Below are 55,767 nucleotides of genomic sequence, written 5' to 3' on the forward strand. Positions count from 1 at the left end.
TGATCCCGGCCAGGGCCAGGCCCAGGCCCAGGGTGCCGGAGGTGGACTCCACGATCCGGGCGCCGGGCAGCAGCGCCCCGCGCTCGCGGGCGGCGGCCACCATGTACAGGGCGGTGCGGTCCTTGATACCGCCGGGGTTGTGGCCCTCCAGCTTGGCCCAGAACCCGCGCCCGGCCGTGGTGAACGGCTCGCCCACCCACAGCACGGGCGTATCACCGACCAGAGCGGCCGGTGTGGCGGCCGACCGCGCGGAGGCGGCCAGCAGCTGGGCAGGAGAGGAAGGAACAGCTTCAAGAACGGATGACAGGTGATGGTGGTTCATCGTGACGGCTCTCCCACCGCCGTTGCACGGCAGCCAGCCGGAACAGCGGTGTTCAGGTCGGGGGTGGCAGAACACAGCTCGTCCCGCCGCGCCGCACGCCTGATCGTGGCGCACGGTGCGACGGGCCCTGTCAGTTCCGCCAGACCTGTAACGCCGCCCGCTCTCCACCGCTGGAGTGCGCCGCTTCCGGCACCGGCGGCCCCCGCACCGGCGGCACACGCGGTACGGCACCGACGGCCGGCAACAGGGGCTGGGAAAGCGGCCCCTTGGCCCCGTCGGCCTGCCCCAGCGCCGGCTCGTCAACACCGGTGCACTGCTGGGGCTCGTGATGCCGACTGTCGCATGAATCCGACCACGCCATGACCTGCCTCGTGGCCTCGTGCGGCCCGGTGGGCGAAGCCATGCCCGCGGCCGTGAGGGTGGTGTCGGTCCGCCAGGAGGCGCCGGCCAGTGAGCCGTGGGAGCAGCCCACGACATGCATCAATGCGACGAGCACCAGAGCGAGCCATGGCCCCCGCGCCACAGCCCGTCGTGTCCTCGACACCGCACTGATCATCACCAACACAAAGTAAACCAAGGCTACGTAAAGTTCTTGTCAGCCCCCCGCTTCGGGCACCGGACCACCCTTACGCCGGAGGGGTCTCGGCCAGTGTCAGGCGCCGTACTGCTCAACCGGCTGAGCGAGGCCCCGGGCCTCAGCGCACCCAGCCCTTGAGCGGTTCGGTGTCGAGGGTGACCCCGACCGGGGCGGGCAGCGTGACCGTCTTGCCGAACGGCACGGTCTTGGTGCTCTCGTACCGGACGCCGTCGGGCTCGCTGAAGACTGTCACCTCGCCAGCCTCCCGGTCGATCAGCAGATAGACCGGGATGCCGGTCTCGGCGTAGGCGCGGGGCTTCTCCACGCGGTCGCGGCGGTCTGTGTCCCAGGCGTAGGAGGTGACCTCCACGACCATGAGCACGGCTTCGGCATCGACCCACTCACCCTGGCCGACAAACGCGTCGCTGTGGGCGAGGGTCCCGTCCGGGCGGGCGTGGCCATTGCGGTGCGTCTCCACCTTCAGCCCCTGGTCGTGCAACCACAGGTCGGGATTGGCCTGGATGCAGATCCGCGCCAGCCACTGAATGATCCGGCCGTGGTCACCATCCGGCACCGGCGTTACCCCGATCTTTCCGTTGATGAACTCCCACCGCACCCCCTCCGCCACGCGGGCCGCGAGCCGCGCGTACTCCTCGAACTCCTCCGGCAGCATCTGCGGACGGTCGTGGGTCGCGGCCATAACCGGGGCCTCCCTCGGGTGTGCAGGCGCTTTACAACGTAGCTGGTACCGGCTGTCCGGGCAGGTCACGCCGGGGCTGACCGCGCCGGTCACCGGGACCACCGGTCCGCACCGTCGCGGTGGCGAGGGCACCGGCACGGCGGGAACTGACTGGACTGCAACGGCGCGAGCTTGTCCTCAGCCATGACAATCACTCGGCCCAGCTCCTGCGTGACGGTTGCGCCGTCCGGGGATACGCGGTAGACGCGCATCGTCATGCGTGGACGGACCGGTTCCGCATCCTTGCCCTGGAACACGTCGAGCTGCCTCCCTGATCAATTACGTTGAGTGCACACAGCGTTGCGTTCTGGCACGTAGGCTGAAAAGAGGCGACCCGTCCCAGCCAAGATCGCGGGACGAGAGGGGATGGACCGATGACGTTCCAGCCACGCGAACTCTTTCCGGACCGTTCGGCCCGTGACCTCTTCGGCGCGGAGATCCGGCGTCACCGCGAGAAGGCGGACATGTCGTTACGACGGCTGTCCGAGGTGCTGAACTACAGCAAGTCGCATCTGGCGCGGATCGAGGCGGCGGAGTCGCTGCCGTACGACGACCTTCCGGCGAAGCTGGACGCGTGCTTCGGAACGGACGGGATGTTCGCCCGGATCTACGCGCTGGCGAAGAACGAGCCGTATCCGTCAAAGCTGCGCCGGATGGTGGAGGTTGAGCGGCGTGCCGTGGCCGTTGAGGAGTACGCCTGCGCGACGATTCCCGGTCTGCTCCAGACCCCCGAACTCGCGAAGGAGTCGCTGCGCATTGGCAATCGGTTCGCCCCGGACGCCGAAATCGAGGAGTGGACGAACGTCCGCATCGACCGACAGACGCGGCTGAATGAGTCTCGACCGCCGCACTGCTGGTTCATCGTGGACGAGGCGGCATTGCGCCGCGCGGCGGGTGGACCTGAGGTGATGCGCCGCCAGATGGCGTCCCTCCTTGAGCACGGGACACAGCCATACGTAACCATTCAGGTTCTGCCCTTCCGCGCGGGACAGCACGTGGAGGCGGGCAGTTCGCTGATTCTCTTCACGCTGCCGGACGCGCTGACACTGGCCTACGAAGAAGGCAGCCGTTTCGGGACGATCATCGAGGACCAGGAGCAGGTCGCAGTGCGCCGAAAGAACTACGATCTGCTCAGGGCCATGGCCCTCTCGCCCCGGGACTCCGAGGCGATGATCCGAGCCGTGATGGAGGACTGGACCTCATGGGAACCGCCCCAGATCTGAGAACCGCTTCGTGGCATAAGAGCAGCTACAGCAGCAACGGGGGCGGCGCTTGCGTCGAGGTCGCCGACAACCTCCCCGGAGTCGTCCCCGTCCGCGACTCGAAACGGCCCGACGGCCCGGCCCTCGTCTTCTCCAGGGACGCCTGGTCGGCCTTCATATCCGGCGTCGCAACGCACCGCCTCCCCGGATGACGAGGGCCTGACCGCTCAACCACCCAGGTAGTGGAAGCCCGGATGCGGGTGCATCAGGAAGTCATGGTGCGAGATGTTCCAGGCGTAGGCACCGGCGAGGGCGAAGGCGATCCGGTCGCCCACCCGTAGGGCGTCCACCGGCACCCGCCGGGCCAGGACGTCCTTCGGGGTGCACAGTTGGCCGACCACCGTAATCTTCTCCCCCGTCACGGCGGGGCGCGGCCACGGGCGGTCCCAGTGGTCGGCGGGCAGCACCCGGAAGGGCTGGTCGTGCTGTTTTGTGGCCGGGGTGCGCAGGTGGTGGGTGCCGCCGCGCAGCACCGCGAACGCCTCGCCGCCGCTGTGCTTGAGGTCCAGCACCTCGGTGACGTACCAGCCGCAGTAGACCGTCAGTGATCGGCCCGGTTCGATCCGCAGGGTGAGTCCGGGGTGGCGGCGGGACACTTCGGACAGGCCCGCCCCGTACGCGGCCCAGTCGAAGCGCTCCTCGGGGCGGGTGTAGTCGACGCCCATGCCGCCGCCGACGTTCACCTCGGTGAGCCCCAGGGCGTGCCGGTCGGACAGCTCCTGTGCCCAGGCGGCGATCCGTCCGGCCACACTCACCTGAGCCTGGGCGTCGAGTCCGCTGGCGAGATGGGCGTGGATCCCGCGCAGCCGCAGCGGGCCGCCGTCCGCCGTGAAGTGGCCGAGACAGCGCTCGACCTGGTCCGGGTCGAGACCGAACGGGCTGGGACGCCCGCCCATGGCGAGCGCCGCGCCACCCAACTCCCCCTCACCCAGCGGAAGGTTGACGCGGAGCAGCACCTCGGCCGTGAGACCCCCGGCCCCGGCGATCTCGCCCAGCAGCCGCAGTTCGTGCTCGCTCTCGACGTGGAAACGCTCCACACCCAGCTTCAGCGCGCGCCGCAGTTCGGTTTCGGTCTTGCCCGGCCCGCCGAAGGCCAGCGGCCGTCCGGGCACGGCGTCGCGGACATGTTCCAGTTCACCGCCGGAGGCGACTTCGTAGCCGGTGACGTACGGGGCCAGGGCCGCCAGAACGCGCGGCGCGGGGTTGGCCTTGGCCGCGTAGTACAGCTCGACGGCGGGCGGCAGGGCCTCGCGTACGGCCCGCGCATGGGCGGCGAGCGCGGTCAGGTCGTAGACGTAGGCGGGCAGGTCGTCGCCGCTGAGGGCGGTGGCGCGGTCGGTGACGGATGGGGTGATCATCGGCTGCTCCCGGGAGAGATGACGTGGGCCGCCTCGGACAGCAGGGCGGAGGCGAGCGGACTGGCGATGCGGACGTAGCCCGCCTCGCGGTCGGCCTTCCGGGCCCAGCGGGTGAGGAGGTTGGCCTTGGCGGGCAGCGGCACGCCCGCGACGAGGGCGCGCAGCGGGGGCGGATCGTCATGGGCGGCGGAGCGTTCGCACAGCACCTGCCGGACCGCCGACCACAGGGCGGGTTCCAGCCGCGGATGCCGGTCGGCGAGGGCGGCGACCATCTCGGCGACATGGTTGACCAGCAGGCAGTACACCACCCGGTCCCAGCCGCGCTCGCGCTCGTACGTCATGGGGCGGGCGACGGCGACGGGCAGCGCGGCGAGAGCCGCCGCGTGGTGGTCGGGCAGCAGCTTGGTGCCCTCCAGGTCGCGGAAGAGCACCTGTCGCGGGGTGCCGGAGGCGTCGACGCCGATGACCACGTTCTGGAGGTGGGGCTCCAGGACCACGCCGTGGTCGAAGTAGGCGGCCAGCACGGGCGGGACGAGCAGTCCGAGATACGCCTCCCACCAGGCCAGCGCATGATCGGGCCCGGCCCCGGCGAGCAGCCGGGAGACCTGGGCGCCGCCGGTCGGGTACTCATCGGCGACGGCCGCCGCCAGCAGCCCGGTCAGCCCCGGCCGCAGCCGGGCGGTCAGCCCCTCGCGGACGATCACGCCGAAGCCCTCGGCGAGTTCGCGGTGGCCGAGGTCGAGGGTGCGGTAGCCGGGTTCGCGCAGCAGCTCGCTGCCGGGGAAGCGGACGGCGAGGTCGGCCGCGACCGGCTCCAGCAGCCGGGTCAGCGCGACGGCGCCGGACAGTTCGTAGTCGGCGTTCTTGCGCAGGCAGTTGGTGATCCGCACGTTCAGGCTGAACTTGAGGAAGTCCCTGCCGTCGTAGAGGGTCCGCACCGACGCGGTCGGCGCGAAGTCCTGCCCGCCGGGGCCGAGGTCGAGCACATCACCGCGGCCCAGCGCCGCCCGCAGCGCCCGGTGGTCGCGCAGCATGGCGTACTGCCAGGGGTGGGCGGGCAGCAGCCGGTAGCCGTCGGGCACCGGCCGCTGCCGGTCGAGGGCGGCGAGCGCCCCGGGGGACGCGGACTCCTCGCGGACGAACTCCTCGCGCACGGCGAGGTGGTGCAGAGGGAAGCGGGCCCCGGCCTCGGGGGCGAACAGCGACCAGGAATCGGCGCTGCCGGTGCGGGCCTTGGGGGTGGGGTGGAAGCGGTGGCCGAAGAACAGCGACTGCTCGGAGGCCAGATACGCATCGTCCGCCGGGGCCGGGGCGGTGGCCTTCTCCCGCTCCTCCAGGGCCGCCGTCATCCCCGCGTGGCTGGAGGCGACCTGGTCCAGGAACTCGTCGTTGCGCACCCCGGTACGCAGATGCAGTTCCCGGTGGATGAGCTCGGCGAGGTCGCGCCAGGTGACCTCGGTCCAGGTGCCGTCGCGCCGTTCGCTGACCGGTCCGGTGAACCGGTGTGCCCCGATGAGCGACGTACGGCGCAGTCCGACGCGCAGCAGCACCCCACAGCGCGGCAGCCGCAGCCGCAGCCGGCCATCGGTGACGACGGTCTGGTGCTCCGGACCGGACACCTCGCGGAGCAGGCAGTTGAGGAGCGTGTGGGCGGCCACCTCGTCGGCGGAGGCCACGGCGGTGGTCACAGCGGTGGCGACGGTGGACGGGGAGGAGGGTGAGGGCATCGGGCGGCTCCAGCGGGTGCGGAGGGGGGTGGCGGGAGGCGTGGTAGCGGCGGGGCGGGATACGGACCTGGTGGGTAGACCAGCCGGCGGCTCGGTGGTCGTCATCTGCCGCTCCCCCGCAGCAGGTAGTTGGGCCCGGTGACGTAGTGCTTGTTGATGTCGGCGGCGCCGGTGCGTTCCTTGGGCAGCAGTGTGCCCGCCGTGACCATCGCCTTGACCGGCAGCCGGGGCGCGTCCAGCAGCCGGGCCCGCAGCAGATCGGCCGTCGCACCCGGCCGGGTCCCGGCCATCCGGTCGACGGCCTCGGTGAGCCGGTGGCGCAGCTGCCGCAGCAGGGTGTCGAGCGGCGCCCGGCCGAGCGCGGCCAGCTCGAAGACGAGGGCCGCGGCGCACAGATGGACGGTGATGGTGGTGAACACATCGGTCACCGGCCCGTCCCCCGCGGTCAGGATCCTGCGGTCGTCGAACCCGCACAGATCGGCGGCGGCGCCCCCGCCGATCATCGCCGCGAGACGTATCGCGTGGACCCGCGGACCGTCATGGTCCTTGATCAGCAGTCGTAGGCGGGGGCCCGTCGTGCCGTCCTCCAGCACCAGGGAGGTGTTCTGCTGATGGGACTCCAGCGCGATGCCGTGGGCGAAGAGGGTGGTGTGGAAGTCGAACAGCAGCCGGTAGTAGGTGTCGAGGAGAGCGTGCAGATCGCCGCCGTAGTAGCGGTCGGCGAGCGCGTCCACGACCAGACCGCCGTCCGGTGTCCGGGCGAGCAGCCCGGCCAGCGGCACGATCCGGGCGTGCTCCAGACCGGGCGGATAGCGGCGTACCAGGGCGGCCAACAGCTCGTGCCCGGCGTGCAGATGGGTGGTCTCGTCGGCGAGCAGCACGGTGTCGGTGAACCGCGGCTCCCGTGCGATCACCGCCTCCACCAGCCGCTGGGCCACTTCGCCGTCGATCAGCGTGCCCGGTTTGACGGTCCGCCGGTTGCGCAGCCCCAGGGTGGACGTGGTGAGCGGCAGCTTGAGGTGGACGAGGGGGTCCTGCGCGACGGCTACGGTCCGCATGGAAAGGGTGGGGACGACGTCGAGGTGGGTGCGCTCGGCGAGCCGCGCGGAGCCGTCGAGCCCGGTGTCTTGGAGCGCGTCGGCCAGCGGGCGGCCGACGGTGAGCGGGTGGACGGGGACGGCCAGATGCGTACGGTCCGCGCCGCGCCCCAGCCCGAGTTCAGCGGGCGTGGGCCACCACCCGGGCAGCCGGGAGGGATCCCCGGTGACCGCCTCATGGGGCAGCGCGACCCAGCGCAGCGGGAACGTCGGGTGGAACTCGGGCGCATGGGCGCGTAAGGCGACCTCGCCGAAGCCGGAGCGGACGCGGCCGGTCGGATAGACGGGGTGATCGCGGAAGGCGGCGAGAGTGTCGTAGGCAAGCGACCCGGACATCCCGGCCCAACCGGGGCCGTAACGGGCGGCCAGCCGCTCGACGACGGCCGGGCGGACGCGGTCGTGCAACCGCGCGGTGGCCAGGGCCTGTTGGCACTCGCCGACGAAGGCGTCGTAGCCCGCCCGGTCCTCGGCCGCGACGACCCGCCGCAGCACCCCGAGGACGGCATCGAACCCGGCGATGATCCTGGCGGCGGGGGCGTCGCCGGGGTACGGCCGCACAGCGGCCACCGCGCCGCCGCCGGACAGCGCGGCCCCCGGTCGCAGAGCCCCCCGTCGCGCGGGATCCGACGCCACGGCGGACAGCCGCGCGACCGCGCGCAACATGCCGTCGCCGCCCGCCGCGTCCGGCGGGGAGGCGTACTCCAGCCGTACCGGGCGGCGCGCCCGGATCTCGCACTGGAAGCCGTCCTCCTCCACCGGCAGCAGCACGCACTCGCCGCCCTCCAGCGTGATCCGCAGCCAGTCGCGCCCGTCCGCGCGGCGTACGGTGCGGGCGCGGCTGCGCAGTCCGTACGCGTCCTCGCGGAGCAGGGTGTCGAGCACCCTTCCGAGAAGCTCCTCTTCGGCCCCGCCGGTGCGGGACCCACATCCGTCGGCCGCCCCGGGCTCGCTCATGACGTGATCTCCCATCGGTGGGCCGCCAGGAACTCCGCCACGGCGGCGTCGATCAGCGTCTGGTCGGTGCCGGTCGCGCGCAGGACGCCGAGGAAGTCGCGGTTGGTGCGGTAGAGCGGGTGTTCCTCGCCGATGTCACGCAGGGGACGGTAGTCCAGCCGTACACCGTCGCGCTCGCTCAGGCCCGCCGCCGGGGCGGAGACCAGCCGTCCGGCGCGGTCCGCCAGGATGTATTCCATCCGGGCCCTGCCGTCGGTCCGCGCGCCGAGGTCGTCCGGCAGCGGCTCGCCGAGGTGGGTGCGCAGCACATGCTCGAAGAGCGGGATGCCGAGGAGTTCGGCGAGCATCAGGTCGCACTGGTCGCCGATGGCCCGGTAGTTGACCTCGATCAGCCGGGCCCGGTCGCCCTGCACGACGTATTCGGTGTGGCAGATACCGAAGCCGACACCCAGCGCCCGCAGTTGGTCCAGCACCTGGCCGGTATGCGGCTCGGGCGGCGGGGCGGGCAGCAGCCGCAGCCGTTCCTCGATGAAGTGCGGGGGCGGGGAGAGTTCGGTCCGGAACGCGCCGAGGACATGCAGGGTGCGGCCGTCGCCGAGGGTTTCGAGGGTGCGGAGTTCACCGTCGAGGTACTCCTCGACCACCAGCGCCGCGCCGGGCCGCCGTTCGCGTATGGCGCGGCACTGCGCGACCAGTTCCGCCGCGTCCGCGACGAGTACGACGTCTTCGCTGGCCACGCCCTCGCGCGGTTTGAGGACACAGGGGTAGGGCGCGTCGAGCCCGGTGAGGGCGGACGGGTCCTGTCCGGTGCCGAGTTCGGTGGACCAGACGGTGTCGGCGTCGGCCGCGGCGAGGGCGCGGCGCAGTTCGGCCTTGTTCTTGGTGCGCAGCGTGGCGCGCCAGTCCTTGCCGGGGAGGCCGAAGTAGTCGGCGGCGAGGGCGGCTTGGGCCTGGAGGTGGTCGCTGTTGGTGAAGATCGCCCGGGGCCGCTGTCCGGTGGCGGCGATATGGCTGATGACCTCGCGGAAGTCCCGTATGTCGCAGTGCTCGAGGGCGAGTTCGGGCAGGGGTGCGGTACCGGCCGCCCGGAGGCGCGCGTAGGCCCGTTCATGCGCCTCGGGCTGGTCGGTGAGCAGGGTGACCGCGAGCCCCAGTCTCGCCGCCGCCGGGAGGAATCCCTCGGTGACGGAGTCGGTGGGGTTGACGGCGAGGAGATGGAGCCGGCCGGGCCGCCGGGCAGGGGAGAAGGACGGCCGTGGTGCCGCCTCGGGATCATGCTCGTTCACGGCCCGAGATTAGGTTAGGCATGCCTAAGACTGCCAATTCACCGGGTCGGTCTGCCTGTTTGGTCCTGATTCGCCGTCAACCCGATACCCCGATACGGCGGTGCCGGGCCCGGCGCGCGGCCAGTCGCTCGTCCTGGTCCCGCGCCCGGAGGGCGGCGAGTTCGGCACCGAGGATACGGCCGAGCCGGTCGAGGAAGATCTCCGGGCGCCCCTCTTCGGCGTCGGACTCGTCCACGATCCGGTCGACGATGCCCTGGGCGAACAGATCGGCGGAGCGTACGCCCTGGCGTCCGGCGACCTCGTACGCCCGCTCGGTGGTCCGGTGGAGGATCGCGGAGGCGCCCTCGGGCGGCAACGGTGACAGCCAGGCGTGGCGCGCCGCCACGACCCGGTCGGCGGGCAGCAGCGCGAGCGCGGCGCCCCCCGCGCCCTGGCCGAGCAGCAGACACAGGGTGGGCGCGGGCAGGGTCACCATATCGGCGAGGCAGCGGGCGATCTCCCCGGCGAGCCCGCCCTCCTCGGCGGCGCGGTTGAGCGCCGCGCCCGCGGTGTCGATGACGGTGAGCAGCGGAAGCCCCAGCTCGGCGGCGATCCGCATACCGCGCCGGGCGGTCCGCAGCCCCGCGGGGCCGAGCGGCTGCCCCTCCCCCGGCCCGTCGCCGGTCTCGCCCTCGCGCGCGCTGCGGCGGTTGTGCCCGAGCACCACACAGGGCGTGCCGCCGACGCGCGCGAGGGCGAGCAGCAGCCCGGGATCGTGCTCACCGGCGCCGGTGCCGCTGAGTGGAGTCACGTCCTCGGCGGCGATACGCAGCAGATCCCGCACCCCGGGGCGGTCGGGCCGCCGGGAGGCCCGTATCGACTCCTCGGCGGAGGGCACCGCGCCGGACCCGAGGGCAGGGCCCTCGGGCGCCCCGGCCGTTGACTGCGGCCCGGACCCGGGCGTCGCCTCCGGCCCGGCGGACCGGGATCCTTCGGGCCCGGAACCCTTGGGCACGGGCCGAGCACCAACAGGCCCCGCCCCGGGCGCGGCGCCCGTCCCGCCCGCCGACGCGGAGCCCGCCGCCCGCCCGGCGCCCTCGGGGGCGGGGTCTCCGCACAGGACGCGCAGAACCTGCGCCGCCACCCCCGCCAGGCGGCTGGCGGGGAGCACGGCGTCGATCAGGCCGTGGTGCATCAGATGCTCGGCGACCTGGACGCCGGGCGGGAATTCCTCGCCGTAGAGCGCCTCGTGCACGCGCGGCCCCATGAAGCCGATGAGGGCGCCCGGCTCGGCGGCGGTGACATGGCCCAGGGAGCCCCAGGACGCGAGGACGCCGCCCGTCGTGGGGTGGCGCAGATGGACGAGGTAGGGCAGGCCCGCGGCTTTGTGGTCGGTTATCGCCGCCGCCACCTTCACCATTTGCAGGAACGCGACCGTGCCCTCCTGCATCCGGGTCCCGCCGGAGGCGGGGGCGGCGAGCAGCGGAAGCCGCTCCGCGGTGGCCCGCTCCACCGCCCGGACCAGGCGTTCTCCGGCGGCGACGCCGATCGACCCGGCGAGGAAGCGGAACTCGCACGCCACGAAGGCCACCCGGCGCCCGTCGAGCCGCCCCTCCCCCGTGATCACCGACTCGTCGAGCCCGGTGCGCTCACGCGCTCGTTCCAGGTCGGCACGGTAGACGGGGTCCTCGGTGATGATCTCGACCGGTTCGTCCCATGACCGCCAGGTGCCCGGCTCGAGGACGGCCTCGACCAGTTCCACGGCGGACCTGCGCGACACCGGCGTGGAGGAGGACGGAGCCGGCGTCCGTCCGGGACCAGCGGCGTCGTTCGTACGGGAGTTCGTTCCGGTCATGTCGTCACCATCCCACGGACCCGGCTCTCCGCAATCACTCCATCATTCTCGGCATGCGCAGGCTCGCGCGCTCGGGATCAGCCGGGCGGGCCGACCACTCGGGGCAGACAGCGGACGGTCACACTCCGTTCTCATCGGGCGTCATTCTCAGCTCAGCCTGAGCTGCTCCTTAACGCCGCCATAAGTGCGGCGAACGGCCTGGTGGGCGTGGTTAGCGTGCTGCACGTCGCCCCCCGACACCCCCATCGGCAAAAGGAGTTCCCCACCATGACCGCTCGTCGCCAGGCCGCACGGATCGCCGCGCTCGGTGTGGTGCCGCTCGCCCTCACCACGCTGAGCGCGGCCCCGGCCACCGCCCACGGTTCGATGCAGGACCCGGTCAGCCGGGTGTCGGCCTGTTACGCCGAGGGACCGGAGAACCCGAGATCGGCGGCCTGCAAGGCGGCGGTGGCGGCCATGGGCACCCAGCCGCTGTACGACTGGAACGAGGTCAACATCGCCGACGCCGCCGGGAAGAGCAAACAGATCATCCCGGACGGAAAGCTGTGCAGCGCGGGCCGCGAGAAGTACAAGGGCCTGGATCTGCCGCGCGCCGAGTGGCCCGCCACGGCGATGAAGGCCGGGACCCACACCTTCACCTACCGGGCCACCGCCCCGCACAAGGGCAGCTTCGAGCTGTACATCACCAAGGACGGCTACAACCCCACCAAGCGGCTGACCTGGTCCGACCTCGAGGCGAAGCCGTTCGCGAAGGTCACCGACCCGACGCTGAAGAACGGGAGTTACGTCTTCACGGGCACGGTGCCGAAGAAGTCCGGCCGCCATCTGATCTACAGCATCTGGCAGCGCTCGGACAGCCCGGAGGCGTTCTACACCTGCTCGGACGTGACCTTCGGCGGTGCGGCCGGGGCCGCCGGCGCCCCGAAGGAGTCGTCGGCCCCGGCCGCGCCGGCCCCGAAGGCGTCCGCGCCGAGCGACGCACAGATCGCCGAGGGCGCCGAGAAGTCGACCGTCGATCACCATGGACACGGCGACCACAAGCCGAAGGCGGCGGACGCCAAGCACACCCAGCACGGCCGGAAGGCCGCCGAGCACACCAAGAGGCCCGAGACCGGCAGCAACGTCGAGGCGAAGAACGCCAAGGCGCCCACCGCCATCAACAACAGCGGTGACCACCTCGCCCAGACCGGTGGGGACGACAACACCACGACCCTCGCCATCGGCGGTGCCGCGGTCCTCGCGGCCGGGGCGGCGGTGCTGTTCACCGTGAACGGCCGCCGCAGGGCGGCGCGGCGCGGCCGCGGCTGACGCGGGCCGCAGGCCGGGTCACAGACCGGAGCCGGCTCCGGGGGTTAATAGACCGCCCCCTCGGAGCCGACTCCTCCAGGTCCGTCCCCGCAAGGCGGGCGGACCGGAGCCGGCTCCGAGGGGTTGCCGACCACACCCCTCGGAGCCGGCTCCGCCATGTCGTACCCGAGTCCGTACCCGACGCCCGTACGCGCCCGGCCGGCGCTCAGGCGCCCTCGTCCCCCTCCGCCTCCTCGGCGGCCAGCGCCGCGTCGAGCGCGGCCGTCAGCCGCTGGAGCCGCGTCCGCAGATCCACCACCTCGTCGATGTCGAGTCCGCTGGCCTCGCCGATCTTCAGCGGGATGTCCTGCGCCTTCTCCCGTAGCGCCTCCCCCTCCGCCGTCAGCCGCACCGTCACCGAGCGCTCGTCCTGGGCGCTGCGCTCGCGCTGGACGAGACCGGCCGTCTGCATGCGCTTGAGCAGCGGCGAGAGGGTGCCGGAGTCCAGCCGCAGATACTCCCCCAGCTTCTTGACCGGCATCTCCCCGTGCTCCCACAGCACCAGCATCGCCAGGTACTGGGGATAAGTCAGCTCCGTCTCGCGCAGTATCCGGCGGTAGACGCCGCCGAAGGCGCGCGAGGCGGCGTGCAGGGTGAAGCAGAGCTGGAGATCGAGCCGGAGGAGATCGGGGCGGGGCTGGTGTGACATGCCTCCAGCGTACCCTTTAGTTGTGCACAACTTAATCGTGTGCTGTACTTCCTCTCGGACGGAGGCGGGCGCACCGAGCGCCCACCCCGCACCGGACTCGAAAGGGATGGTCTCCATGGATGCGCTCTACACCGCGGTCGCCACGGCCAATGGACGCGACGGCCGCGCCGTGAGCTCCGACGGCCAGATCGACTTGGCGCTGGCCATGCCGCCCGTGCTCGGCGGCAGCGGCAAGGGCACCAACCCCGAGCAGCTGTTCGCCGCGGGCTACGCCGCCTGCTTCGCCAGCGCGCTCGGTCTCGTCGGCCGCCAGGCCGAGATCGACACCAAGGACATCTCGGTGACCGCCGAGGTCGGTATCGGCAAGGACGAGGCCGACGGCGGCTTCGGCCTCAAGGTGACGCTGCGCGTGGAGCTGCCCGCGGAGCTGGAGGGCGAGAAGGGCCGCGGTCTGGTCGAGCAGGCCCACCAGGTGTGCCCGTACTCGAAGGCGACCAGGGGCAACATCGCGGTCGAGCTGATCGCCGAATAAGCCGAACAGGCGGGACACGCCCGCACCGCGGCGACCGGCAACGGCGGCTATGCGGCGGGGGAAGCGGATTCGAGGTTCGCGGCCATACGGCTCAGCACCCGTACGGTCTCGGCGTACTGCTCGGCCGTCACCCCGTCCATCAGCCGCCGCCGGGTGTCGCCGACCCGCCCCGCCACCTCGGCCTGCCCCTCGGCGCCGAGGGGGGTGAGCACACACCGCACACCCTCCGCCTCGACCCAACCCCGCTCGCGGAGCGAGGCCAGGACCTCGTCGAGGGTGATCGCGCCCTCGCCCCAGAAGGGGAGCAGGGCGACAGAGAGCTCATCGGCCCGGCACGGGCCCGCCGTGAGCGAGTTCAGCACCTGCCAGTGGCGCCGGGTCAGCCCACTCCCCGCGAGGGTGCGCTCGAAGTCCGCACTGATCAGCGCGTCCAGGTGCTTGAGCCAGTATCCGATCGGTCTGTCCATGACTCCGCCTTCCCCCGTCATGATGCATGTAAAATAGCAACTAGTTGTTAGTGATTATGCATCGGGGAGCGATGGACAACAACGGCGCACGGCACCTCGACGCCATCGAGCGGGCGATGGTCGCCATCCGGCGGAGTCAGAGCAGACGGTCCCTGGCGCGCCTCGCCGACGGCAAGGGCAGTAAGGGCGGGGGCGGGGACGCGGCTTTCGATGTTCTCGACGCCATCGAGGCGGCGGAGCAGAGCGGGACCCCCGCGACCGTCTCGGACATCGCCGCCGCCCTGGCCGTCGACCAGCCCCGGGCGAGCAAGCTCGTCGCCGGGGCGGTCGACGCCGGGTTGGTACGGCGGGAGGCGGACCAGGCCGACGGGCGGCGCACCCTGCTCGTCAGAACCGAGGCAGGGCGCGCACTGACCGAGGAGGTCCGCCGCTTCCGGCGCTCCGTGTTCGCGGAGGCGATGGAGGAGTGGCCGGAGGCGGACCGGGCGGCGTTCGCACGACTGCTGACCAACTTTGTGGACGCCCTCGGGAGACGTACCCGCTAGCCGCGTGAGCCGCCAACCGCTTTCTGTCAAGGGTCAGTCGTCCGACTCACAGGTCGTCGGAGTGGCGTGTTCTGGATCGAGGGCGTTGACGGCTTCGTGGAAGGCGAGGCCGTCGGTCAGCCCGATCGCGAGGTGCTCGGATATGTCGGTCCGGCACAGGTCCTGGAGCACCACGTTCTTGACGTCGGGGCCGGACAGGAACGCCGTGCTGTACGGCGTGGCGACCTCGTCGTACTTGGTCGCGATGACCGTGTAGTGCACCCCGGGGACGGTGTCGCCGCCCTCGTTGAGGCGCTTGATGAAGTCCGAGCCGGCGACCTGGTCCATCAGCCCCGGCGCGGCCTTGGCGATCAGGTCACCGGCCCCCGGGAAGTAGTCGAGCAGCTTGGTCAGTCCGGACAGGGTGGTGCCGTGGTTGGTCGGGGCGAGGCCGACCAGGGCGTTCACCTTCGGCGCCCCGCCGAGGAACTTGAGGTAGTAGCGGGGCATCATGCCGCCCTGCGAATGGCCGACCATGTCGACCTTCTGGGCACCGGTGGCGGCGAGTACCCGGTCGACATAGGCGGACAGCTGCTCGGCGGACTTGTCGATCCGGTTGAGGCCGTGGAAGAAGGGCACGAGCGGCAACTGCCCGTAGTCGAGGGAGAAGACGCAGTACCCGCGCTTGACCAGGTTCGGGGCGAAGCCCAGCCAGTTGTCGATGGAGTTGCCCAGGGTGCCGTGCACCAGCACCACGGGGCGGGGATGTTGGGCCGACGGCTTGCAGGAGTAGTTGTTCCAGCCGCTGCTGACCGAGGCGTCCGCGCTCGCCGCCTCGGCCGCGGTGGGTACGGCCGTCATCGCGACCGTCAGCGCCAGGGCGGGCAGCAATCCGCGGGACGTGCGGGCTGACCTGCGGGCCTTCGGGGACTTCTGGGACCTGTGCGGCTTTTGGGACCTGCTGAAGCCAGGGATATGCCTCCAGGGCAGCATCACATGAACTCCTCGCTGTGGGGGAGAGAGGGTTGCACTGACGGCGCGCCCTGCGATCCGGATCACACGTGGTGGTGCGCTGAGAAGAAATTACGCGTGAGTAGCAAAGGCATCCAGCCATTGGCCGGTGAAGGAACGTCTACGCACTTTTCACGCGACGTCCAGGAATCCGGCGGGCCGTGCCGCGGACGGACCGAAGCGGGCACGCGCCCGGTCGGCCGCCGCCTCCAGCCGACGGGACTTCTCGTCCGCGGGGTCGAACGTCAGCTGGTGCGCGGCGAGTTCGGCGTCCCTCAGCCCCTCCAGCCGCAGCGCTACGGACCGCACCCGGGCCCGTTGCAGCCCGAGCGCGTCGTGCAGCGCGTACGCGGCGGCGGTCAGCAGCGGGGTGTGGGCGGTCGGCTCGGCCAGGGTGCGGGAGCGGGTGGTCGTGGAGCGGTCGGCGTACCGGACGGTGAGCACGAGCACGGCCGCGGTCTGCCCGCTCGTCCGCAGTCGGACGCCGAGCCCGTCGGCGAGCGTGAGCAGCGCCCGGCGCCGCCGGACGGGGTCCAACTCGTCGTGGCGGAAGCGGTGTTCGGCGCCCATGGCGCGGGTGGGGGCGTTCGGGGTGACGGGCGCCGGGTCGATACCGCGGGCCCAGGCGTGCACCGTGCGCGCGGTCGCCGCGCCGAGGATCCGCTGAAGGGTGCCCAGCGGCGCGTCGGCGATCCGCGCGGCGCTGTCGAGCCCGTACGCACACAGGGTGCGCGCGGTGGCCGGCCCCACGCCGGGCAGGGCGGTGGGCGGCTTGCGGGCGAGGAACGCCGCGACGGCGCCGGGTTCGTCGGGCACGGTACGAACGGCGCCGGGGGTGTCCGGCGAGGCGTCCTGGGCGGCCATCCGGGCCAGCATGGGGTTGGCGGCGACCCCGACGGTGCAGTCGACGCCGTACCGGGCCAGCGCCCGGACCCGTACGATCCCGGCAAGACCGGCGGCGTCCCGCCCGAAGTACCGCAGCGCGCCGCGGACATCGGCGAACGCGGCATCGGGCGGCAGTGCCTCGACGACGGGCGTCAGCTCCCCGAGCAACGCCAGCAGCCCCTGGTAGACGTCCTCCCCCAGCGCCCCGCTCCCCGTTCCCCGCTGGAACCGCACATACAGCACATGCGGCTTCCCGCCGAGGGATTCGACCGCCCCCGCCAGCGGGGCACACGACGACCCGGCACCGGCCTGGGAATCCGCGGGCGCGGACGGCCCGGACCCGGCGGATCCGCCCGCCGAGGGCGGGGCGCCGCCCGACGGCCCGCCCCCCGGCGGGGGTGCGGCGGGCCCCGCCGCAGGTGCGGCGGGTGCGGGCGGGGGCACCGGGCGGGGGCCGCGGGTGGCGTCGGTACGGGGCTCATGGGCCCGGTCGGGGGTCATCCCGCGCTCCCCGGGCTGGCGTGCCACAGTTTGCGGCCGGTGGCGGACTGGTCGCCCGCGGGCTCGAGGTCGGCCCACGGGTGCATGGCGTAGCCGGTGGACATCTGGATGCGACGGCCGGAGTCGGCCCCGGCCGGTTCGCGCGTATCGTCCGGGCCCGCCGAGAGTTCGGCGGCGACCGCCTCCAGGCCGCCTTCGCGGCGGAGCCGGGCCAGTTCGGCGAGGTTCCAGACGGCCGAGCCGACAACGCTGAGGCTGCGCGGGCCGCGCCGCTGGACCACCCCGCGTACCAGCAGCAGCCACGAGTGGAAGACGGTGTGCGCGCACGCGGCGTGGCTGTCGTCGAAGAACGCGCAGTCGACCAGGCCGGTGCCGTCGTCGAGGGTGGTGAAGATGACCCGGCGGCCGGAGCGGATCGGCGGGGTCTGGGTGGCGGCCTTGGCCCCGGCGACGAGCACGGTCTCGCCGTGCCGGGCGTCCCGCAGCCGCTTGGCGGACATCGCGCCCAGCTCCTCCAGGAAGTCCCGGTGGTCGCTCATGAGATGGCGGGAGACGTCCATACCGAGGATGCCCAGTTCGGCGCCGAGGCGTTCGTCCGCGTCGAGGTCGGGGAGTCCGGCGGGGGCGGCGGGGGCGGCCTCGGTCAGCGGGAGCTGGCCCGCGCCGCTGTGCCGGGCGGCGCCCCGCTGCTGCCGGTGCAGTTCGGCGATCTGCAACAGCAGGTCGCGGCGGCTCGTACCGAACGCGTCCAACGCGCCGACCTGGGCCAGCCGTTCGGCCACCGGACGTCCGGGGTGGGCGCGCAGCCACAGGTCCTGGAGCGAGGAGTACGGCTGTCCGGCCGCGATCCGCCCGGTCTCCGCCTCGCTGATGCCGTGGACGTCGGAGAGGGCCAGCCGGACCCCGATACCCGGGCCGTCATCCGACGAGCCATCACCCGACGCGCCGCCACCGGACATCAGTTCGATTCGATAGGCGGCCCCCGAGCGGTTCACATCCAGCGGAAGGATCGGCACCCCGCGCCGCCGCGCGTCCGCCAGCAGCAGCCGCTTGGGGTACATCCCGGGGTCGTGGGTGAGCAGCCCGGCGTAGAAGGCGGCCGGGTGGTGCGCCTTGAGCCAGGCGGACTGGTAGGTCGGCACCGCGAAGGCGACGGCGTGCGCCTTGCAGAAGCCGTACGAGCCGAACGCCTCGACGATCTCCCAGGTGTGCGCCAGCACCTCCGCCGGGTAGCCGCGCTTCGACGCCTCCGCCCGGAACCAGGCGCGTACCCGCCCCTGCCGTTCGGGGTCGGACAGCGCACGCCGCGCCTCGTCGGCGAGGTCCCGTTCACAACCGGTCATGATCGAAAGGATCTTGATGATCTGTTCATGGAAGACCACCACGCCATAGGTCTCGCGCAGCGCCTCCTCCAGGTCCGGATGCGGATAGCGCGGCGGCTTGCGGCCGTGCCGGGCGTCGATGAAGGGGCGCACCATGTCGGCGGCGACCGGGCCGGGCCGGAAGAGTGAGATGTCGACCACGAGGTCGTGGAAGGAGGTGGGCTGGAGCCGTCCGAGGAGATCACGCTGTCCCGGGGACTCGATCTGGAAGCAGCCGAGCGTCTCGGTGGAGCGGATCAGATCGTAGGTGGCCGGGTCGCCGGGGCGGACCTGCGCCGGGTCGTCGAGGTCCAGCGTGCGCCCGGTGACCCGTTCGATCTCGGCCACCGCATACGCCATCGCGGACTGCATCCGCACCCCGAGCACATCGAGTTTGAGCAGCCCCAGCTCCTCGACGTCGTCCTTGTCGAACTGGGACATCGGGAAACCCTCGCCACTGGTCGGCACGATGGGCGTACGGGCCGGCAGCCCAGCGTCCGAGAGCAGCACCCCGCAGGGGTGCATGGCGAGACCACGCGGCAGCGCGTCCAGCGCCTCGACCAGCTCCCAGAACTTGCCGAAACGTTCCTGCTCGGCGGTCGCCTCTCGTAGCGCTCGCAGTTCGGGCAGTTCGGCCAGGGCCGCGCGGGCGTCGCGGGCGCGGATGTGCGGGAAGGACTTGGCGAGCCGGTCCACCTCGTCCGGGTCCATGCCGAGCGCCGCGCCCACGTCCCGTACGGCATGGCGCACCCGGTAGGTCTCGGGCATCGCGACGGTCGCGACCCGCTCCGCCCCGAAGCGGTCGAAGATGGCGCGGTAGACCTCGAGGCGGCGCGCGGACTCCACATCGATGTCGATATCGGGCAGCGCGGCCCGCCGCACCGACAGGAACCGCTCCATCAGCAGCCCGTTGGCCACCGGATCGGCGTGGGCGATACCGAGCAGATGGTTGACGAACGAGCCCGCGCCGGAGCCGCGGGCGGCCACCCGGACCCCGAGCGCGCGGGTGTCGTCGACGACCTGGGCGACGGTGAGGAAGTACGAGGCGAAGCCGAGCCGTTCGATGGTGCGCAGCTCGTCCTCCAGCCGCTCCCAGCGCACCCGGTCGCGGTCGTAGCCCCGCAGCACCATGGCGGCGGCGCAGCGCGACCGCAGCACCCGCTCGGCGCTGCGCCGTCCGGCGCCGACCAGCCGCGGTTCGGGGAAGTGGACACTGCCGAGGCCGATGTGGCCCTCGGGGTCGACCAGGCACTCGGCGGCGGTGCGCCGGGTCTCCTCCAGCAGCCGGTACGCGGCGTCCCGCCGCATCCCCGCCGCCTCCGCGATCCGTTCGGCGATCCCCGCCATGTCCTGCGGGCCCTTGAGCCAGCGCTCACCGCTGTCGAGCGAGCCGGGGTGGCTTGTATCGATCGGGACCAGCCGGCGGGCGGCGTCCAGGACATCGGCGACCGGGCCCTCCCCCGGGTCGGCATAGCGCACGGCGTTGCTGAGCACGGCCCGTACGCCCTGGTCGGCGGCGAAGCCGACGGTACGGGCGGCCAGCCGCAGCGAGCCGGGGCCGGTGCCGGTGCGGCCGTGCCACACGGCCTCCAGGCGCAGGGCGTCACCGAGGAGTTCACGCCAGGGGGCGATCAGCCGGGCGGCCCGGTCGGGGCGTCCGGCGGCCAGGGCCCGGCCGATATCGGAGTCGGGGCCGAGCAGCACGGTCAGCGCGGAGAGCGCTCCGCCACCGCCGCCGACCAGGTCCTGCCAGTGCAGCAGGGGCGGTCCGCCGCCATGGGTACGGGCGGAGCCGGGGTGGTCGAGCTCGGCGTGGGCTGCGGAGACCAGCCCGCACAGCGCGGCCCATCCGGCCGCGCCGTCCCGGGCGAGGAAGACCACGCGTGGCGCGGATTCATCGATGAACGCCCCACCGCGCACCGGAGTGCGCCGCCGGACCGTACGCCCCGGCTCCGGGGGTTCCGCCCGGACGGCCAGATCCACCCCGAAGAGCGGTCGCACTCCCGCGGCCTCACTCGCGCGGGCGAACCGCACCGCTCCGGCGAGGCTGTCGCGATCGGTCAGCGCGATCGCGTCCATGCCGCGCTCGGCGGCGCGCTCCGCCAGCCGCTCCGGATGCGCGGCCCCGTACCGCATGGAGAATCCGGACGCGGTGTGCAGATGCGTGAAGCCTGGCATCCGCACCTCCCGCTGCTCACACCCCCTGACCGACCCTGTTCGTCCCACGCCCCACCATAACCCCATTCTCGAACAAGCGTGCGAGTCAGTTGGGCCGTCCTTCCATATACACCATAAGCACGCAAAACGCCCTGACATTCCGCGTGTCGCACCGCAAAGACCGGTCGTTCGCCACCTACGCTCGACCCTTATGACCGAGCACCCCGGGGACTCCGCCACACCCTCCCAGGACGCCCTGCTCGGGCTGTTGCGGGAGCAGCGCACCGGTGCACTGGTCACCCTCAAGCGCGACGGACGGCCCCAGCTGTCGAATGTCGCCTTCACCTACGACCCGGCCGCCCGGCTGATCCGCATCTCGGTCACCGACGACCGCGCCAAGACCCGCAATCTGCGCCGCGATCCGCGCGCCAGCTTCTATGTCACCAGCGAGGACCGCTTCTCCTATCTGGTGGCCGAGGGCGACGCCGAACTGACCCCGGTGACCACCGACCCCCATGACGCCACCGCCGACGAGCTGGTCGAGGTCTACCGCGCCGTCCAGGGTGAGCATCCGGACTGGGAGGAGTTCCGCGCCGCGATGGTGGCCGACCGGCGGCTGGTGGTGCGACTGCGGGCCGGCCGGGCCTACGGCTGGGGGCGGCAGAGCGGCCCCCTGAGCCGCGACTTGGACAGCTGACCGCGCGCTGTACACCACCGCTCCGGGCTTCGAGGGCTCTTTGAGCACCCGCCCGCCGGTCGCCTTGCGCTGGCAGGATCTCGTCCACGCGCCCTTCGGACCCCATGCCCGGGGCAGATGACGGACGGATCATCACCCGCTGTCCCATATGGACGACCCTGATCACATACGAGTGCTCTGAACATGCTGTTTCCTGAACCAGCGGACACTCCGGACACCTCCGCGCCGGGCGCACTCCCACCGGTTCGCCCCACCTGCCGCGCATCCGCTCGCTACGCGGCGTTCCGCGGAGCGACACCTCCCGCACGCGACAATAAGCCACCGAATGACTACGTATAGCGACCGGAAGTGTTCGATCGACATGCGTTCCTGGTGCGCACGGCGTAGAACTCCGTCCGGTATCTGAAACCACGAGCAAGGGAGTGTTCGAAATGCGGAAGACCACAGGGGCGATCGGTCTGGGGGCCGCCGTGGCTCTGAGCGCCGCGCTGGGGATCGGTGCGAGCGGCACGGCGAACGCCGCGCCCGCACAGCCCGACAGCCTGTACCCGGCCTCTGCGTTGGTCCTCACCGTCGGCTACGGCGCGGACGCGGCCACGGCCGACGTACAGCGGGCGGTGACGCTCAGCTGTCAGCCCACCCCCTCCGGTACCCACCCGGCGCCCGCCAAGGCATGCCGCGAACTGCGCGCCGTCGACGGTGCGTTCAACTCGCTGACGCTGGCGGCGGAGCCCGGCCGGGTCTGCACCAAGGAATGGCGGCCGGTGACCGTCACCGCCGAGGGGATCTGGGACGGCCGCCGGGTCTCGTACGAGCACACCTTCGGGAACAACTGCGAGAAGAACGCCGTCACCACCCAGGTCTTCGGGTTCTGACGGCGAACGACCGAGCAGCGCAGCACCGCACGATGCACCACCACCGCACCACGCACCACCGCACCACGCACCACCGAACGCAGGGCAAGGGGAGGCCCCCCGGACACCGTCCACGGGTGTCCGGGGGGCCTCTGCCTTGGGTGCGGACCAGGGGAGCTGGGGGCGGGATCAGCCGATCGAGGCGCCGTACGCGTCCAGCGCCTCCGGAACCGGCTGGAAGAAGGTCTCGCCGCCGCCGGAGCAGTTACCGCTGCCGCCCGAGGTCAGCCCCAGCGCGGTGTCACCCGCGAAGAGCGCACCGCCGCTGTCGCCCGGCTCGGCGCAGACGTTGGTCTGGATGAGCCCCTCGACCGTGCCCTCCTGGTAGTTGACGGTCGCGTTGAGGCCGGTGACCTCGCCGTCGTGCACCTGGGTGGTGCTGCCGCTGCGCTGCACCTTCTGCCCGACCGTGGCGTCGCCCGCCTTGGCGATGGCCTGGGTGCTGCCGTTGTAGAGGTCCACCGCGCTCGGGTGCTCGATCTCCTTGGTGTACTTGACCAGGCCGTAGTCATTGCCGGGGAAGGAACTTCCCTCGTTGGCCCCGATCTCCTCGCCGCCCTGCGAGTCCGACCAGCTCTTGATCGCCTCGGTGCAGTGCCCGGCGGTCAGGAAGTACGGCTTGCCGTCCTTGACCACGTTGAAGCCGAGCGAGCAGCGTCCGCCGTCGCCCCAGATGGCGTCACCGCCGGCGATGAAGGTCGAGAACGTGCCCTTCGAGCGCTTGACCTCGACCTTGCCACCGAGACCGTCGGTGACCTCGGTCAACTTGGCCAGCGCCCCGCCCTTGACGCTGCGGTCCGCGGTGACGACGACCTTGTTGCTTCTGGGGTCCACCGACCACGCGGTACCGGGAATGGCGGCCTTGTCCTTGAGCGTCGTCCGCGCCGAGTTCAGCTGGGCCAGGGTGTACGTGACCACCTTGGCCTCGGCCCCGGCCGCGCGGACCTTGTCCGCGGCAGCGTCGTTCACCACGTTGACCACGAGTTTCTTGGCCTCGGTGTCGTAGTAGCTGCCCGCGGAGTCGGCGCCCAGCGAGGAGACGAGGCTGTGCGCGAGCGTGCCCGCGGCCTTCACCGACAGGGGGTCCGGCTGGTCAGTGGGGGCGGCGTTGGCGCTCTGAAAGGTGAGTCCCGCGGCGACCAGAGCCGCTATGCCGGCTCCGGCGATGGCGACACGACGCTTGGGTATGCGGCGGTGCTTCAACTCAGAACCTCCAGTGGGGGGTTGGGCCCGTTCGGCAGTGGGGTGCCGGACCCGGAGGGCGTGGTGGCAGGGGGGCGTCTGCCCTATCAGGGCGCGTCCATGCCAATTCGCCGCCGAGTATTCCCAGGGGTTCCGGGGCCGCACAAGGGCGTGTTCACGTCACATCTGTGAAATTCACGAAACGGTCCCGTGTACGGGCACGACGAAGCCCGCGCACCGACGAAGGTGCGCGGGCAGGACCCTATGGGTTCCGATCACCGTCCGCGGGTCATGAGCCGGGAACGGGCCGGGCGCGGGCCGGGGATCGCGGCCGTGGGTCAGCGCTCCGTCAGCGCTCCGTTCAGCGCTCCACGGTCCGCCGCGGCTCCGGCTCGCGTTCGGTGAGGGTGGGTACCGGCCGCGCCGACCGGCCCTCCCTGCCGGAGGCGGCGGAAGCGGCGGCCGGGATGGCCTCCCGCTCGGCGGCGCCCTCCCGCTTCTCTTCCGTCCGGCCCGCCTCCAGGGGCTGCGGCCCCTTCTCCAGGAAGCGCAGCAGCTCCACCGGGATGGGCAGCACCAGTGTGGAGTTCTTCTCCGCGGCCACCGCCATCACCGTCTGGAGCAGCCGCAGCTGGAGCGCGGACGGGGTGTCGGCCATCTGAGCGGCCGCCTCGGCCAGCTTCTTGGACGCTTGCAGCTCCGCGTCCGCGTTGATGACCCGGGCGCGGCGCTCCCGGTCGGCCTCCGCCTGGCGGGCCATCGACCGCTTCATGGTCTCCGGCAGCGAGACGTCCTTGATCTCGACACGGTCGATATGGACGCCCCAGCCCACCGCCGGGCTGTCGATCATGAGCTCAAGGCCCTGGTTGAGCTTCTCCCGGTTGGAGAGCAGATCGTCCAGATCGCTCTTGCCGATGATCGAGCGCAGCGAGGTCTGGGCCATCTGGGAGACGGCGAAGCGGTAGTCCTCCACCGCGATGATCGCCTCGGCCGGGTCCACGACCTTGAAGTAGACGACCGCATCGACCCGGACCGTCACATTGTCGCGTGTGATGCCCTCCTGCGCGGGCACGGGCATCGTCACGATCTGCATGTTCACCTTGTGGAGCCGGTCGAAGGCGGGGGCGATCATGGTGAACCCCGGCCCCCGGATGTCCGACCGCAGCCTCCCGAGCCGGAAGACCACCCCCCGCTCGTACTGCTTGACCACACGGGCCGCCGCCAGGGCGCAGATCGCGCCCAGGCAGGCCACTACCACGATCACTGTCACCAGCGCATCGATCATCACGGCCACCTGCCGTCCGTATCACGATCAATGCCCCATCTGGGGTATTGATGTCCACGATAGTCCGGCTCGACGACCGGGGGGAGCCCCCGGCCCGGCACTCCGGGCGGGGGCTCCTTCGCCGTATGCCGACGGCCGGTGGGGGCGGGCCGATGGCATGCCGATGACGGCGAGGGTGAACGGACCGGTGTGGGTGAACGGACCGGTGAGGGCCGTCACCCCGGGGGTCGGGAGATCAGTAGACGTTGACCCGGTAGGCGTTCAGCGCTTCGACGACCGGCTGGAAGAACGTGGTCCCGCCGGTGGAGCAGTTGCCGCTGCCGCCGGAGGTGAGGCCGAGGGCGGTGGACCCGGAGTAGAGGGGGCCGCCGCTGTCGCCGGGCTCGGCGCAGACGGTGGTCTGGATCATGCCGTAGACGATGTCGCCGCCCCCGTAGTTGACGGTGGCGTTCAGCGCGGTGACCCGGCCGCTGTGGGTGCCGGTGGTGCTGCCGCGGCGGGTGACCGTCTGGCCCACGGTGGGGTTGGCGGCCCGGGTGATGTCCTGGCCGCCGACGGTGCCGGATGGGCTGACCGAACCGCTGTACCGGACCAGACCGTAGTCATTGACCGGGAAGCTGGAGCCGGCCGTGGGGCCGATGGTGGTGGTGTGGCTGGAGTTGGACCACCAGGTGCCCGCGCCGTCGGTGCAGTGGCCCGCGGTGACGAAGTAGTTGGCTCCGCTGCTGTTGCGGACGTTGAAGCCGAGGGAGCAGCGCCAGCCGCTCGCGTAGATGGCGTCGCCGCCGGAGATCAGCTTGTTGAACGTGCCGGGGGTGCGCTTGACCTTGATCGCGTCGGCGCTTGCACCGGCGCCGTCCTTGATCTTGGCGATCTCGCTCGAGGAGACGGTGCTGTCGGCGGTGACCACAAGGGCATTGGTCGCCTTGTCGACATACCAGGCGGTGCCCGCGACATCGGCCTCGAGAACGGCGTTGCTCGCCGCCTTGGCCTCTGACGCGCTGAAGGTGGTGGCCCGGTCGCTTCCCGCGTAGGCGGCGGGGGCGGCGAGCGCCGTTCCGGCCACCAGCGCGGAGGTGGCGGCGATCAGGGCCGTGCGTCTCGCCTGGGTGCCGTGGGGGGCAGTGCGCTTGATCCTCAACTCTTCCTCCGAGGGAATCGGGGGTCCGCTTGGGTGGGCAGGCCCGTGAGGCGCAGTCAACGATCACATCGAACTCGGATTCCGACGTGTTCCTGACAAGCGCTTCCCGAAGTATTCGGGCCATTACCCTCAGCGCGCAAGAGGACAATCCGGAACAGTCAGCGTGTGCCCGGCACATGGCCCCGGCGACTTCCGGCCGCCGGGGCGGTGCGCCCATCCCCTGGGTATCCATGAGGACGCAGCTACGGACGCTCAGGTTCCATCGGTTTCCATCGGTCCGTCCGATACCTGTCCGCTCCGGTGCGGAACCCGTCGCGGAACCTCTCAGCTCTCCCTTGCCGGATGGCGAAACCCCAGGTAGTCGCGGAGGGTGCGGCCGGTATACGCGGTGCGGAACACCCCGCGCTCCTGGAGCGGCGGGACCACCCGGTCCACGGAGTCGTCGAGTCCGCCGGGGTCGGATGCGATACGAGGATGAAGCCGTCGGCGGCCTCGCCCCGTACAAAAGCGGCCATCTCGGCGGCGACCGCCTCCGGGGTGCCGATGAACGACTGCCGCCCGGTCGCCTCGATGACGGTCCGCCGGATGGAGAGCCCTTTCTTCTCCGACAGCGCCCGCCACTTGGGCGGCCACCGCGAGCGGATCGGCATGCCGCGCCCCCACCGTGATGGCTCCACGGCGCGGGCGCCCGCAGCCGGTGCTCGGTCTTGTGGCCCCAGGCCGCCTTCTTCAACCGGTGTCGCTCGGTGGCGGTCGGGGATATCGGGCGGGCGGCCGCAACAGGCATGGCAGGCAAGCCGATCAGGAGAAGTGGATCAGCAGCCGCCCCGTTGGCCTCGCAGGTCGGACAGGTCCTCGTCACTGAGACTGAGATCGTTCGCCGCGAGGTTCTCCTCCAGATGATCGAGAGAACCGGTGCCCGGAATAGCCAGCACCGACGGCGAGGTCGCCAGCAGCGAGGCGATCGCGACCTGCGCGGTGGTCGCGCCCAGGCGTGCTGCGACCTTGCCGAGCCGTTCGGCGTCGAGCGGGCCGCCGCCACCGCCGAGCGGGAAGTACGGCACGTACGCGGTGCCCGCTTCCTCGCATTCCGCTAGCAACTCCGTGTCACCGGTGTGCCGGTTCTGCACCGCCGCGACGGGCGCGATCGCCCGGGCCTCGGCGAACTGGGCGGCGTCGACGTTACTGACGCCCAGGTGCCGGATCAGCCCCTCCGCGCGGAGCTCGGCGAGCACCGCGAACCGTTCGGCGATCGACTCGCCGCCCGGTCCGGTCATCCCGCCGACCCGCAGATAGACCAGATCCAGCCGGGCCAGCGCGAGGGAGCGCAGATCCGCCTCGACCAGGCCGCGCAGCTGATCAGGTGTCGCCTGCTCGCTCGGCACACCGTTTGGTCCGGGCAGCGGCCCGACCTTCGTCGCGATCACCAGGTCGTCACAGTAGGGAGCCAATGCCGTACGGATCAGCTCGTTGGCCCGAACCGCTCCCCTGCCGTAGAAGCCAGCCGTGTCGATGTGGTTCACGCCCAGCTCCATAGCCCGCCGGAGCACCGCGATGCCGCTCTGCGGGGCTCGCGGCGGGCCGTCGAAGGTGCCCATCGCCAGGCGCATTGCGCCGAAGCCGAGCCGGTTGATGGTCAGGTCTGCGCCGAGGGAGAAAGTCTTGATCATCATGACGCTCATGGTGTCCGTCGCCACGACGCCCAGCGAGCTCGTGGCAGCTTGCTGCCAGACTGGAGGGATGCGGAACGAACAGGTGTTTTCAGTGCAAGGGGACGCAGAGTTGATCGCGCGTGCCGGTCATCTCTTCGAGTCCGCGCAGACCGAATTCCTGTGTGCCGCCCGGGACCTCAAGACCTGGTCGCAGCCGGAGGCCATGGCCGCGATCAGGAACCGGATGCGTGCTACGAATTCCTCTGACTTCACCTCTCGCAAGCTGCTGAGCCCGGTCGCGCTCGTCGACGAGGAGGCCCGCGCGCACCTGCGGCTGGTGCAGAGCAAGGGGGCACTCGTACGGATCAGCGGCTCGCAGCTGCCGCACGAGACCATCCTCATCGACCGGCGGGTGATGATCCTCGCCGACCAACACACCCCCACCGGCCGTGAGTACACCGTGACGACGTCGCAGATCCTGGTCGACGGCGTCCACTCGCTGTTCCGGGCGATCTGGGACACCGCCGTCGATCTCGACACCTACCTGCGCAGCAACGTCCCGCACCTCGATGCCGACGGCCGCGTGATCCTCCAAGCCCTCGCTTCGGGACTCACCGACGCAACCGCGGCCAACCGGCTCGGCGTCTCGCTACGCACCTACCGGCGGCGCGTAGCCGAACTGATGGCCAAGCTCGAGGCCGACTCCCGCTTCCAGGCCGGGCTGCGTGCGGGCGAGCTGAGGCTGCCCCGCTGAGACCGTAGTGATCGCATCCCGTCAGCGGTCTGCACATCTGAGCACCTCGGGCCACGCCACCAACCATCACGTCAACCCCCGAAGGACCTCCGGAGCTGACCACTCCAGGGCTTTCGCGCCGTAGCCACCCGATTCGACAAGAGGGCGTACATCTTTCATGGCACCGTGACCGTCGCCGCTATTCGCCTCTGGCTTCGCTCGTGACCCGCGGGACAGTCCGTAAGCGGCCTGCGCTACGAGGGCCGCCGCCTCCTTCGGAGTAAAGGAGGCGGCACACATCAGGAGAAAATCGCGTGACGGCCAGCCTCTCGTCAGAGCGGCTGGCCGTCGAAGGGGTCGCCGGAGCCGGGCTTGAACGTCGTGCCGAGGTCGTACTGCGCGATCCCGAAAGGTTGAAAATCGGCATCGGCAAGGACGCGGTAGAGGAACTCAGAGGTGGACATGTCGTACTGGTCCCATGCGCCGCCGTCATCGGACCGCGCAAGGACGGGGTAATCGCCCGGCCGCTCGGCATCGATCAGCCAGAAGTACCCGTCGGCCCATTCGGTGGAGCCCCAGGGCACCAGCCCCTTGCCGCCCGGCGCGTAGATCGCATAGGGATCGACGGCGGAGACGTCTCCGAGCCTGCTGTCCTGGTCGACCGACAGCCAGACCCGCCACTGTGTCAGGAAGTCGAACGAGACGCCCTCGTCGCGCCCCAGAAAGTAGACGGAAGCACTGAAGACGCCGCCGCCGAACACCTCGTAGAGCTCCTTGTAGTCCGCCGGCAGCGGAACCCCCAGCTCTCCCTCGATCGCCGCCCAGTCGACGGAGATCCCGAGTGGCTCCCACCCGGTCAGTTCGATCACTCGCTGAACCCACATACAGCTGTCTTTTAGCACCGGTCTTCGTTCCGATGTCCCTCAGCCCCCTCGTCGCTCACGTCAAGATCGGCAGCCTGGCTGGTGGGTCTGCGGGACGAACGCCTCCAGCGGGGGCCTTGCCCGACTCGACCAGGATCTCGGGCTTCCGTGCCGCGACGTAGTAGCGGACCATCCCGTAGGAGACATCGGCGCCGGTTCCTCAACCAACCGGTGGAAGATCCGCGTGACCGTGTGCCGCTGCTTGCGCGGCCCATCCAGGTCCGCCCGCAGGATCTCGTCGATCACCTGCTTGTACGGATCCAGCCCGGTCGCCCGCGGCGGCAGCTTCTTGCGCGGCTCCGGCCAGGCCGAATCCAACGCCTTCCGCACCGTCCGCCACGTCACGCCGTGCTTGCGCTCAAGCTCCCGCATCGACAGGCGTGACCCGGTAGCTCTCCGTTAGGAGAGAAGGAACGACGTCGCGTTCGCCACGGCCGTCGGCCCCGGCACTGCCCCTTCCGCCTCTGGTGGGAGGGGCAGTGCTGTCGTCTGTGACGGGCTCGCTACCACGCCACGTCGCGCAGTTCCCGGTTGTAACCCTTCTGGATCGCCGATCGCGCCTGGCGGGCATGCACGGGATCGATCCCCCGCTCGCGGGCCCAGGCGTCGTACGGCGCGAGAATCTGTGCGTGCCCGTCCATGAAGTCCTTCGCGTCCGCCTTGACGGCCGCACGTGTGGCGATGGTGCCCGCGGGTGGGTAGCTGGTGACCTGATGGGCGGCGGCGCGGTAGGTGCCCCTGCTGTGCCGGAGCACCGCGCGGTCGAACGTGTCGAGGTCGATGGTGCCCGACTCGGCGTGAAAAGCGCGGGCCCGCATCAGCAGCCCGGTGAGCTCACCGATCCGGTACAGGTCGGTCTCGGTGCCCTCGATACCGTGCGTCGTTGTGGGGTTGGCCGCCTCGTCGTCCAGCCGCTCCAGGTAGTACGCCAGATGGGCGCGGTCAGCGTCGTAGAGCACGGCGAACGACTCCGGGTTCCCGGCGAGATTCCGCACAAGCGCCCTCCGGCCGCTCGCGTAGCGGGTGATGACGGCGTGCGCCTCGCCCGGATACGGATAGTCGGCGACCAGGTGCTCGTCGACCTTGCTCGCGACGAAGGCGGGCCCCTCGACGTCGGAGATCGGGTGCTGCGTGAAGTCACCGATGTACGCGGCCAGCACACGAGCGACGTACGGTTCCAGCCCCGCCGTCATGCGACCGTCGGCCTCCCTGCCCAGCGCGATGACCGTCGCGTGAACGACGCGTGCCATGGGCAGTGTGTGCGTCTGCCGCGCGCCCGTGGTGGCCGCCAGCAGCACCCTGCCGGCCGCCTCCGAGCCGTCCTTCCCCGCACACAGCGGCGTGCCCTGCGTGCCCAGCAGGGTCCGCACCTCTCCGATCCCGGCCAGCCCCTGCCCCGGGTCCAGGGCGCGGGTGGCCGCCTCCGGGTCGTCAGCGAGAGCTGCGGTTTCGGCGGGGACCGTGCGGCACTCGGAGTCATCGTCGGCGAGGACAAGGACCGGCATCAGGACCGCCGCCGCGCTGAGCGCGAGCACACCCGCCACCAGCCCATACCGCGCTCGTCGGCTCAACTTCCGCGGCCGCCGTGTCGGCTCGGACTCCTCCATCCCTGCGTACATTGCTTTGGCTCCGCCCCCGTCGTTCCCTGTTCGTTGTCGTGGACACTGCAGCGTAATGGGTGGGGCCGGGGCGCCCGGGACCTGCGTCTGACGCGGACGAGCCTTCGAGCAGCCGTGGACGTCGAGGGGATCAAGTCAGCGCACGGTGATCTGGTACGAGCGGCGGTGTCGGTTGAACACCATCCCCCACAAGGCGGACCAGGGGCTCGGCTCCGGCTTGGCCTCCGCTGACGAGCACGTCCGGAGCCTGGGCGGACCTGAGGGGATTTGAACCCCTGCCCCCCTCGATGCGAACGAGTTCACCGCTGTGAACGACGTGCCCGGAGTGTCGTCGGGTGCCCAGGAGTGCCACAACGCCCGCGCGGCGGCCATGAACTCGGCGGCGAGCACGGTGAGCGCGTCGCGCTCCCGGCCCAATCCCTCGGCGCGGCAACGCGGTTCGTCGCGCATCCGGTCCGCGCACCCGGAAGCGGCCGCTCTCGAAGTCCACGTAGTGGAGCTTGTCGCGGTCGATGAATCGGCCTGACCGATCCGCTCGGTTGCCGGTGCGACGTGCTCGAGCACGGTGAGCGCGTCAGGCCGGTCGCGCTCAGTCGGTCGTCAACAGCCGCAGTCGCAACCGCAGTCGCAACCGTCACAGCAATCGCAGCCATCACAGCAGTTGCAGCAGTTGCAGCAGTCACAGCAATCGCAGCAGTCCGAGCAGTCATCGCACTTGTGGCACAGACCCTCGCGCGGCTCCCCGGTCCACGGGTCGTGGTACGGGTCCTTGCAGCACACCTGACAGGTGCAGAAGAGCCCGGACCACACCGCGCACCCGGCTATCAGCCCGCGGCGGCGACCCCGGTTCGGCGGCTCGGGCGGCGCGCCGCCGGGGCCGCCGGGCGGGTTGATCCACGGCGACTGCGGGGGTGGTGCGCCCTGGGATCCCTCGGGGCCGAGCATCTCGAACTCCGGCGCGCCGGACCCGCTGTGCGTGGCATCGGTGGTGTGGGCGCAGCCGGTGGTGCCGAAGGCGCGGTCCACCGCGCGCGGCAGTTCGTGCGCCAGCAGCACATGCGCCAGCTTTCCCGAGCCCTTGCTCGCGAACTTGGTGTCCCGGAGGGCGAGCCGCACGCCATGCACCGCGTCGTCGCAGAGCCTGCGCACCTCGGCGAGATCCGCGCCGGTGGCGGCGATCGGGTTCCAGGCGCCGGTCTCGGCGTCCTCGACCAGGTCCTCCACCGCGTCCAGCAGATGGGCCAGCCGTCCGAAGAGCCGTCCGGCCTCCTCCAGCGGGGCCTGGTTCTCCGGCCGCCCGGCCAGGATCGCGGTGTGGCCGAAAGCCGCGGCGGTCGCGGTCTCGGTGGGCTCGGTGATGGTCAGCAGTGAGGTGCCGATCCCGGCCGCGCTCTCGACCCCGGCCTGCCGACCGACCGCGTCGAGCAGTACGGCGGTGTCGAAGCCGATGTCGGCACCACTGCGCGCCCCGGCCCGGTCCCACCGGGCGGCGACCCGGCGGGCGGCCGCGGCGACCGGCCGCCGGGCCAACGCCCCGTCGCCGTCCTCCACATGGTCACGCACCTTCGCCGAGGCCAGCACCAGGGAGACGGTGGCGGCGAGCCGGGCGCCCTCGCCCTGCGCGACGGAGGCGGTGCGCATCCCGCGCAGCGGGCACGGCCCGGCGGTACGCCGCCAGCTGTCGGAGCGTCCGGCCTGGGCCTCAACCAGTACGGAGATCACCAGACCGTCGTAATTGGTGGCAATCCGGGCGAACTGCCCGTGGTCACCCCTCAACGCGAGGCACAACCCGCACAGATGCGCCATCCACTCGGTCCGCAAGTTTTCCGACAGGCGGTGGCGGCAAGGCCGGATAATGCCAAACACAAAGATCCCCGTTCACCCGTACGTCCCCGACGTCACCCGTCCGGCCCGGCGGAGTCTACCCAGCGCTCCGTCAGCCCCCCTAAGCAGGTGGAACTCTGATATGGCGCCAGGCGTTGTGTGCCAGTAACGTCACGAATCCCCTGTGCGGCCGCAATCCACGTGGCACACCATCCGCATCATGGACGACCATGGAGGGGCGGACAGTACACACCGTTAGCGAAAGGAGGCGTCCATGGGATCGGTGCGCAAGGCGAGTGCCTGGCTTGGCCTCGTCGACGACAGCGATGACGAGCGCTACTACGACGACGACTACGCCGAGGGGCCCGAGCCCGGCGACTCCTGGGTGACCGACCCGCGGGTGCGGGTGGCCGACCAGGCCGCGCAGGACCAGGGCACGCGCATCGCCACGGTCACCCCGGACGGCTTCCGGGACGCCCGGGGCATCGGTGAGCTGTTCCGGGAAGGCGTCCCGGTCATCGTCAATCTGACGACGATGGAGCCCGCCGACGCCAAGCGCGTGGTCGACTTCGCGGCGGGGCTGACGTTCGGGCTGCGCGGTTCCATCGAGCGCGTCGCCAACCGCGTCTTCCTCCTCACCCCGGCCGACTACCAGATCGTCAGCGGTGAGGCCCAGCGCTCGATCGGCGGCTTCTTCAACCAGAGCTGAGCCCCCTTTTCAGGGGGCTCGGTTCGCCTCCGGGGCGCCAAAGCCCCTGACGACGGTCGACCGTGCTCGGCCCTCCGCGCGGCGGAGCCGCATATCGATTGCAGCCTCAGGGCCTCCGCGCGCTCTCCCTTACGACAGGGTCGCGCCCCTTCGGCTCACTCGCCCGGGGCTGAGGTGCCCCGGCCGCCTCAGCGGAAGGCATCGAGACCGGTGAGCGCCTTGCCGAGCACCAGTTGGTGCATCTCGACGGTGCCCTCGTAGGTGAGCACCGACTCCAGATTCGTGGCATGCCGCATCACCGGGTACTCCAGCGAGATCCCGTTGGCGCCCAGGATGGTCCGGGCCGTGCGGCAGATGTCGATCGCCTCCCGCACATTGTTCAGCTTGCCGAAGCTGACCTGCTCGGGGCGGAGCCGCCCGGCGTCCATCCGCCGCCCCAGATGGTGGGCCAGCAGCACACCCTTGTGCAGTTCCACCGCCATATCGGCCAGCTTGGCCTGGGTGAGCTGGAAGCCTCCGATCGGACGGCCGAACTGCTCACGGGTCCGGGAGTAGTCGAGCGCCGCCTCGAACGACGCGCGGGCCGCGCCCATCGCACCCCAGACGATGCCGTAGCGGGCGTGGCTGAGACAGCTCAGCGGTCCGCGCAGCCCGGTGACCTCGGGGAGCACCGCGTCGGCGGGCAGCCGTACCTCGTCCATCACCAGTTCGCTGGTGACCGAGGCACGCAGCGACCACTTGTGCTTGATCTCGGGAGCCGAGAAGCCCGGGGTGTCGGTGGGCACGGCGAATCCGCGGATGCCCTCGTCGGTGCGGGCCCAGACCACCGCGACCCCGGCCACCGAACCATTGGTGATCCACATCTTGCGGCCCGTCAGCACCCAGTCGGAACCGTCCCGTTTGGCGTGGGTGCGCATGGCGGCCGGGTCGGAGCCGATGTCGGGCTCGGTGAGTCCGAAGCAGCCGATGGTCTCCCCGGAGGCCATCCCCGGCAGCCACCGCTGCTTCTGCTCCTCGGAGCCGAAGCGGTGGATCGCGTACATCGCCAGCGAGCCCTGCACCGAGACCAGGGAACGGATCCCGGAGTCGGCGGCCTCCAGCTCCAGACAGGCCAGTCCGTACTGGACAGCGCTCGCGCCCGCGCAGCCGTAACCCGTCAGCGACATCCCGAGCGCCCCGATCGAGCCCAGCTCCCGGGCCAGTTCGCGGATACCGGGCAGCTCACCGCGCTCGTACCAGTCGGCGATATGCGGCAGGACGCGGTTGGCGGCCCACTGCCGGACGGTGTCACGGACCGCCAGGTCCTCGGGCCCGAGAAGGTCGTCGATGCCCAGCGGATCGCTCGGGTCGAACGGCGGCAGGGTGCCAGCGGACATGGGTAGCGGCCTCCGGTGGGATACGGCGGGATACGGCGGATGCGGCGGATGCCCACCGGTGGCCGGGCGCGCCCTCCGCCCCTGGACCGCTGATCATCCGTGTCGGCTCCGACGCTACGGCCGGGTCCCGTCCGCCGTCCAGACCCACTCGGGCCCGTTCGGTGGCTCCGCGCCAGGTCAGCCGGAGGACTCGGCGCCCACGACGGCCGCGCGGTCGCGGCGGGCCGGGAGCTCCGAGGTGTCCGGGACCTCCGCGGCGTCCACACGGGCCGTGGCGCCCGGACCGTCCGCGGCGCCCGGCGCGGACTCCTCCTCGTCGGCGGGGGCGCACTCCATGGTCTTCGGCAGCCGCAGCGCGGCCAGTGCGCCGATCAGCAGCAGACCCGCGCTGACCACGAGCGTCACATGCAGTCCGTGGACGAACGAGGCGCGGGCGGCGGCGCGCAGCGCCTTCCCGGCCGCCCCGCCGAGCTCGTGGGAGACCTCGTACGCCGCGCCCAGCGACTGTCCGGCGTCGTTGCCGGCCTGCTGCGGCACCCCGGTGACCGAGGAGACACCGGGCTTGTAGGCGGCGTTCATCACGCTGCCCAGCAGCGCTATGCCGATTCCGGCGCCGAGTTGGTAGGAGGTCTCGCCGATGGCGGCCGCGCCACCGGCCGACTTCGCGGACGCCTCGTTGAGCATGGACTCGTAGGCGCCGAAGAGCGTGGTCTCCAGGCCGAAGCCGAGGACGATGAAGGCGCCGATGAGCACCGCGGGCCGGTCGGACTGGCCCATGACGGTGAGGGAGAGCACCGCGGCGGCGGTGAGCCCGAAGCCGAACGCCACCATGGTGCGCGGGCCGAGCCCCTGGAGCATCCGGGACCCCGCGAGTCCGGCGGCCATGGCGGCGAAGGTGAGCGGCAGCAGCCGCAGCCCGGTCTCGAGCGGGGTGAGTCCCAGCACCAGCTGGAGGTACTGCGCCGCTATGAGCTCCAGGCCGACGAGCGCGAGCAGGGCCAGGACGATACAGCCGACCGAGATCGAAAAGGCCGCCCGGGCGAAGAGGTTGAGATCGACCAGCGGATGCGCCCGGCGCCGCTGACGGCGGACGAACAGCACCAGCAACAGGACGCCGCACAGCACCGGGAGGGCGGTGACCGGCTCCAGCAGACCGAAGCCGCTGCCCACCCGCTTCACTCCGAAGACCACGCAGAACAGTCCACTGGCCGCCATGACCGCGCCCAGCACGTCCCACGGCCCGTCGCCTTCGCCGATGGACTCCGGCAGCAGCCAGCGGCCCACCGGAAGGGCCACCGCCATCAGCGGGATGTTGATCAGGAAGACCGAGCCCCACCAGAAGTGCTCGACCAGGAATCCGCCGAGCAGCGGGCCGACGGCCGCGCCGACGGCGGCCACCGCGCTCCATATCCCGATGGCGAGGGCGCGCTCCCGGCGGTCGGGGAAGACCTGGCGCAGGATCGACAGCGTGGCGGGCATGATCATCGCGCCGCCGATGCCCAGCAGGGCACGGGCCCCGATGAGGATCTGGGGGGTGGCGGCGAAGGCCGCGAGGGCCGAGGCGGCGCCGAAGAGCCCGTAGCCGAGCAGCAGCACCCGGCGTCTGCCGACGCGGTCACCGAGGGTGCCGAAGAGGATCAGCAGGGACGCGCACACCAGCGGATAGGCGTCCACGATCCACAGCAGCTCGATCGAGCCGGGGCGAAGGTCCTCGGTGACGGCGGGGACGGCCACGTGGAGCACGGTGGCGTCGACGGCTACGAGCAGCAGGCTGACGCAGAGCACCAGCAGGACAACCCAGCGGTTCGCGCCGTCGCCCGCTTCGGTGCCGCGCCATTGCCGGGGAACGCCCGCCGTCCGCTGATCGCGGCCCGTGGTCGTCCCGGACATGTACGCACCTCCCTGGTCTTGCGCTCGCGATCCGCCCGGGAGGGCGGAAACGTCACGTCGTAGAGACGCGTCCGGTGACCCGGTGGCGAAGGCGCGAGTGAGAGGTCAGGGTACGCGAGTCGGCGCGCCGACCGTGTGCCGCAGGTCATGTTGCACCTGGCACATGAGGCGGTTACGGAGGCGTACGTTCCGTCGTTCCCCTTTTGTCCCTTGGCTCGCCCGCGTCTCCCTGGCGTCATGGAGGTGGCGCCAGGGTGTCGTACTCACGGTTGTCCACAGGCGCCGCGGGCGATCCGGATCGTGCTTGATAATCGTCGCCGTGACTGATCTCGCCCATGCCGCCACCGTGCCGCGCAGCGACGACGGCCGGCCCGGCCGCACCGTGCGCGCCGCGCTGCGCCGAGCCACCCCCGCGCTGCTCGCGTATGCGGGGACGCGCCTGGTCGGGCTGGTGGTTCTGGCCATCTGGGGAGCAGTGGCGGACAAGAGTCCCCACCAGCTTCTCGCGGCCCGCTGGGACTCCCTCTGGTACTCCCGTATCGCCGAGGAGGGGTACGGCTACACACTGCGTCTGGCAGACGGCTCGATCCACTCGAACCTGGCATTCTTCCCGCTGCTGCCCACGCTGGAGCGGGTGATCTCGGCCATATCTCCGCTGGACGCGGCCGACGCCGGGCTGGCGGTGAGCTGGGTCACCTCGCTGTTCGCCGCGTGGGGGATCTTCGCGGTCGGCGATCTGCTGTACGGACGACGGGTGGGCACCGTGCTGGCGGCGCTCTGGGGAGTGCTGCCGGTCGGGATCGTGCAGTCGATGGCGTACTCCGAGTCGCTCTTCACGGCGCTGGCCGCCTGGGGGGTGTATGCGGCGCTGACCCGCCAGTGGCTGTGGGCGGGCGTGCTTGCGGCGCTCGCGGGGCTCACCCGGCCGGTGGGGGCGGCGGTGGTCGCCGCGCTGTGGGTGGCGGCGGCCGTCGAGCTGCTGCCCGAGGGCAGGTGGCGGCGGGCCTGGCGCACCCATCCCCGGCTGCTCGCCGGGGTAGTGCTGGCACCGCTGGGCTGGCTGGGCTATGTGGCATGGGTCGGCTTCGAGACCGGCAGCGTCACCGGCTATTTCGATGTGCAGAACGGCTGGGGGAACGGCTTCGACGGCGGCCTGGCCTTCGCGGGCTTCATCGGCGGGATGCTGTTGGGCCCGTCCTTCCCTGCCGGGCTCGCGCTGCTGGCCGGTGTCGCGGCGCTGCTGTGGCTGTACGCACGCGGTGTGCGGCAGCGCCAGCCGCTGCCACTGCTGGCGTACTGCGGGTCGGTGCTGGTGCTCGCGCTGAGCGCGAAGGGCTACTTCGGCTCGAAACCACGGCTGTTGATACCCGCCTTCCCGCTGCTGCTGCCGCTCGCGCTGGCGTTGGCCCGGCAGCGTCCGGTGCGCACGGCGCTGGTCCTGGGCTCGGTGGGGCTGGCCTCCGCGCTCTACGGGGCGTTCTGGCTGCATGGTTCGGGACCGCCGTGATCCGGCCATCCGGCCGAGCGGCGCCGGCCCGGCGGGCGGCCCCCGTACGGACCGGCGTCGGCCCGGGAAACGGGCGGGAACGGCACGGCTAATCACCGATAAACGCCGCTGTAAGAAATCCATAAAGGACCGGTTGACCGCCGATAGGAAGGCCGTGCGCACAAAAGCTCCGGGGGCTCGTGGATTACGCGGGAAAGGCGCGGCCAAAAGCACCCGACGAGACGAAGTCCACATCACATCGTCATCACAAAGCGACCTGATCGACCGAACCCGCCTGTCACGCAATGTAACGTCGATTAGGTGCGTACCGAAGACAAGCTCCCCGAGGCGGAGGAGCGCCCGACCGATCTCGCGCGACCGCGCATGACCCGCACCCGCCGCTGGCTGCTCGGGTCCACTCTGGCGGTCTACGCGGCCACCGTCATCGGCGTGCTCACCACCTCGTGGCTGGTGAAGCTGGACTGGCAGGTCATGCTGTTCCGGCCCTACAAGCAGTGGCCGGAGTTCCATACCTTCCTGGACTATTTCGTCGTCATGGGCCAGCGCGGCCCCACCGCCGTGGCGGTCGCATGCTGGCTGGGATGGTGCTGCCACCGGCAGCGCACCCTGCGTCCGCTGCTGGTGCTCGGCTCCTCGCTGCTGCTGCTGAACATCACCGTGGGCTCCGTGAAGCTGGGCTTCGGACGGCTCGGCCCGCACTACGCGACCACCGTCGGCTCCAATGAGATGTGGGCGGGCGGCGATATATTTCCTTCGGGTCACACCGCGAACGCCGTGGTCACCTGGGGTGTTCTGGCGTATCTGGCGACCACTCCGGTGGCCCGCAGGGTCGCCTCGCTGATCGCCACGGGCTTCGCCTTCGGCGTCGGCATGACCACCGTCTATCTCGGCACCCACTGGCTGAGCGATGTGGTGCTCGGCTGGGCCGCCGGCGTTCTGGTGCTGCTGGCCCTGCCCTGGCTGGAGCCGGTGATGTACCGCGCCGAGGTGCTGCTGCTCGGCCTGTGGCACCGGCTGCGCCAGCACAGCGGCCGGGCGCCGGTACCGGTTCCCGTCCCCTCGATCCGGCCGGTGGCCGGATCGACTCTGGCCACCCCGCGGATCGCCCGCGACGACGAACTGCCGCCGCGTGAGCCGGTGGGCGTGGCCGGGCGCCCCGGCGGCCCCACCGCCCGGATCGCCGAGCCCCGCCAGCACCATCCGGTCCGCCAGCACCAGCACTCCGTGCGCTCCGAGCGGACCCCGGTCAGCCCGGGCGGCAGCCGCCGCCCGCCGCACGCCGACCGGGTGCCCCGCACCGCCACCGGGCCCTACGGCTCCGGCGCGGGCCGCGGGCGTACGACGGCCACCGGCGGCTGACGCCCGCCCGGCCACGGGACGGTACGCACCAGCGCCCCGTAAGGCCACCGCACCAGGACCGCGCAAACGGCCCCGGACGCTCCGGTGAGAGCGTCCGGGGCCGTTGTTGTGCCCCCTGCGTGTGGCGGCGTGGCGCGCGGCTCAGCCGCGCCAGCAGCGCCGTACGACGTCGTCGGCCACCTCGAAGTTGATCCGCCCGAAGAGGTATTCCATGGTGATGATCGCGCCCGGCGGCACCGCCCGCACGGTGCTCCAGCCGCGCTCCCGCGCCCGCTCCTCAGCGGTTCTCGCGTCGAGCCCCACATAGCTGTCGAGGTCGTCGTCGGGTTCGTCCGGACGGTTCGGTACAGGTCCCATGACAGCCACCGTAGGCGGCGCCGAACGAGTGGGAAAGCGAGATCTGGATCACGGCGAGCACCGCTCCATCTGCCCCGAGTCCAGCATTCGTCACACTTGTGTCACAGAAAACACGCCCGGGTTTGTTAGTGACTTTGTCACTCTTCCGGGGCTCATGTTGACACCTCCGGGATGGCCGGTCTCTTTTTCATTGATTTCCCGTGCCAAAGGCGCTGGTCTGGTATAGGCACAGGCCCGCGGATCATCCTGTCGAACGAATTGCGCGGCCGACGGAAAAGCATCGCCGGGAAGATCGCCCGGAAGCAGCCGGAGCACACAATTCCACCACAAATCGCCGATCGTGAACCGTCGGGTTTACCCGGGGGCGGACGCGGTACCCGCCGCCACCGGAGCGAACATGACTGACTCGACCGACTCACCCGATGCGACCCGCGACAAGAAGGCGACCGGCCATATCACCCCGGTGGCGCTCCTGCGCTCTGCCCGTGAACAGCTCGCCGAGCTGACGGGCCTGTATCCCGAGGCGGTGCCGCGGTTGGAGCGGACCGAGGACGGATGGGCGCTGGAGGCCGAGGTGGTGGAGCTGGCCCGGGTACCGGAGACGATGAGCCTGATGGCTCTGTACGAGCTGACTCTCGATCCGGACGGCGTGCTCACCGGCTACCGCCGTATCCGCCGTTACGAACGCGGGCGAAGTGACCCGAAGTGACCGCGGCTGACCGTACGGAGGTCCACCGGCCTGCCCGGACGCGACCCGACGGAGCTGACGACCAACCGGAGCTGAGAGGAGCACATCCGACATGACAACCGTTGTCCCGGCGCAGCAGTCCAGGGGCGGGGGCGGCACCAGCGGCCTGTACGACGTCCTGGAGCTCATCCTCGACCGGGGATTAGTGATCGACGCCTTCATCCGCGTCTCCCTCGTCGGCATCGAGATACTCAAGATCGACGTCCGGGTCGTGGTGGCCAGCGTCGACACCTATCTCCGCTTTGCCGAGGCATGCAACCGGCTCGACCTGGAGGCCGGTCCCAACAAGTCCCCCGGGATCCCCGAGATCCTCGACGGCGCCACCGAGGGCGCCGCGCGCAGCAAGACCAAGGGGGCGCTGTCCGGCGCCGGGGAGACGGTCAGCAAGGCCGCCGGCAGCGTGGCCGAGGCGCTCCGTGGCGATGAGCGCGAGGAGGAGCCCGCCCGCGGGCGCGGCCGCCGTACGGCCCCTCGCAAGGCGGCGTCGAAGAAGGCGGAGGAGGGCGAGTGAACACCTACGTCTACGGCATCGCGCGGGGCGAGGTCTCCGATCTCGGCGACCGGCTGCGCGGTATCGGCGACCCCCCGCTGCCGGTCCGCGCGCTCACCGAGGGCGAGCTGTCCGCGATCGTCAGCGACTGCCCGGCCGAACTCAAGCCCCGGCGGCGCGATCTGCTGGCCCATCATCATGTGCTGGCCGAGGTGGGCGACGCCCATCCGGTGCTGCCGATGCGCTTCGGCTCGGTGTCGACGAGCGACGACGACGTGCGCACGGTCCTGTCCGAGCACGCCGACCGCTACCACGACCAGCTGTCCCGGCTCGCGGACCGGGTGGAGTACAACGTCAAGGCGATGCACGAGGAGAACGCCGTACTGCACCAGGTGCTCTCCGAGGAGCCCGAGCTGCGGTTGATGGCCGAGGCCAACCGGGCCTCCGGCGGCGGCACCCACGAGGAGCGGATGCGCTTCGGCGAACTGGTGGCCGCCGCGGTCCAGGCGCGCGAGGTACGTGACGCGCAGATCGTGGAGGAGGCCCTCGCCCCCACCGCCGAGGCGGTGCGCCCCGGTCCGGAGCGCGGCAGCTGGTTCCTGAGCCTGTCGGTGCTGCTGGCCGAGGACGCCGCCGAACCCCTCCTGGAGGCGGCGGCCGAGCTGGAGAAGGCCCATCCCTGGCTGACGCTGCGGGTCAACGGGCCGCTGCCGCCGTACAGCTTCGTCGATTCCTGATGCTGCTGATCGGCTGGGTGCTCCGGCAGCTCCTCGCCCAGGCGGAGCGGGAGTACTACGACCCCGCGAGCATCCAGGGCGCGCTGATCGCCCTGGAGAGCCAGTTGACGGAGGGGCTGATCGACGAGGAGGAGTTCGAGCGGCAGGAGGACGTACTGCTCGACCGGATGGAGGAGGCGCGCCGATGGGCGCACGGGACCCCATGACCACCGCCTACGGCTCCCCCGTGGCATCCCGCGCGCCCGCGCCGGGCGGTCTGGCCGCCCGGGGCGAGAGCGGGGCCAACCTGGCCGACATCCTGGAGCGGGTGCTCGACAAGGGCGTGGTCATCGCGGGCGACATCCGTATCAATCTGCTCGACATCGAACTGCTCACGATCAAACTGCGGCTGATCGTGGCCTCCGTCGACAAGGCCAGGGAGATGGGCATCGACTGGTGGGAGCACGATCCCTCGCTCTCGTCACGCGCCCGCGGCCGGGACGAGCTGGAAGGGCGGGAAGAGGGCTGATGACACAAGCACCTCGGGGGGAAACACCTCGGGCCGACGGACTCCAGTACGCGTACGCGGTCGTGCGTGACACCGGCGCGCCGGCCGCGGCCCTGGCGGGCGTACGGGGGGTGGCGGGCGAACCGGTGCGCGCCGTCGTCCATCTCGGTCTCGCGGTGGTGGCGGGCCCGGTCCCGGCCGAGCAGTTCGGCGAAGGGCCGCTGAAGGAACGGCTGGAGAGGCTGGAGTGGCTGGAGCGGATCGCCCGCGCCCATGCGCGCGTGGTGGACGCCGCCGGTGCGGGCACCGGTGTGGTGCCGGTCCGGCTGGCCACCGTCTGCCGCGGTGAGGAGGGTCTGCGGCGCATGCTGGAGACCGGACGGGAACGGTTCACCGAGGCGCTGGACCGGCTGGACGGCCGGGTCGAATGGGGCGTCAAGGTGTACGCCGCGCCGCCCCCGCCCGCCGAGCCGACCACCGCGCCCACGGCCGCCGGCTCCGGCCGCGACTATCTGCGCAGACGCCGGGCCGAGCGCCGGGCGTCACAGGAGCGCTGGGGGCGGAGCGAGGACGGTGCGCGGCAGGTGCACGACGCCCTGTGCGCCCATGCCGAGCAGGCCCGGCTGCATCCGCCGCAGGACGCCCGGCTCTCCGGTACGGCGGACCGCAATGTGCTCAACGCCGCGTATCTGGTGCCGCGTGCGGAGAGCTCCGCGTTCGCCGGGCGGGTGGAGGAGCTGGACCGGCGGTCGGCGGGGGTGCGTCTGGAGCTGACCGGGCCGTGGGTGCCGTACTCCTTCGTCGCCCCGTCCGGCGACGACACCGGGCGGGCGGAGACCAGGCGGGAACGGTCCGGCGGATGACCACAAGCCCCCTGGCCCATCGGCAGATCGCCCTGGTGGATCTGCTGGACCGGCTGCTCGCCGGCGGTGTGGTGATCACCGGTGACCTCACCCTGCGGATCGCCGACGTCGATCTCGTCCGGATCGACCTCCGCGCGCTCATCAGCTCGGTGAACGAGAACGTGCCGTCCCCCTGGGAGGAACCGTGAGCCGGAAGGTGGAGCTGGACCAGGACACCGTCGAACGCGATCTGATGAAGCTGGTGCTGACCGTCGTGGAGCTGCTGCGGCAGCTCATGGAGCGGCAGGCGCTGCGCCGGGTGGATCAGGGCGATCTGACGGAGGACCAGGAGGAGCGGATCGGTCTGACGCTGATGCTGCTGGAGGACCGGATGAGCGGGCTGTGCGAGCGCTACGGGATCGCGCCGTCGGATCTCAATCTGGACCTTGGGCCACTCGGTCCGCTGTTGCCCCCGAGGGAGTGACGCTGGACAGCCCTCCGCGGATCGGGGCACCCATCGGGTGATCATGGCGGAAAACCGTTTCGCATCCGGTCTCCGGACGCGGAGGGAGCCTTCGATGACGACGCACACCACGCGCGCCACGACCGGCGGGGTGTGGCGGCCGCGACAGGGCCGGTTGCTCGTGGACTGGCTGACCACCACCGACCACAAGAAGATCGGCCATCTCTACCTGATCACCTCCTTCGGCTTCTTCCTCATCGGAGGAGCACTGGCGCTGGTGATGCGGGCCGAGCTGGCCCGGCCGGGGATCCAGCTCATCTCCCAGGAGGAGTTCAACCAGGCGTTCACCCTGCATGGCACCATCATGCTGCTGCTGTTCGCCACCCCGACCTTCGCCGGGTTCGCCAACGAGATCATGCCGTTGCAGATCGGTTCGCCGGATGTGGCCTTTCCCCGGCTCAATATGCTCTCGTACTGGCTGTTCCTGTTCGGCGGGCTGATCGTGGTGTGCGGTCTGATGGTGCCCGGCGGCGGTGCCGACTTCGGCTGGACCGGCTACGCCCCGCTCAACAGCGTGGTGCGCTCCCCCGGCGTGGGCGCCGATATGTGGATCATGGGGCTTGCGCTGGCGGGCTTCGGCACCATCCTGGGTGCGGTCAACTTCCTGACCACCATCATCGTGATGCGCGCCCCGGGGATGACGATGTTCCGGATGCCCATCTTCACCTGGAACACGCTCTTCACCTCGATCATGATCCTCATGGCGTTCCCGGTGCTGGCGGCGGCACTGCTGGCGCTGGAGGCGGACCGGCGGTTCGGGGCGGTGGTCTTCGACCCCCGGTTCGGCGGAGCACTGCTGTGGCAGCATCTGTTCTGGTTCTTCGGCCATCCCGAGGTCTACATCATCGCGCTGCCGTTCTTCGGCATCATCACCGAGATCATCCCGGTCTTCTCCCGCAAGCCGATCTTCGGCTACCTCACGCTGATCGGCGCGACGATGGCCATCACCGGGCTGTCGATGGTGGTCTGGGCGCACCATATGTTCGCCACCGGCGCGGTGCTGCTGCCGTTCTTCTCACTGTTGTCGTTCCTGATCGCGGTGCCGACCGGGGTGAAGTTCTTCAACTGGATCGGCACGATGCTGAACGGTTCGCTGTCCTTCGAGGCACCGATGCTGTGGGCCGTCGGCTTCTTGGTGAGCTTTCTGTTCGGCGGGCTGACCGGAGTCATCCTGGCGTCGCCCCCGCTCGACTTCCAGGTCACCGACACCTACTTCGTGGTCGGCCACTTCCACTACGTGGTGTTCGGAACGGTCGTCTTCGCGACGTTCGCGGGCTTCTACTTCTGGTGGCCGAAGTTCACCGGGAAGCTGCTGAACGAGCGGCTGGCCAGGATCCACTTCTGGACGCTGTTCGTCGGCTTCCACACCACCTTCCTGGTGCAGCACTGGCTGGGCGTGGAGGGGATGCCACGGCGCTACGCCGACTATCTGGCGGCGGACGGCTTCACGACGCTCAACACGGTCTCCACGATCGGGGCGTTCCTGCTCGGACTCTCCACGCTGCCGTTCCTCTACAACGTCTGGTGGACGGCCTCGTACGGCCAGAGGGTCGAGGTGGACGACCCCTGGGGGCACGGCCGCTCGCTGGAGTGGGCCACCTCCTGTCCCCCGCCCCGGCACAACTTCACTGCGCTGCCGAAGATCCGCACCGAGTCCCCCGCCTTCGATCTGCATCATCCGGAGGTGGCACGGGTCGCACTGGAGGAGGACCAGCAGACCAGGTGGCGCGGCGAGTGACCGGGCGTGCGGTTCAGTTCAGGGCGCGGTCCAGCCGGTCCCTGATCCGGCGGACGTGGTCGGTGAGTTCGGCGGGCTCGCGCACCTCGAAGTCGAAGCCCATCAGCATGATGTGGATCACCATCACGTCGAGGCGGTGGGCGCCGGTGTGCAGCAGACAGCTGTGCTCGTCGACCGCCTCCAGCACCCCGGCCGACGGCGAGACGTGCTCGGCCGCCCGCTCGGCGGAGACCCGCAGCAGCACCGTGGCCTTCTCGGCGTACGCGGCGGTGGAGATCCCCTTGGAGACATAGGCGGCGAGGTCGTCGGCGGGCGGGCGGCGCGGGGCGACCCGCGGACCGTGCGGCGGGGTCGGGGTGATCCGGTCGACGCGGTAGGTGCGCCAGTCCTCACGGTCCACGTCCCAGGCGACCAGATACCAGCGGCGCTGGGTGCAGACCAGCCGATGAGGTTCGGCGGTGCGGCGGCTGACGGTGCCCCCGTGGTCGCGGTACTCGAAGCGCAGCCGGCAGCAGTCCCGGCAGGCGTTGGCCAGTTCGGTCAGCACCGCCGGGTCCACCCCGGGCCCGGGGATCCCGCCGATCATCGGCACGGTGAAGGCGTTCAGGGCGCCCACCCGACGGCGCAGCCGGTCCGGCAGCACCTGCTCCAGTTTGGCCAGGGCTCGTACCGAGGTCTCCTCGATGCCCTCGACTCCGCCGCCCGCGGCCTGGCGCAGCCCGACCGCGACCGCCACCGCCTCGTCGTCGTCGAGCAGCAGCGGGGGCAACTGGGCGCCGGCGCCCAGCTGGTAGCCGCCCGCCGTACCCGGTGCGGAGTGCACGGGGTAGCCGAGTTCGCGCAGCCGGTCGATATCGCGGCGTACGGTGCGCGGGGTCACCCCGAGCCGGTCGGCAAGGTCAGCGCCGGACCATTCACGGTGGGCCTGCAAAAGCGAGAGCAGGCGGAGCAGGCGTGCCGAGGTATCCAACATGAAGAGGAGTCTGCCATCCCTTGAGGACAGATCCTGTCCTCAAGGGACCGTAGCGTTGGAGCACCCGACCGCCCCGCACGGATCAGACGGGCGCCTCGACCCGGATCGCCAGGTCGTTGTCCCGGGTGTAGTACGGACGCACCCGCGCCTGGCCGTGCGGGGCGGTCAGCTCCATGGACGGATAGGTGAAGATCTCCTTCTTGTCCGGCACATCGTCCAGGATGCGAGCCAGCCGCGCGGGCGGCTCCTCCGCGTCCGCCGGGCGCAGCCGCAGATCCCAGAGGTCCGCGCCGCCGCCCCAGTCCTCGGTCAGCTCGGCGAAGGGCAGGGTGCAGAAGAAGTCCGCGCCGTCCGCGGTGACCGGCACGGTGCGCACCCGGGCGGTGTCCCGGCGGCAGCGTGCCTCGAGGACCGCGCCGGCCAGCCACTCCGCGGGGTGCTGGACGCGGTGGAGCCGCCCTCGGACGGCCATCGCGCCGTCCTCCAGCAGGATTTCCCCGGCCTCGGCGTGCGGCGCCCGCCGCCAGCTGCGCAGGGAGAGATTGCCGTGCTTGGTGGCGTACGGGATGCGCACGGACAGCGGTGAGGTACTCGGCCCGGGTCTGCGGTCCACCAGGGAACGCAGATCGTTCAGCCCCGGTACCAGCCGCCGCGGTTCGGCGTCCCCGTACGCCATATGGACGTCCCAGCGGCCCTCGGGCAGCGCGACGGTGCTCGGCAGCGCGGCCTGGAGACGGCCGTCCCCGGTCGGGCCGAGCGGCAGCCGCACCTCGCCGCCGTCGCGGCCCTCCGCGCCCCGGAGAATCAGGACCAGCGCACCGTTCCAGTCGTCGTAGCTGCCGGGCTGCGGCCGGACCCAGTCGGTGATGTGGAAGGTGAGCCCACCGGCGGAATCCGCCACGCAGTCGGCGCGGGTGGGGGCGGCCTCTCCGGCCTCGCTCATGCTGTCCTCCTGGGTCCGCTCCGCTGCCCCCGCTGACGTCATGGACACACCTCCGCTCAGAGCACTCATGCCACCCGCACCTTCCGCAGCGAGTCCTTCGTCACCAGCGCACCGCTGAGCAGGGTGCCGCGGGCGCGGTGGAGGGTGCCGCGCAGTCCGCTGCGCGCGACGAGGTCGGCGAAAAGGGAGTCGTAGCGCCCGGCCACCCGCGAGGGGTCGAAACGGGCCGAGTCCTTCAGCGCCGCCTGCCCCATCTGCTGCCGCAGTTCATCGTTGTTGATCAGCTCCAGCAGGGCTCCGGCCACCGCGTCGGCGTCACCGGTCGGCACCAGACGGCCGTCCACCCCGTTGTCGATGATCTCGGCCGGGCCGTGCGGGCAGTCGGTGGAGACCACCGGGAGCCCGCAGCGCATCGCCTCCACGATGGTCATGCCGAACGACTCCAGGCTGGAGGTGACGGCCGCGATGGAGCCCTTGGCCCACTCGGGGTCCAGCGGATGGGCCGGACCCATGAGGAAGACGTGGTTGTACAGGCCGAGTTGGTCGATCAGCGCGCGCAGCTTGTCGTGCTGGGCGCCGCCGCCGTAGATCCGCAGCCGCCAGTCCGGGCGGGCCGCGCTGACCTTGGCGAACGCCCGTATCAGCAGGTCGTACCGTTTGACCGGGGCCAGCCGCCCGGCCGCGACGACCCACTTGCCGGTGCCGTCGGCGGGCTCGAGTCCGGGCTCGGGCACGCTGTTGGGCACCGCCTCGATCCGCACGCCCGGCAGCCGCATCTGGCCGCGGTAGGTCCTGGCGTCGGCCTCGGTGACGGTGGTGACGGCGTCCAGCCGCGGATAGACACCGCGCAGCGCCCGCTTCAGCCCCCGGGAGTGGGTGCTGAGCGTCAGATGCTCCTGGCCGACGCGCATCGGGCCGCGCCGCGCCTCACGCGCGATGTGCATATTGAGGCCGGGGCGGGTGCCGACAACGACATCGGCCTCAAGCCCCCTGAGGTGTTCGGCGATCCGGCGGTCGGTGAGCGCGCTGTACTGCTTGTAGCGGCCCTCGCCGGTGGGGAAGACCTTCGCGGGGCGGGCGTGGTCAGGGTCCGCTCCGTCGTAGGTGGGGCTTCCCTTGCGGATGTCCACCAGATGGCTGAGCCGCACATGCGGCCCGGGATCGAAGATCGGCCGATCACGGTGCCGGAACACCGAGACGATCTCCACGTCGTGCTGCTCGCCCAGGGTGCGGGCGAGGTTGTACGTGGTCCGGATCGTCCCACCGATCCCGTACGCGTTGTGAATCAGGAATGAGATGTGCATCCGTCCCCGTCGTCCCCGTATTGGGCTGGTTCCCCGCGGACGAGAGACTCGTCCGCCTACCACGTGGTAAGACCTCGCCCCGGTTGGCAGGGTTGGGCCGCATCACCGCTTTGTTCCAGAACAGATGTGAAATCGGTAGCGAACCGAGGGAACGTCGAGGGCTTCTGACGCATCGGAGTCCAGGGGTGGCCGGGCCGCGTGACCCCCGCCGTGGATGGCCCGTTGTTCTCCATATGAGCCGGGAGATGCCCGGCACAGGACCGATACCGAGGAGCCACCCGTGCCGCGCATGCTCGACGTCAGCGATGACGTACGCGCCGAGATCGGCGACGAAGAAGCCGACCGGCTGCTCGCCGGTGACAATGCCCCGGGCGCCTACGACTGCACGTCCTGCCGCACCCCGGGCAACACCGACCAGGAGGCCACCAGCACCGTCCTCTTCGTCGGGCAGGAGACGGCCGTGCTCGCCTTCGCGCATGCCACCTGCGTCCCGTCCCAGGTGGTGCCGGTCTCCGAGGAGCAGTTGCGCGGCGCGGTGCGGTCCATCACCGGGGAGGACGCCGCCGATCCGCTCCCGGCGGCGGCGCACTCCGCCGCCGCGCCCTCCGGCTATGCGACCCCGTCCGGCTATCCGGAGGCGCCGCAGCCGCAGGCCCGGACCCAGGCCGTCCAGGCTCCCGCGCAGTCGCCGGAGCGGGCCGCGTCGTCGCCGCAGGCCGTGCTCGGGGTCACCAGCGGGGTGGTGCTGGTGGGCGGGGAGGCGCGGCCCGCGCTGGTGGTCGAGCCGACGGCGCCGATCACCCGGCCCGGATCAGGCCGGCGCGACGACTTCCTGTCCCTCCTCACCGAGCAGGGCTTTCTGCCGGTCGTCGATCTGAACCGGCCGCCCGGCCCCAACCACGGCTGGTCGGTACTGATCGCCATGGGGCAGCTGCACGCGGTCCTGATGCCCTCGGCGAGCGGCGGCGCCCCGGTGGCCTGGTGGCAGGCGCACCACCCGATGCCGCTCAGCGAGGGCTGGCGGCATGCCGTCGGCCGCTCCCAGCAGGTGATGCTGTACGCCGCACCGGCGGGCACCATCGGCACCCAGCCGCGTGAGGACCAGCTGCGCGCGGCGCTGGACCGGGCCGCGGCGAGCGGCGCGCTGGTCGGCGCCTCGATGCCGCTCGCGGGCACCTGACGCCCATGGCCTCCGCCGTTCCCGGCCCCGCCTACCTGCCGCGGGCAGCCCATTCGCCACCGATGCCGCATCCGACGGGCGGCCGGGTCGTTGGCACATACGTGCACGCATACGACCTCCCCTATCGTTCCCCCTCATACGGCTACATTCCGGCAATGCGCCCCGCGTTGGAGGAATCGGCCGACCCCTGGCGGCAGTCGGCCACGCCGATCTACGACGCGCTGTACGCCGAGTACCGGAGGCTGTTCCGGGCGCTGCCCGGCGACCGTTCGGACGAGGAGGATCTGGGGTTCGTCGCGTTCAGCGCCATCGGCCACACCGGCCAGCCCCGCGGTCTGACCAGCGGGGGCCATGGCCGGGTGGGCAGCCACAGCGCATCGTGGGACACCGGCGGTCCGTACTACCGCGGTTATCTCCCCGCCCTGCCGCCGGGTCAGCGCGACGGGCGGGGGCACGACTACTGACGCCGAAGGGGCTGAAGCGCCCCGGCGGGGGCACCTTCCAGCGGTAGCTGGGGGAGAACCGAGCCCAAAACGGGGGCGCGTGCCGTTACTTCTTGCGGCCGCGCTTCTCCCGCACCCGCACCGAGATCTGGATCGGGGTCCCCTCGAAGCCGAACTCCTCGCGCAGCCGCCGCTCGATGAAGCGGCGGTAGCCCGCCTCCAGGAAGCCCGAGGCGAACAGAACGAACCGCGGCGGCCGGGTCCCGGCCTGCGTTCCGAAGAGGATGCGGGGCTGCTTGCCGCCGCGGATCGGGTGCGGGTGCGAGGCCACGATCTCGCCGAGGAACGCGTTCAGCCGCCCGGTGGGAACCCGGGTCTCCCAGCCGGCCAGCGCCGTCTCGATCGCCGGGACGAGCTTTTCCATATGCCGGCCGGTGCGCGCGGAGACATTGACCCGCGGCGCCCACTGGATCTGTCCGAGCTCGGTCTCGATCTCGCGCTCGAGGTAGTAGCGGCGCTCCTCGTCGAGGGTGTCCCACTTGTTGAAGGCGAGCACCATCGCGCGTCCGGCCTCGACCGCCATCGAGATGATCCGCTGGTCCTGGACGCTGATGGACTCGCTGGTGTCGATCAGGATGACCGCGACCTCGGCCTTCTCCACGGCGGCGGCGGTGCGCAGCGAGGCGTAGTAGTCGGCGCCCTCCTGGAGGTGGACGCGTCGGCGGATACCGGCGGTGTCCACGAACTTCCAGGTCACGCCGCCGAGTTCGATCAGCTCGTCGACCGGGTCGCGGGTGGTGCCCGCCATCTCGTTGACGACCACCCGCTCCTCGCCCGCGACCTTGTTCAGCAGCGAGGACTTGCCGACGTTGGGGCGGCCGATGAGGGCGATCCGGCGCGGTCCGCCGACCGTCGCGCCGAAGGTCTGGGCCGGGGCCTCCGGCAGCGCCTCGAGCACCGCGTCCAGCATGTCGCCGGTGCCGCGGCCGTGCAGCGCCGAGACCGGGTGGGGCTCGCCGAGGCCGAGCGACCACAGCATGGCGGCGTCCGCCTCACCGCTGGGCCCGTCGACCTTGTTGGCGCACAGCACCACGGGCTTGCCCGCCCGGCGCAGCAGCTTGACCACGGCCTCGTCGGTGTCGGTGGCGCCCACCGTGGCGTCCACCACGAAGACCACCGCGTCGGCGGCCTCGATGGCGAACTCGGCCTGCGCGGCCACGGACGCGTCGATACCGAGCACATCCTGCTCCCAGCCGCCGGTGTCGACGACCTTGAAGCGGCGGCCGGACCACTCGGCCTCGTAGGTCACCCGGTCCCGGGTGACGCCGGGGCGGTCCTCGACCACGGCCTCGCGGCGGCCGATGACACGGTTCACCAGGGTCGACTTACCGACATTGGGACGGCCGACGACGGCCAGGACGGGCAGCGGGCCGTGTCCGGCCGCGGCGAGGTCGCCCTCGACCTGCTCGAGGTCGAAACCCTCCTGCGCGGCGAGCTCCATGAACTCCGCGTACTCGGCGTCGCCGAGCTCTCCGTGCTCGTCGCCACCACTGTGGATCTGGTCGTCCATGAAGTTACGTTCCTCGTCGTCCCTTAAGGCCGCGGCCCTTTGTGCGGGCTCGCGGATCTCATGTCTCGTCGTGGCGGCCGGTGAGCCGCCTGGCGTTCCCCAGGTGCGCGCCCAGTCGCTGCTGGATGCGCGTGGTCGCCTCGTCCAGGGCCGCCCGGGTCCGTCGGCCGCTGCCGTCGCCCGCCTCGAACGGGTCACCGAAGACCACGTCGATCCGGCTGCGCAGCCGCGGCACCGTCCTGACCTGTCCGTCGCCGTTGCGCTGGTCACCGGAGCCGAGCACGGCCACCGGCACGATCGGCGCCCCCGAGCGGACGGCGAAGTACGCGAGCCCCGCGCGCAGCGAGGCGAAGTCGCCCTCGCCGCGGGTGCCCTCGGGGAAGATCCCCAGCACTCCGCCGCGCTCCAGCACGCCGAGGGCGGCGATGATCGCCGTCCGGTCGGCGGTCGTACGGTCCACCTTCAGCTGCCCGATCCGGCGCAGGAACGGGTCCAGCGGACCGATGAACGCTTCCTTTTTGACCAGGAAGTGCACCGGCCGGGGCGCGGTGCCCATCAGCATCGGGCCGTCGATGTTGTGGGTGTGGTTCACCGCGAGGATCAGCGGCCCGGTGGGCGGCACCCGCCAGGCGCCGAGCACCCGCGGCCGCCACAGCCCGTACATCAGGCCGATGCCGATCCGGCGTCCCACCGCGGCTCCGGCCGCGCTCGGCAGTGTGTCGGCGGGTCCGGTCACACGCCCGTCCGCTTCTCCTCGACGAGGGTGACCACACACTCGATGACCTGGTCGAGGGTGAGCTCGGTGGTGTCCACCTCGATCGCGTCGTCCGCCTTGGCCAGCGGCGAGGTCTTCCGGCCGGAGTCCAGGGCGTCCCGCTTGGCGAGCGCCGCCTGGGTGGCGGCCAGGTCCGCCGCCTCCTTGCCCTTGAGCTCACCGTTGCGGCGGGCGGCCCGGGCCTCGGCGGACGCGGTCAGGAAGATCTTGACGTCGGCGTCGGGCAGCACCGTGGTGCCGATGTCCCGGCCCTCGACGACGATGCCGCGCGGGGCCTCGGCGGCGATGGTGCGCTGGAGCTCGGTGATCCGGGCCCGCACCTCGGGGACCGCGCTGACCGCGCTCACCCGGGAGGTGACCTCCTGGGTGCGGATCGGCCCGGCGACATCGGTGCCGTCGACGGTGATGGTCGGGGCGGCCGGGTCGGTGCCGGAGACGATGACCGGCTTCGCGGCGGCGTCGGCCACGGCGACGGCGTCCTCGATGTCGATGCCGTTGTTCACCATCCACCAGGTGATCGCCCGGTACTGGGCGCCGGTGTCCAGGTAGCCGAGGCCCAGCTTGGCGGCGACGGACTTGGAGGTGCTGGACTTGCCCGTGCCAGCGGGGCCGTCGATCGCGACAATCACTGCTGCCGGGGCGGTCCGGGCGGCGGTTTCCACGGTGACTGACACCTTTCGTGTGCACGGGGCTGGGTCGGAGGGGGCGGATGGAGCCTCGGACAAGGTTACTGGTTCACACGACCGCTCCGGACAGCGTGGTCATGCCCGCACCGCCGGACCGTCCCGTCCGTGGTCACTGCCGGATCGACCAGCCCCGCTCGCGGAGCGCCGCGGTCAGCCCGGGGGCCGCCGCGGGCTCGACCATCAGCTGGATCAGACCCGCCTGCTGCCCGGTGGCGTGCTCGATCCGGACGTCCTCGATGTTGACGCCCGCCCGGCCCGCGTCGGCGAAGATCCGGGCCAGCTCGCCCGGCTGGTCGCCGATGAGCACCGACACCGTCTCGTAGACGGCCGAGGCGGCGCCGTGCTTGCCCGGCACCCGCTCACGCCCGGCGTTGCCGCGGCGCAGCACGTCCTCGATCCCGGAGGCGCCGTCGCCGCGCTTGGACTCGTCGGCGGACTGGAGGCCGCGCAGCGCCCGTACCGTCTCGTCGAGGTCCGCGGCCACCGCCGCGAGCACATCGGCGACCGGGCCGGGGTTGGCGGACAGGATGTCGATCCACATCGCCGGGTCGGAGGCGGCGATCCGGGTCACATCGCGGATCCCCTGCCCGCACAGCCGTACCGCGGTCTCGTCGGCGTCCTTCAGCCGCGCGGCGACCATGCTGGACAGCAGATGCGGGGTGTGCGAGACCAGGGCCACCGCGCGGTCGTGGGCGTCCGCGTCCATCACCACGGGCACCGCGCGGCACAGCGCCACCAGCTCGAGGGCGAGGTTGAGCACCTCCGTGTCGGTGTCCTGGCCGGGGGTGAGCACCCACGGCCGCCCCTCGAAGAGGTCGGCGGTGGCGGCCAGCGGCCCGGAGCGCTCACGGCCGGACATCGGATGGGTGCCGATGTAGCGGGTCAGATCGCAGCCCAGGGCTTCCAGCTCGCGGCGCGGGCCGCCCTTGACGCTGGCCACGTCCAGCGCGGCGCGGGCGGTACCCCGGCGCAGCACATCGGCGACCGTCCGCGCCACATACGCGGGCGGTACGGCAACGATCGCCAGGTCCACCGGCCCGTCGGGCTCCTCCTGCGTACCGGCGCCGAGGGCCGCGGCGGTACGGGCCTGGTCCGCGTCGTGGTCGGCGAGATGGACGTGGACCCCGCGTCCGGCCAGGGCCAGCGCGGCGGAGGTGCCGATCAGGCCGGTGCCGATGACGAGTGCGGTTCTCACTGGGCGATGTCCTTGCGGAGGGAGGCCGCGGCGCCGAGGTAGACATGGGCGACGTCGGACTTGGGCAGGTCCGTCTCGACATGCGCCAGGATGCGGACGACCCGCGGCATGGCGCCCTCGATGTCCAGCTCCTGGGCGCAGATCAGCGGCACATCGGTGATGCCGAGCTTGCGTGCGGCGACCGCGGGGAAGTCGCTGTGCAGATCGGGGGTGGCGGTGAACCACACGCTGATGAGGTCGTCCGGCACCAGCCCGTTGCGCTCCAGGATGGCGGTCAGCAGCTCCGAGACCTGCTGCCGCATATGGCCGGACTCGTCCCGCTCCAGCTGGACGGCCCCGCGGACCGCTCGTACCGCCATGTCTGTGCTCCCCTGCGCGCATGTGGTCACCTACTGCCGCGCCACCGTGGACGCGGGTCCCGGCGCGCTCACGATCAGCCTAACGAGCGGGCCGGACGGGCTCCCGCCGCGCCCGCCCTGCGAGACGCGGGACGCGGGACACGGCGGGGGCGGGTCACCTCGGGGTCCGAGTCAGAGGTCGACCTCGCGCATCAGCATGCCGACCTCGGTGTTGGTCAGCCGCCGCAGCCAGCCGGACTTCTGGTCGCCCAGCGCGATCGGCCCGAAGCCGGTGCGCACCAGCCGGTCGACCGGGAACCCGGCCTCGGCGAGCATCCGGCGCACGATGTGCTTGCGGCCCTCGTGCAGGCTCACCTCGACGAGGTAGTTCTTGCCGGTGTTCTGCACGACCTTGAAGTGGTCCGCGCGGGCGTAGCCGTCCTCGAGCTGGATGCCGTTCTTCAGCTGCTTGCCCAGGTCGCGCGGGAGCGGGCCCTGGATCGCGGCGAGGTAGGTCTTGGTGACGCCGTAGCGGGGGTGGGTGAGGCGGTGGGCCAGCTCACCGTGGTTGGTGAGCAGGATGATGCCCTCGGTCTCGGTGTCGAGGCGGCCGACGTGGAAGAGCCGGGTCTCGCGGTTGGTGACGTAGTCGCCGAGACACTGACGGCCGTCGGGGTCCTCCATGGTGGAGACGACACCGGCGGGCTTGTTCAGCGCGAAGAACAGGTACGACTGGGTGGCCACGGTCAGCCCGTCGACCTTGATCTCATCCTTCTCCGGGTCGACGCGCAGCCCCTGCTCGGTGACGATCTTGCCGTTGACCTCGACGCGGGCCTGGTCGATGAGCTCCTCGCAGGCGCGGCGCGAACCCATACCGGCGCGGGCCAGGACCTTCTGGAGGCGCTCGCCCTCCTGCTCGCCGAACGTCTTCGGCAGCTTGACCTGGGGCTTGTTGTGGCGGGCGCGGTTGCGCTCCTCTATCTGGGCGTCGTACTCGCGCGGGCGGGCCGGGCCACTGGGCTTACGGCCGCGACCGG

54 protein-coding genes and 2 pseudogenes (2 of these 56 running past the window's edge) are annotated in these 55,767 nt (G+C 71.3%); 24 read left to right on the forward strand and 32 right to left on the reverse strand.

The genetic code is table 11. From position 1 onward, the window contains the following. A protein-coding gene (locus tag JK363_RS24615; protein WP_201877332.1) for a PLP-dependent cysteine synthase family protein crosses the window boundary here: on the reverse strand, positions 1–322 show its beginning. 848 nt of this gene lie to the left of the window's left edge; 322 of the gene's 1,170 nt are visible here — the first part of the coding sequence; it begins with the start codon at positions 320–322; the stop codon falls past the left edge of the window. Positions 323–1,017: 695 nt separating this feature from the next. After that, the gene (locus JK363_RS24620; protein ID WP_201877334.1) at positions 1,018–1,599 is read right to left on the reverse strand and encodes a Uma2 family endonuclease; all 582 of its coding nucleotides are present in this window, start codon (positions 1,597–1,599) and stop codon (positions 1,018–1,020) included. A 413-nt stretch (positions 1,600–2,012) separates the two neighbouring features. Between JK363_RS24620 and JK363_RS24625 the strand changes: the two genes are divergently transcribed. After that, the gene (locus JK363_RS24625; protein ID WP_201877335.1) at positions 2,013–2,861 is read left to right on the forward strand and encodes a helix-turn-helix domain-containing protein; all 849 of its coding nucleotides are present in this window, start codon (positions 2,013–2,015) and stop codon (positions 2,859–2,861) included. Next, positions 2,840–3,052, forward strand: a complete 213-nt coding sequence (locus tag JK363_RS24630; protein WP_201877336.1) for a DUF397 domain-containing protein — start codon at positions 2,840–2,842, stop codon at positions 3,050–3,052. The genes JK363_RS24625 and JK363_RS24630 overlap by 22 nt, the downstream gene beginning before the upstream one ends. 15 nt (positions 3,053–3,067) lie before the next feature. Here JK363_RS24630 and JK363_RS24635 read toward each other — a convergent pair whose 3' ends face one another. From JK363_RS24635 to JK363_RS24655, 5 genes are all read right to left on the reverse strand, one after another. After that, on the reverse strand, positions 3,068–4,258 hold the full coding sequence (locus JK363_RS24635; protein ID WP_201877337.1) for a type III PLP-dependent enzyme: 1,191 nt from the start codon (positions 4,256–4,258) through the stop codon (positions 3,068–3,070). Beyond that, entirely contained in the window at positions 4,255–5,985 is a 1,731-nt protein-coding gene (locus tag JK363_RS24640) for an IucA/IucC family protein (RefSeq protein WP_201877338.1), read from the reverse strand. Before JK363_RS24640 ends, JK363_RS24635 begins: the two co-directional genes overlap by 4 nt. A 101-nt stretch (positions 5,986–6,086) precedes the next feature. Beyond that, the gene (locus JK363_RS24645) at positions 6,087–8,036 is read right to left on the reverse strand and encodes an IucA/IucC family protein (RefSeq protein ID WP_201877339.1); all 1,950 of its coding nucleotides are present in this window, start codon (positions 8,034–8,036) and stop codon (positions 6,087–6,089) included. Then, positions 8,033–9,322 carry an ATP-grasp domain-containing protein gene (locus JK363_RS24650; RefSeq protein WP_201877341.1) on the reverse strand — a complete coding sequence of 430 codons (1,290 nt, stop codon included), beginning with the start codon at positions 9,320–9,322 and terminating at the stop codon, positions 8,033–8,035. The genes JK363_RS24645 and JK363_RS24650 overlap by 4 nt, the downstream gene beginning before the upstream one ends. A 76-nt stretch (positions 9,323–9,398) precedes the next feature. Then, positions 9,399–11,156: a carboxyl transferase domain-containing protein gene (locus JK363_RS24655; protein WP_201877343.1), complete on the reverse strand. Its 1,758-nt coding sequence runs from the start codon at positions 11,154–11,156 to the stop codon at positions 9,399–9,401. Positions 11,157–11,423: 267 nt separating this feature from the next. Here JK363_RS24655 and JK363_RS24660 point away from each other — a divergent pair, with 267 nt between their 5' ends. Further along, complete coding sequence (locus JK363_RS24660) at positions 11,424–12,464, forward strand: lytic polysaccharide monooxygenase auxiliary activity family 9 protein (RefSeq protein ID WP_201877345.1); 1,041 nt, start codon at positions 11,424–11,426, stop codon at positions 12,462–12,464. A gap of 205 nt (positions 12,465–12,669) precedes the next feature. On the opposite strand, the gene JK363_RS24665 is transcribed toward JK363_RS24660, so the two are convergent. Continuing rightward, positions 12,670–13,152, reverse strand: coding sequence for a MarR family winged helix-turn-helix transcriptional regulator (locus tag JK363_RS24665; RefSeq protein ID WP_201877346.1), 483 nt, complete (start codon positions 13,150–13,152; stop codon positions 12,670–12,672). A 115-nt stretch (positions 13,153–13,267) separates the two neighbouring features. Here JK363_RS24665 and JK363_RS24670 point away from each other — a divergent pair, with 115 nt between their 5' ends. Continuing rightward, positions 13,268–13,684: an organic hydroperoxide resistance protein gene (locus JK363_RS24670; RefSeq protein WP_307821853.1), complete on the forward strand. Its 417-nt coding sequence runs from the start codon at positions 13,268–13,270 to the stop codon at positions 13,682–13,684. Positions 13,685–13,731: 47 nt separating this feature from the next. Here the strand turns inward: JK363_RS24670 and JK363_RS24675 are convergent, their stop codons facing one another. Then, positions 13,732–14,151 carry a MarR family winged helix-turn-helix transcriptional regulator gene (locus JK363_RS24675; RefSeq protein ID WP_201877348.1) on the reverse strand — a complete coding sequence of 140 codons (420 nt, stop codon included), beginning with the start codon at positions 14,149–14,151 and terminating at the stop codon, positions 13,732–13,734. A 71-nt stretch (positions 14,152–14,222) separates the two neighbouring features. Between JK363_RS24675 and JK363_RS24680 the strand changes: the two genes are divergently transcribed. Beyond that, complete coding sequence (locus tag JK363_RS24680; RefSeq protein ID WP_201877349.1) at positions 14,223–14,696, forward strand: MarR family winged helix-turn-helix transcriptional regulator; 474 nt, start codon at positions 14,223–14,225, stop codon at positions 14,694–14,696. Between the two features lie 33 nt (positions 14,697–14,729). Here the strand turns inward: JK363_RS24680 and JK363_RS24685 are convergent, their stop codons facing one another. The 3 genes from JK363_RS24685 to JK363_RS24695 form a co-directional block, all read right to left on the reverse strand. Continuing rightward, on the reverse strand, positions 14,730–15,668 hold the full coding sequence (locus JK363_RS24685; RefSeq protein WP_201877350.1) for an esterase/lipase family protein: 939 nt from the start codon (positions 15,666–15,668) through the stop codon (positions 14,730–14,732). Positions 15,669–15,818: 150 nt separating this feature from the next. Next, a complete protein-coding gene (locus tag JK363_RS24690) occupies positions 15,819–17,072 on the reverse strand; it encodes a DNA polymerase Y family protein (RefSeq protein WP_307821854.1) in 1,254 nt (417 codons plus the stop codon). Next, the gene (locus JK363_RS24695; protein WP_201877351.1) at positions 17,069–20,611 is read right to left on the reverse strand and encodes a DNA polymerase III subunit alpha; all 3,543 of its coding nucleotides are present in this window, start codon (positions 20,609–20,611) and stop codon (positions 17,069–17,071) included. Before JK363_RS24695 ends, JK363_RS24690 begins: the two co-directional genes overlap by 4 nt. 190 nt (positions 20,612–20,801) lie before the next feature. On the opposite strand from JK363_RS24695, the gene JK363_RS24700 reads away from it, so the two are divergent. Then, the gene (locus tag JK363_RS24700; RefSeq protein WP_201877353.1) at positions 20,802–21,287 is read left to right on the forward strand and encodes a PPOX class F420-dependent oxidoreductase; all 486 of its coding nucleotides are present in this window, start codon (positions 20,802–20,804) and stop codon (positions 21,285–21,287) included. Between the two features lie 431 nt (positions 21,288–21,718). After that, entirely contained in the window at positions 21,719–22,162 is a 444-nt protein-coding gene (locus tag JK363_RS24705; RefSeq protein ID WP_201877355.1) for a subtilase-type protease inhibitor, read from the forward strand. 168 nt (positions 22,163–22,330) lie between these two features. Here the strand turns inward: JK363_RS24705 and JK363_RS24710 are convergent, their stop codons facing one another. The 5 genes and pseudogenes from JK363_RS24710 to JK363_RS24725 all read right to left on the reverse strand — a co-directional run bounded on the left by JK363_RS24710 (position 22,331) and on the right by JK363_RS24725 (position 27,482). Further along, positions 22,331–23,404: a S1 family peptidase gene (locus tag JK363_RS24710; protein WP_201877357.1), complete on the reverse strand. Its 1,074-nt coding sequence runs from the start codon at positions 23,402–23,404 to the stop codon at positions 22,331–22,333. A gap of 340 nt (positions 23,405–23,744) precedes the next feature. Further along, positions 23,745–24,668, reverse strand: a complete 924-nt coding sequence (locus JK363_RS24715; RefSeq protein ID WP_201877359.1) for a slipin family protein — start codon at positions 24,666–24,668, stop codon at positions 23,745–23,747. Between the two features lie 235 nt (positions 24,669–24,903). After that, positions 24,904–25,809, reverse strand: a complete 906-nt coding sequence (locus JK363_RS24720; RefSeq protein ID WP_201877361.1) for a S1 family peptidase — start codon at positions 25,807–25,809, stop codon at positions 24,904–24,906. A 324-nt stretch (positions 25,810–26,133) separates the two neighbouring features. After that, a pseudogene (locus tag JK363_RS42695) lies at positions 26,134–26,463 on the reverse strand (F420-dependent methylene-tetrahydromethanopterin reductase); the annotation flags it as partial. A 161-nt stretch (positions 26,464–26,624) separates the two neighbouring features. Continuing rightward, a complete protein-coding gene (locus tag JK363_RS24725; protein WP_201877363.1) occupies positions 26,625–27,482 on the reverse strand; it encodes an oxidoreductase in 858 nt (285 codons plus the stop codon). Positions 27,483–27,549: 67 nt separating this feature from the next. Here JK363_RS24725 and JK363_RS24730 point away from each other — a divergent pair, with 67 nt between their 5' ends. Further along, positions 27,550–28,215 carry a helix-turn-helix domain-containing protein gene (locus tag JK363_RS24730; protein WP_201877365.1) on the forward strand — a complete coding sequence of 222 codons (666 nt, stop codon included), beginning with the start codon at positions 27,550–27,552 and terminating at the stop codon, positions 28,213–28,215. Between the two features lie 102 nt (positions 28,216–28,317). Continuing rightward, a pseudogene (locus tag JK363_RS24735) lies at positions 28,318–28,419 on the forward strand (IS5/IS1182 family transposase); the annotation flags it as partial. A 107-nt stretch (positions 28,420–28,526) separates the two neighbouring features. On the opposite strand, the gene JK363_RS24740 reads toward JK363_RS24735, so the two are convergent. Then, entirely contained in the window at positions 28,527–29,063 is a 537-nt protein-coding gene (locus JK363_RS24740; protein WP_201877366.1) for an SMI1/KNR4 family protein, read from the reverse strand. A gap of 557 nt (positions 29,064–29,620) precedes the next feature. Then, positions 29,621–30,736: a hypothetical protein gene (locus JK363_RS24745; RefSeq protein WP_201877367.1), complete on the reverse strand. Its 1,116-nt coding sequence runs from the start codon at positions 30,734–30,736 to the stop codon at positions 29,621–29,623. Between the two features lie 307 nt (positions 30,737–31,043). On the opposite strand from JK363_RS24745, the gene JK363_RS24750 reads away from it, so the two are divergent. Beyond that, entirely contained in the window at positions 31,044–31,262 is a 219-nt protein-coding gene (locus tag JK363_RS24750) for a hypothetical protein (protein ID WP_201877368.1), read from the forward strand. 74 nt (positions 31,263–31,336) lie between these two features. On the opposite strand, the gene JK363_RS24755 is transcribed toward JK363_RS24750, so the two are convergent. After that, positions 31,337–32,602, reverse strand: a complete 1,266-nt coding sequence (locus JK363_RS24755; protein ID WP_201877369.1) for a DUF5685 family protein — start codon at positions 32,600–32,602, stop codon at positions 31,337–31,339. Positions 32,603–32,834: 232 nt separating this feature from the next. Between JK363_RS24755 and JK363_RS24760 the strand changes: the two genes are divergently transcribed. Beyond that, entirely contained in the window at positions 32,835–33,269 is a 435-nt protein-coding gene (locus tag JK363_RS24760) for a cell division protein SepF (RefSeq protein ID WP_201877370.1), read from the forward strand. A 188-nt stretch (positions 33,270–33,457) separates the two neighbouring features. On the opposite strand, the gene JK363_RS24765 is transcribed toward JK363_RS24760, so the two are convergent. After that, positions 33,458–34,645, reverse strand: a complete 1,188-nt coding sequence (locus JK363_RS24765; protein ID WP_201877371.1) for an acyl-CoA dehydrogenase family protein — start codon at positions 34,643–34,645, stop codon at positions 33,458–33,460. A 177-nt stretch (positions 34,646–34,822) separates the two neighbouring features. Continuing rightward, the gene (locus JK363_RS24770) at positions 34,823–36,535 is read right to left on the reverse strand and encodes an MFS transporter (RefSeq protein ID WP_201877372.1); all 1,713 of its coding nucleotides are present in this window, start codon (positions 36,533–36,535) and stop codon (positions 34,823–34,825) included. Positions 36,536–36,854: 319 nt separating this feature from the next. On the opposite strand from JK363_RS24770, the gene JK363_RS24775 reads away from it, so the two are divergent. Continuing rightward, positions 36,855–38,042 (forward strand): putative hexosyltransferase, encoded by a 1,188-nt coding sequence (locus JK363_RS24775; protein WP_372444834.1) that lies wholly within the window; start codon positions 36,855–36,857, stop codon positions 38,040–38,042. Positions 38,043–38,342: 300 nt separating this feature from the next. Then, on the forward strand, positions 38,343–39,401 hold the full coding sequence (locus JK363_RS24780) for a phosphatase PAP2 family protein (protein ID WP_201877374.1): 1,059 nt from the start codon (positions 38,343–38,345) through the stop codon (positions 39,399–39,401). A 141-nt stretch (positions 39,402–39,542) separates the two neighbouring features. Here JK363_RS24780 and JK363_RS24785 read toward each other — a convergent pair whose 3' ends face one another. Continuing rightward, positions 39,543–39,758, reverse strand: a complete 216-nt coding sequence (locus tag JK363_RS24785) for an I78 family peptidase inhibitor (protein ID WP_201877376.1) — start codon at positions 39,756–39,758, stop codon at positions 39,543–39,545. Between the two features lie 397 nt (positions 39,759–40,155). Here JK363_RS24785 and gvpO point away from each other — a divergent pair, with 397 nt between their 5' ends. The 9 genes from gvpO (at position 40,156) to ctaD (ending at position 45,323) form a co-directional block, all read left to right on the forward strand. Then, on the forward strand, positions 40,156–40,467 hold the full coding sequence (gvpO, locus tag JK363_RS24790; RefSeq protein WP_201877378.1) for a gas vesicle protein GvpO: 312 nt from the start codon (positions 40,156–40,158) through the stop codon (positions 40,465–40,467). Positions 40,468–40,558: 91 nt separating this feature from the next. Then, complete coding sequence (locus JK363_RS24795; RefSeq protein WP_201877379.1) at positions 40,559–41,017, forward strand: gas vesicle structural protein GvpA; 459 nt, start codon at positions 40,559–40,561, stop codon at positions 41,015–41,017. Next, on the forward strand, positions 41,014–41,733 hold the full coding sequence (locus JK363_RS24800; RefSeq protein ID WP_201877380.1) for a GvpL/GvpF family gas vesicle protein: 720 nt from the start codon (positions 41,014–41,016) through the stop codon (positions 41,731–41,733). The genes JK363_RS24795 and JK363_RS24800 overlap by 4 nt, the downstream gene beginning before the upstream one ends. Beyond that, positions 41,733–41,939, forward strand: coding sequence for a gas vesicle protein GvpG (locus tag JK363_RS24805; RefSeq protein ID WP_201877381.1), 207 nt, complete (start codon positions 41,733–41,735; stop codon positions 41,937–41,939). The genes JK363_RS24800 and JK363_RS24805 overlap by 1 nt, the downstream gene beginning before the upstream one ends. Next, positions 41,936–42,241 (forward strand): gas vesicle protein, encoded by a 306-nt coding sequence (locus JK363_RS24810; RefSeq protein ID WP_372444838.1) that lies wholly within the window; start codon positions 41,936–41,938, stop codon positions 42,239–42,241. The genes JK363_RS24805 and JK363_RS24810 overlap by 4 nt, the downstream gene beginning before the upstream one ends. Further along, entirely contained in the window at positions 42,241–43,083 is an 843-nt protein-coding gene (locus JK363_RS24815; RefSeq protein WP_201877382.1) for a GvpL/GvpF family gas vesicle protein, read from the forward strand. The genes JK363_RS24810 and JK363_RS24815 overlap by 1 nt, the downstream gene beginning before the upstream one ends. Then, a complete protein-coding gene (locus tag JK363_RS24820; protein ID WP_176183736.1) occupies positions 43,080–43,271 on the forward strand; it encodes a gas vesicle protein in 192 nt (63 codons plus the stop codon). The genes JK363_RS24815 and JK363_RS24820 overlap by 4 nt, the downstream gene beginning before the upstream one ends. Then, entirely contained in the window at positions 43,268–43,546 is a 279-nt protein-coding gene (locus JK363_RS24825; RefSeq protein WP_201877383.1) for a gas vesicle protein K, read from the forward strand. Before JK363_RS24820 ends, JK363_RS24825 begins: the two co-directional genes overlap by 4 nt. Positions 43,547–43,640: 94 nt before the next feature. Then, positions 43,641–45,323, forward strand: coding sequence for an aa3-type cytochrome oxidase subunit I (gene ctaD, locus JK363_RS24830; protein WP_201877384.1), 1,683 nt, complete (start codon positions 43,641–43,643; stop codon positions 45,321–45,323). 13 nt (positions 45,324–45,336) lie between these two features. Here the strand turns inward: ctaD and JK363_RS24835 are convergent, their stop codons facing one another. The 3 genes from JK363_RS24835 to JK363_RS24845 all read right to left on the reverse strand — a co-directional run bounded on the left by JK363_RS24835 (position 45,337) and on the right by JK363_RS24845 (position 48,543). After that, positions 45,337–46,296: a helix-turn-helix transcriptional regulator gene (locus tag JK363_RS24835; RefSeq protein WP_201877387.1), complete on the reverse strand. Its 960-nt coding sequence runs from the start codon at positions 46,294–46,296 to the stop codon at positions 45,337–45,339. Positions 46,297–46,378: 82 nt separating this feature from the next. Then, positions 46,379–47,239, reverse strand: coding sequence for a hypothetical protein (locus JK363_RS24840; RefSeq protein WP_201877443.1), 861 nt, complete (start codon positions 47,237–47,239; stop codon positions 46,379–46,381). 65 nt (positions 47,240–47,304) lie between these two features. Further along, positions 47,305–48,543: a glycosyltransferase family 4 protein gene (locus JK363_RS24845; protein ID WP_201877388.1), complete on the reverse strand. Its 1,239-nt coding sequence runs from the start codon at positions 48,541–48,543 to the stop codon at positions 47,305–47,307. A gap of 280 nt (positions 48,544–48,823) precedes the next feature. Here JK363_RS24845 and JK363_RS24850 point away from each other — a divergent pair, with 280 nt between their 5' ends. Together JK363_RS24850 and JK363_RS24855 are read left to right on the forward strand one after the other, a co-directional pair. Beyond that, positions 48,824–49,723, forward strand: a complete 900-nt coding sequence (locus tag JK363_RS24850) for a DUF8842 C-terminal domain-containing protein (RefSeq protein WP_201877390.1) — start codon at positions 48,824–48,826, stop codon at positions 49,721–49,723. A 155-nt stretch (positions 49,724–49,878) separates the two neighbouring features. After that, complete coding sequence (locus JK363_RS24855) at positions 49,879–50,187, forward strand: hypothetical protein (protein WP_236076069.1); 309 nt, start codon at positions 49,879–49,881, stop codon at positions 50,185–50,187. A gap of 85 nt (positions 50,188–50,272) precedes the next feature. Here JK363_RS24855 and der read toward each other — a convergent pair whose 3' ends face one another. From der to JK363_RS24885, 6 genes are all read right to left on the reverse strand, one after another. Then, positions 50,273–51,736: a ribosome biogenesis GTPase Der gene (der, locus tag JK363_RS24860; protein WP_201877393.1), complete on the reverse strand. Its 1,464-nt coding sequence runs from the start codon at positions 51,734–51,736 to the stop codon at positions 50,273–50,275. A 58-nt stretch (positions 51,737–51,794) separates the two neighbouring features. Then, a complete protein-coding gene (locus tag JK363_RS24865) occupies positions 51,795–52,472 on the reverse strand; it encodes a lysophospholipid acyltransferase family protein (RefSeq protein ID WP_372444835.1) in 678 nt (225 codons plus the stop codon). Next, positions 52,469–53,185, reverse strand: coding sequence for a (d)CMP kinase (cmk, locus tag JK363_RS24870; RefSeq protein WP_201877395.1), 717 nt, complete (start codon positions 53,183–53,185; stop codon positions 52,469–52,471). Before cmk ends, JK363_RS24865 begins: the two co-directional genes overlap by 4 nt. A 121-nt stretch (positions 53,186–53,306) precedes the next feature. Further along, positions 53,307–54,392, reverse strand: coding sequence for a prephenate dehydrogenase (locus JK363_RS24875; protein WP_201877396.1), 1,086 nt, complete (start codon positions 54,390–54,392; stop codon positions 53,307–53,309). Then, complete coding sequence (aroH, locus tag JK363_RS24880; protein WP_176183723.1) at positions 54,389–54,751, reverse strand: chorismate mutase; 363 nt, start codon at positions 54,749–54,751, stop codon at positions 54,389–54,391. Before aroH ends, JK363_RS24875 begins: the two co-directional genes overlap by 4 nt. A 171-nt stretch (positions 54,752–54,922) precedes the next feature. Then, positions 54,923–55,767, reverse strand: the 3' portion of a protein-coding gene (locus tag JK363_RS24885; RefSeq protein WP_201877397.1) for a pseudouridine synthase. 265 nt of this gene lie beyond the right edge of the window; the window shows 845 of its 1,110 coding nt (coding positions 266–1,110); its start codon lies off the right edge, out of view; it ends in the stop codon at positions 54,923–54,925.

Source organism: Streptomyces coffeae (assembly GCF_016741875.1).
Taxonomy (GTDB): domain Bacteria; phylum Actinomycetota; class Actinomycetes; order Streptomycetales; family Streptomycetaceae; genus Streptomyces; species Streptomyces coffeae.

Excerpts from the sequence above, each read along its gene's own strand:
- JK363_RS24620 (WP_201877334.1), bottom strand. The coding sequence starts at position 1,599 with ATGGCCGCGACCCACGACCGTCCGCAGATGCTGCCGGAGGAGTTCGAG.
- JK363_RS24625 (WP_201877335.1), top strand. The coding sequence starts at position 2,013 with ATGACGTTCCAGCCACGCGAACTCTTTCCGGACCGTTCGGCCCGTGAC.
- JK363_RS24630 (WP_201877336.1), top strand. The coding sequence starts at position 2,840 with ATGGGAACCGCCCCAGATCTGAGAACCGCTTCGTGGCATAAGAGCAGC.
- JK363_RS24635 (WP_201877337.1), bottom strand. The coding sequence starts at position 4,258 with ATGATCACCCCATCCGTCACCGACCGCGCCACCGCCCTCAGCGGCGAC.
- JK363_RS24640 (WP_201877338.1), bottom strand. The coding sequence starts at position 5,985 with ATGCCCTCACCCTCCTCCCCGTCCACCGTCGCCACCGCTGTGACCACC.
- JK363_RS24645 (WP_201877339.1), bottom strand. The coding sequence starts at position 8,036 with ATGAGCGAGCCCGGGGCGGCCGACGGATGTGGGTCCCGCACCGGCGGG.
- JK363_RS24655 (WP_201877343.1), bottom strand. The coding sequence starts at position 11,156 with ATGACCGGAACGAACTCCCGTACGAACGACGCCGCTGGTCCCGGACGG.
- JK363_RS24660 (WP_201877345.1), top strand. The coding sequence starts at position 11,424 with ATGACCGCTCGTCGCCAGGCCGCACGGATCGCCGCGCTCGGTGTGGTG.
- JK363_RS24665 (WP_201877346.1), bottom strand. The coding sequence starts at position 13,152 with ATGTCACACCAGCCCCGCCCCGATCTCCTCCGGCTCGATCTCCAGCTC.
- JK363_RS24670 (WP_307821853.1), top strand. The coding sequence starts at position 13,268 with ATGGATGCGCTCTACACCGCGGTCGCCACGGCCAATGGACGCGACGGC.
- JK363_RS24675 (WP_201877348.1), bottom strand. The coding sequence starts at position 14,151 with ATGGACAGACCGATCGGATACTGGCTCAAGCACCTGGACGCGCTGATC.
- JK363_RS24680 (WP_201877349.1), top strand. The coding sequence starts at position 14,223 with ATGGACAACAACGGCGCACGGCACCTCGACGCCATCGAGCGGGCGATG.
- JK363_RS24685 (WP_201877350.1), bottom strand. The coding sequence starts at position 15,668 with ATGCTGCCCTGGAGGCATATCCCTGGCTTCAGCAGGTCCCAAAAGCCG.
- JK363_RS24690 (WP_307821854.1), bottom strand. The coding sequence starts at position 17,072 with ATGACCCCCGACCGGGCCCATGAGCCCCGTACCGACGCCACCCGCGGC.
- JK363_RS24695 (WP_201877351.1), bottom strand. The coding sequence starts at position 20,611 with ATGCCAGGCTTCACGCATCTGCACACCGCGTCCGGATTCTCCATGCGG.
- JK363_RS24700 (WP_201877353.1), top strand. The coding sequence starts at position 20,802 with ATGACCGAGCACCCCGGGGACTCCGCCACACCCTCCCAGGACGCCCTG.
- JK363_RS24705 (WP_201877355.1), top strand. The coding sequence starts at position 21,719 with ATGCGGAAGACCACAGGGGCGATCGGTCTGGGGGCCGCCGTGGCTCTG.
- JK363_RS24715 (WP_201877359.1), bottom strand. The coding sequence starts at position 24,668 with ATGATCGATGCGCTGGTGACAGTGATCGTGGTAGTGGCCTGCCTGGGC.
- JK363_RS24725 (WP_201877363.1), bottom strand. The coding sequence starts at position 27,482 with ATGATGATCAAGACTTTCTCCCTCGGCGCAGACCTGACCATCAACCGG.
- JK363_RS24730 (WP_201877365.1), top strand. The coding sequence starts at position 27,550 with ATGCGGAACGAACAGGTGTTTTCAGTGCAAGGGGACGCAGAGTTGATC.
- JK363_RS24745 (WP_201877367.1), bottom strand. The coding sequence starts at position 30,736 with ATGTACGCAGGGATGGAGGAGTCCGAGCCGACACGGCGGCCGCGGAAG.
- JK363_RS24760 (WP_201877370.1), top strand. The coding sequence starts at position 32,835 with ATGGGATCGGTGCGCAAGGCGAGTGCCTGGCTTGGCCTCGTCGACGAC.
- JK363_RS24765 (WP_201877371.1), bottom strand. The coding sequence starts at position 34,645 with ATGTCCGCTGGCACCCTGCCGCCGTTCGACCCGAGCGATCCGCTGGGC.
- JK363_RS24770 (WP_201877372.1), bottom strand. The coding sequence starts at position 36,535 with ATGTCCGGGACGACCACGGGCCGCGATCAGCGGACGGCGGGCGTTCCC.
- JK363_RS24785 (WP_201877376.1), bottom strand. The coding sequence starts at position 39,758 with ATGGGACCTGTACCGAACCGTCCGGACGAACCCGACGACGACCTCGAC.
- gvpO (WP_201877378.1), top strand. The coding sequence starts at position 40,156 with ATGACTGACTCGACCGACTCACCCGATGCGACCCGCGACAAGAAGGCG.
- JK363_RS24795 (WP_201877379.1), top strand. The coding sequence starts at position 40,559 with ATGACAACCGTTGTCCCGGCGCAGCAGTCCAGGGGCGGGGGCGGCACC.
- JK363_RS24805 (WP_201877381.1), top strand. The coding sequence starts at position 41,733 with ATGCTGCTGATCGGCTGGGTGCTCCGGCAGCTCCTCGCCCAGGCGGAG.
- JK363_RS24810 (WP_372444838.1), top strand. The coding sequence starts at position 41,936 with ATGACCACCGCCTACGGCTCCCCCGTGGCATCCCGCGCGCCCGCGCCG.
- JK363_RS24815 (WP_201877382.1), top strand. The coding sequence starts at position 42,241 with ATGACACAAGCACCTCGGGGGGAAACACCTCGGGCCGACGGACTCCAG.
- JK363_RS24820 (WP_176183736.1), top strand. The coding sequence starts at position 43,080 with ATGACCACAAGCCCCCTGGCCCATCGGCAGATCGCCCTGGTGGATCTG.
- ctaD (WP_201877384.1), top strand. The coding sequence starts at position 43,641 with ATGACGACGCACACCACGCGCGCCACGACCGGCGGGGTGTGGCGGCCG.
- JK363_RS24835 (WP_201877387.1), bottom strand. The coding sequence starts at position 46,296 with ATGTTGGATACCTCGGCACGCCTGCTCCGCCTGCTCTCGCTTTTGCAG.
- JK363_RS24840 (WP_201877443.1), bottom strand. The coding sequence starts at position 47,239 with ATGAGCGAGGCCGGAGAGGCCGCCCCCACCCGCGCCGACTGCGTGGCG.
- JK363_RS24845 (WP_201877388.1), bottom strand. The coding sequence starts at position 48,543 with ATGCACATCTCATTCCTGATTCACAACGCGTACGGGATCGGTGGGACG.
- JK363_RS24855 (WP_236076069.1), top strand. The coding sequence starts at position 49,879 with ATGCGCCCCGCGTTGGAGGAATCGGCCGACCCCTGGCGGCAGTCGGCC.
- der (WP_201877393.1), bottom strand. The coding sequence starts at position 51,736 with ATGGACGACCAGATCCACAGTGGTGGCGACGAGCACGGAGAGCTCGGC.
- aroH (WP_176183723.1), bottom strand. The coding sequence starts at position 54,751 with ATGGCGGTACGAGCGGTCCGCGGGGCCGTCCAGCTGGAGCGGGACGAG.